Below are 57,671 nucleotides of genomic sequence, written 5' to 3' on the forward strand. Positions count from 1 at the left end.
TTTTTGCCCCTGTGTTTATCGTCATGGGAGGGATGATTGCCAATACCCACAGACGAAAAAAGCAAAGGGTTGCATCGTATGCCATCGGATTTGGTTTGTTTGTCAGCATGCTTATTATGGAAGGCTTGCTTTTGCATTCCTATCAGTTGCAACGGCATGACAGTATGTATATTTTTCTGATTCCATGCATGTATTTTCTATTTCAGCTCTTGTTGTGCTGGAAAGGCAGAAATCGATCCTATTTGAGGAAGCTGAGTCTGTATGTCTATGTCGTCCATCCCTTGTGTATTGTGCTCATTCGCGGAGCGGCAAAAGTAACGGGATTGACAGAGCTGCTTGTTGCAAACAGCTTGGTGCATTTTATGTTAGTCACGGTGCTATCGTTTGTTCTTTCCGTGCTGGCAATGAAGGTTGTTCAGCGCTTTAGCAGCAGGACTCCGGATCAAACAGGACGGGCATGGGCTGACATCTATCTTCCTCATGTACAACATAATGTAAGGGAAATCCAGCGTATTCTTCCCAAGAATTGTGCGATGATGGCGGTCGTCAAGGCGCAGGCATACGGCCACGGAGGATGGCAAATCGCCAGGTATTTAAACAAGCTCGGGATTGATTACTTCGCTGTTGCGACGATCGATGAAGGAATCGAACTGAGGAAGAAGGGCGTAAAAGGAGAAATTCTGGTGCTAGGCTATACGGATGAGCGACGTATACGCCAAATCGCCCGTTTCAGACTGACGCAAACCGTAGTAGATGACGAATATGCCAAAAAGCTGAATAGCTATAACGTTAGGATACCTGTTCATATCAAGATCGACACAGGGATGGGGAGACTGGGAGAATCTTGGGCACGCATTGAAAAAATCGCTTCCATGTATCGGTATCAAAATTTGAAGGTAGGCGGTACATTTACTCATCTGAGTGTGGCTGACAGTTTGGAAGCTTCCGATATCGAATACACGAAAAATCAAATTGCTCGTTTCGAGACCGTGATTGAACAGTTGAGAGAACAAGGGATAGATCCGAAGAAGCTGCATGTTCAGAGCAGCTACGGTGTCCTGAATTATGGGGAGCTGCATTACGATTATGCTCGCATTGGGATTGCTCTCTACGGGATGTTGAGCAGCCAGGGAGATAAGGTAAATACAAATATCGAACTACGTCCTGTGATGTCACTGAAAGCACGAGTCGTACAGGTGAAACAGGTGGAAAATGGAACCGCCGTGGGCTATGGACGCGCCCATATAGCGCAGCAAGACAGTAAGATTGCCATCGTATCTATCGGGTATGCAGACGGAATTCCGCGCATGCTGTCACTAGCGGGAGCAACCTGCCTGATCAAAGGAAAAAGGAGACCAGTTATCGGGTCTGTTTGCATGGATCAGCTTATTGTAGATATTACGGATATAGAAGAGGTGCGACAAGGAGATATTGCGACCTTCATCGGCAAGGATCAAGACGGATGTATCTCAGCCGAGGAAATGGCCGATCAGTGTAAAACCATTACCAACGAATTAGTAAGTCGTTTAGGAGAACGTGTCCAAAGAGTCTATCATGAGTGATGGGGGAGTGAGGGATTCTTTCCATGGTTAAGATGAGACATAGCTTCCGTTCCAAAATGATTATGCTTCTTGGGTTAGGCATGATTTTGTCCGGTATCGTGACCTTTCTCTTTTATAAAGTGCTTCAGTTTTACTATCGGACGGAGGTCAAGTATGAAGATCCGTTGGCCCAGGTTCGCCGTTTTATTAGGGAGATGGGGGATATCAATTTCTTTTTGCTTTTCTTTGCTCCCCTGGCTATCTTGTTTTTCTATCTCCTGACGAAACGGTATGCGGGCTATTTTCGGGAGATTTCCACGGGCATTCATTTTCTCGCCAGTGGAGACTTTACACGGTATGTCCATATTCCATCCAGTGATGAGTTCGCAGATATCGTCAAGGATATTAATCTGGCAAGTGAAATGCTGCAAAAGGCGGTAGAAAGAGGAGATTTCGCCGAAAGCAGCAAGGATCAGCTTGTTTTGAATCTGGCACATGATTTACGCACACCACTGACATCCGTTCTGGGTTATTTAGATTTAGTTTTACGAGACGAGCGGATGCCACAAGAACAGATGCGGCATTATACGACGATTGCTTTTACCAAGTCGCAACGATTGGAAAAACTGATTGATGAACTCTTCGAAATCACCAGAATGAATCCCGGCATGGTTACTATCGAGCAAAAGGTCATTGATTTGAGTGAATTGCTGGTACAACTAAATGAAGAGATGTATCCTTCCTTTGAAAAAAATGAGCTGGTAGCACGGTGTAATATTGCCGCTTCTTTAGTGATTATGGGGGATGGGGAGCTGCTGGCACGAGTATTTGAAAATATCCTTACCAACGCGATACGCTACGGGGGCGATGGACATTTTGTCGATTTGAATGCTTATCGTGAGGGTGATGAAGTCGTTGTGCAAATCATGAATTACGGTGTCCAGATTCCTGAGGAGTCGCTACCGCATATTTTTGAAATGTTTTATAAAGCAGACAAGGCGCGAACTCATCAAGGTGGAGGGACAGGACTCGGTTTGTTTATTGCGAAAAACATAGTCGAGAAGCATCGGGGAACGATTTCTGTCCAAAGTGATCTGATTCGTACATGTTTTGAGGTGCGGTTGCCTTTTGGGAGCATCATCTAAATACACGTGCGGGCATAAATATTAGCCCAAAAGGGACCATCATTTTTTCATGGAATATACCTCCTTATGTCTGACGGATTTATTCTGGAGCCAAAGGGAGGTAGGCAAAGCATGGATAGAAAAAACGAGGATCAGAAATCTTACCGAAGAGAACAAAAGAATTATGCGAACGTCAAAATACCGAAAATAGGGAAATAATATGATGGAATTAAAAAGTGTAAAATTAAGAACATTAACACTTTTTAATTCCATCAAAAGCGAATTGACGTACTTAATTTAGTGAAATATACTAATATATGTAAAAATAGTAAAAATAAAAAGGTGATCTCATGAATAGTTACATTAGGCGTTTCTTAGTTTTACTAATAAGTTTTTCACTATTAATAATAGCATCTTGTGAACAAAGCAATACGAATGCAAAAGTTACCAATAAGATTGATGTGCAAACGTTCAACTCAAAATTCTCACTTTTAAAAGAGAAATTTAAACCGGAGGGCTATATTGAGGTTACTGATGGTTGGAATATTAAAAATATTGTACCTGCTATTAATGATGAGCCTAAAGAGTCACTAGATCAATTTCATGATAATAATAAAACTTTAGTTTATAAAAATGAAAAAAATGGTGTAGTAATAATGCTTGGTGTGGCACCAGGTCCTGATGGAGATTTCCAATGGACGAATTCAGTTAGTTATTCACCAAATTTTTACAATACCAAGGACGAAAATAATGGTATTACTAGGGCGTATAGCGATAAATTTCCTAATACTATTGTAAATGTATATAATTTTTCAGGAAATGGGCTATCAGTAAGTATGGTTGCTATGACGTTAACATCGCAGGATGTAGATGTTCAAAAATTATATTCTGAATTCTTAATGATGTTACTGAATTATTTAAATAAGAAATCTTAATTTGGTTTTATAGCCTAATAGGTTATGAAATATATATGAATATTTGGAGGACTGATTATGGCATTTAAGAGAAAAGCGTTAGCTACCTTTGTTTTAGGATTTTCTCTCCTATCATCTAGTATTTTACCAACTACTTCTGCGTCTGGAGACATTACAACCTATACACCAGCAGGCCCAGATAAATATGATAGTCGAGTGGTGGGATCCTATGCAGAAGATGAAGAAGAAGGTTCTATTAGACCCTTAGATACTGGTATTTCCTACTATAGAGATGGGTATGTAAGAGGTACTGCTACTTACGAGTATAGTAAAGATGAAACGAGACATTTTTTAGTATACAAAGAGTATGTTACAGTTACAGATGGTACTGAATTAAGTGCAAAATATACATCGAGTGCAAAAGAAACTGTTCAGAGTACTCATGATTGGTCAGCTGGTGTAGAATTTCCCATAAAATTTGTAAAGGCTGATTTGGGATACAAGTTTGTTTCATCACAAACACATGAAGTCGTTAAAGGACAAGAAATTAATGCTACCTTTAAAAAGCCAGGTTCGTATGTTATTAGACTGTGGGCTGTTGCTGAGGTATACAATATATATGCGGATTGGCGTGCTAAAGTTTATCCAGGAGAAGATACAGTGGTAAAACAAAGGCGTATTGGAAGAATTAAAGTGCCAACACCATTTACACACACAGAAGTGAAAGAATCAAAATAGGAGTTATTAAATATGCGGAATTTACAAAAAAAGTGATCTCCCTATTTGCTAAGGAGATCATCTTTGGGAAAACTGAGTATTTCTCATTTTGAGGATGACTCAGTTAGATCGTTGACTACCACCTCAACAATCTAAACGTTATTTTACTGATTTATTGTTAGTTAGTAAAGTCACCCCGTTAGATCGATATGTAAGAAATGGGATTCGTAGTGAGTTTTATTTAAAAAAGGCAGGGAGCCTCGTCCCTGCCTTTTTCGCTATTCATGACACTTTTTAAATCAAATTCTCCGGATTCAAGCCTTCCAGCTCTGGCAAAACAAAAATACCGTCTTTTCTGATCAGAACATCATCAAACCAGATTTCGCCGCCACCGTACTCAGGACGCTGGATTTGGACCAAGTCCCAGTGAATGGAGGAGCGGTTGCCGTTGTCTGCCACTGTGTATGCATTACCTGGCGTGAAGTGGAAGCTGCCTGCGATTTTCTCGTCAAACAGAATGTCCAGCATTGGGTGGAGGATATGCGGGTTGAAGCCGATCGCAAATTCTCCGATATAGCGTGCGCCCTCGTCTGTATCGAGGATGTCATTCAGTGCTTTTGTATTGGAGCTGGTCGCTTCCACGATCTTGCCTTCTTTAAAGGTGAACTGCACATCGTTGAAAGTAATACCATTGTAGATCGATGCCGCGTTGTAGAAAATCGTTCCTTCTACGGAATCGCGCACAGGAGCGGTGTAAACTTCGCCATCCGGGATATTGCGCTTGCCGTCACATTTGATGGCATTGATTCCTTTGATGGAGAAGCGCAGGTCTGTTTTTGGACCGACGATACGTACACGGTCTGTGCGCTCCATCAGCTCTTTTAAAGGAGTCATGGCAGCGGACATTTTCGCGTAGTCCAGATTGCAGACGGAGAAGTAGAAGTCTTCGAAGCCCTCGAGACTCATTTTGGACAGCTGAGCCATTGACTTGTTCGGGTAGCGCAGTACCACCCAGCGTTTGTTCGGAACGCGCTCGTTAGTATGTACAGGTTGATACAAGACACGAGCGTAAATGCCCATTTTGTCTTCTGGTACGTCGGCGTACTCGTTGATGTTGTCGTAAGCGCGGATGGCGATGTAAGCGTCCATGTCTTTCATCCGGTCATACTCGTATTTTGCCATCAGGGCCATGTGCTCTTCACTGGTGCCTTGATAGAGCGCACGCATGATCTCTTGGTCTTTCAACGTAACCAAAGGCAGAGCCCCGACCGCAAACGATTCACGCACAAGGGCACGAACGAGTTCAGGCTGCAGGCCAGTATTTTCGATGAGGACTTTTTCGCCTTGTTGCAAGTTGAGCGAGTAACGGACGAGACGGCTTGCCAGTTCATTAATGCGTGGATCTGCCATAGGTAGTAACCTCCGTAGTAAAATAATTTTGATTAGTGATTAATTTGTATTATTGCACAACTGAACGAGGGCTCGCCAGTGTGTTTGATGCTTCAATTACAGGCAGGCTTCGTAGATGGCGAACACATCTGCTTCATTCAATTTTCGTGAGCTAGGCAGGTGCCCCACTCCCCGTCCACCGATATGAATAGCTTCCTCTGCCATGCGTGGAAGGGCTTGCTTGGTCACGCCGAAGTCAGACAAACGTTCAGTAATGCCCATGCTCGTATACCAGCGGCGAACGGCCTCAATTGTTGCTCGTGCTGCTTCGTCTTCGTCCTCCACGGCAACGCCAAAGCAATGACGTCCCATTCGTGCCAGTCTTTCTGGACGATCCTGCAAAATGACCTGTTCAAAATAAGGGAGTGACAGGATCGCCAGTCCACGACCGTGGGACATATCGTATATGCCACTCAACGGATGCTCGATTCCGTGCAACGGCATTCCGGCACCACGACCCCCCGCAGCAAATGGACTGATGCCCAGCGTGCTTGCCCAGAGGAGAGTGGAGCGAGCCTCTGCGTTGTCTGGTTGTTGGATCGCAGTGATGGAATGCTCGACAACGAGGCGAATGAGCGTCTCGGAAATACCGTCTTGTACGTGTGTTCCTTCCGCACTGATCAAATAGTTTTCAAATAGATGGGAAAAGATATCAGCGCAAGATTCCGCTGTAACGCGCGCTGGAACAGTAAATGTAACGGATGGGTCAAGAATGGCGATCTTCGGGTAGAGTGCTGGACCGTTGATCGAAGATTTTTCATGGGTATCCCAATGAGTCAATACACTGATATGGTTTGCTTCCGAACCTGTGGCGGCCACGGTAGGTACGGTCATGATCGGCAAAGCTTCCTGAACGGGTACCAGCAACTGACCAGAGCCGCTCGGGTTTCCCCGCATGTAATCATAAATCGGGCGACCGGACAGCGCTGCCGCCGCAATCGCTTTGGAGGCATCCATCACGGAGCCGCCGCCAATAGCCAGAACGAAGTCGCACTGATGCTCACGGGCAAGAGCAGCCCCGGCATCAACCGTTGCTGTACGTGGATTCGGTTCGATTTTGTCAAAAACAATATACGCGACTTGCGCGTCCTGTAAGAGGGCCTTGGCGCGGTCCAAGAGACCAGTACGTTTGGCCGCATTTCCCCCAGTGACGAGCAATGCTTTTTTGCCCATAGATTTCGCTTCTCGGCCCAAACGCGTAAGTTCGCCCATACCAAAATAGATTTTGGTGGGAAAAGACACTTCAAATGGAAACATCTGAATTCCTTCTTTCACGTATAGGTTGTACCACTGACAAGTGTAACATAAACAAAAGAAAAGAGCCTGCCCGAGGGTAAAGCCAGTAGGAAGCGTGTTTTAAACGAATGATAAGAAGTGCTCGTTAGAAAACATACAGTAAATCCCGAACGTTTGTCGAAGTCTATTCCAGCATTTTTCGTTGATAAATGCGTATGATTGTGTTTTAATGTAGTTGAATCGTTCGTGAATTAACCGAAACTCAACCTTTTTGACTGGGAAGGTGACTCCTACGGTGGAAAAACAGGAACAACTCTACGAAGGTAAGGCAAAGCGTATCTATCGGACCTCTTTGCCTGATCAGTACTGGGTAGAGTACAAAGACGACGCAACAGCATTCAATGGAGAAAAACGTGCGCAAATCACCGGAAAAGGTGAGCTGAACAACCGTATCACGGCAATTTTTTTCACCATGCTGAAGGAGCGGGGCATTGATAACCATTTTGTCCGTCTACTATCAGCTAACGAGCAAGTGGTTCGTAAAGTGGAGATCATCCCTTTGGAAGTCGTTGTTCGCAATATTGCGGCAGGCTCATTGGCAAAACGCCTCGGGATGGAGGAAGGAACTGTTCTTCCGCAGCCGGTTGTCGAGTTTTACTACAAGGATGACGCATTGGGAGACCCTTTGGTAAATGCCTCCCATATCAAAGTGTTGGGGATTGCGAGCGAGAGTGACCAAGTGACGCTTGAGCGAATGGGTCTGGCTGTGAACGAGGTTCTCGTGCCTTACCTGCGCGAGCGCAACATTACGTTGGTCGATTTTAAACTGGAATTCGGAAAAACAGCGGACGGGGAGATTCTCCTCGCCGATGAAATATCCCCGGATACATGCCGTTTCTGGGATTCGGTAACAAATGAAAAGCTCGACAAAGACCGCTTCCGCCGCGATTTGGGCAATGTGGAGGAAGCTTATAAAGAAATGCTTACGAGACTAGGAGGAGACGTACATGTTTAAGGCTGTTGTTTATGTAACATTGCGCGAGAGTGTTTTGGACCCGCAAGGACATGCTGTAAAAGGTGCTCTGCACACCTTGGGTTTTGATGAAGTAAACAATGCGCGTATCGGGAAGTACATGGAGCTGGAATTGAATACTTCTGACCGTGCGCAAGCAGAAGAGCGTGTACGTGAAATGTGCGAAAAGCTGCTGGCCAATACGGTGGTAGAAGACTATCGCTTTGATATCGTGGAGGGCTAAGGATATGCGAGTAGCCGTTATCGTCTTTCCAGGCTCGAACGCCGACATTGATTTGTTTAACGCAGTTGAAGATGTAATGGGAGTGCCTGTGGATTACGTATGGCATTCCGATACGGATCTTTCTCAATATGATGCGATTCTTTTGCCAGGCGGATTCTCTTATGGAGATTATCTGCGCTGTGGCGCGGTCGCTCGTTTTTCACCCGTCATGGAGCAAGTGGTGAAGGCAGCAGAAGAAGGCAAGCTGATCATGGGCATCTGCAATGGCTTCCAAATCCTTACTGAAGTCGGACTGTTGCCAGGAGCACTCTTACGCAACCGTTCACTCAAGTTCCGCTGCAAGCTGTCCGAATTGCGTGTGGAAAACAACGATACCTCCTTTACCCGTGATTTCGCGGCAGGAGAAGTCATCCAAATTCCGATCGCGCACGGCGAAGGAAACTACTATTGTGATGAAGAAACGCTGGCGAAGCTTAAAGTGAACAATCAGATTGTTTTCCGCTATCATGGCGAGAATCCGAATGGTTCTCTGGAAGACATCGCGGGCATTTGCAACGAACGTGGAAACGTACTTGGCATGATGCCTCACCCGGAGCGTGCCGTCCACTCTTGGATGACTTCCGATGATGGACGCCGCATGTTTACCTCGATTCTGAAGACATGGAGGGAACAGAACAGTGTCACAACTCACGCATAAAGAACCGACAGCCGAACAAATCGCCGATCAAAAGCTGTACAAAGAAATCGGTCTGACTGACGAAGAATATCAGCGCGTTGTAGAAATTCTCGGCCGCAAGCCGAACTGGACCGAGACAGGTCTGTATAGCGTTATGTGGTCTGAGCACTGCTCTTATAAAAACTCCAAGCCTGTTCTGCGTCGTTTCCCGATAAAAGGACCTCGCGTACTGCAAGGACCTGGGGAAGGTGCAGGTATTGTCGACATCGGGGACAATCAGGCGGTTGTTTTCAAAATCGAAAGCCATAACCACCCATCAGCAATCGAGCCGTACCAAGGGGCTGCGACTGGTGTGGGCGGTATCATCCGCGATGTATTCTCGATGGGTGCACGTCCAATTGCTCTGCTTAACTCGCTTCGTTTCGGGGAGCTGAAGTCTCCTCGCGTTAAATATTTGTTCGAAAACGTCGTAGCAGGTATCGCTGGCTACGGGAACTGCATCGGGATTCCGACTGTGGGTGGCGAAGTGAACTTCGACCCTACGTATGAAGGCAATCCGCTTGTCAACGCGATGTGCGTCGGCTTGATCGACCACGAGAAGATTCAAAAAGGGGTAGCGTCCGGTATTGGCAACCCTGTCATCTACGTCGGCGCAAGCACAGGGCGCGACGGTATTCACGGTGCGACCTTCGCATCCGAGGAGCTGACAGAGGAATCCGAGAAAAAACGCCCGGCAGTACAAGTCGGCGATCCATTCATGGAAAAGCTCCTGCTGGAAGCGTGCCTGGAGCTGATCGACACCGGTATCGTCGTCGGGATTCAGGACATGGGCGCGGCTGGCTTGACCAGCTCCAGCTCCGAGATGGCGTCCAAGGCAGGAAACGGAATCGAGATGAATCTGGACCTGGTGCCACAGCGTGAAGCGGGAATGTCGGCGTACGAGATGATGCTGTCTGAATCTCAGGAGCGTATGCTCGTCGTCGTGGAAAAAGGCAAAGAGGCAGAAGCGATTGCGATTTTTGACAAATGGGGTCTGGCGTCCGCTGTAGTTGGAAAAGTAACGGAAGACAGCAAGCTGCGCCTGTTGCATCAAGGTGAAGTAGTAGCAGAGGTACCAGTAGACAGCTTGGCAGATGACGCACCTGTGTACCATCGTCCTTCTGCGGTGCCTGCATACTACGAAGCAAATGCGAATGTAGATGTGTTGGCAGCGATCTCTGAACCGAAAGATCTGAATGTTACGCTGAAAAGCTTGCTGGCTCAGCCAACGGTGGCAAATAAAGCGTGGGTATACGAGCAATACGACCATATCGTGCGTGCAAACACAGCTGTAAAGCCTGGTTCTGACGCTGCTGTTGTCATGGTGCGTGGTACTCGCAAGGCCCTTGCCATGAGTACAGATTGCAACGGTCGCTATGTATACCTCGATCCAAAAGTGGGCGGTGCCATTGCCGTAGCAGAATCTGCGCGCAACGTCGTCTGCTCCGGTGCAGAGCCGCTGGCGATTACGGACTGCTTGAACTTCGGAAGCCCGGAAAAGCCTGAGGTGTTCTGGCAATTCGAGAAGTCGTGCGAGGGCATGAGCGAAGCGTGCGTAGCACTTGATGCTCCGGTCATCGGCGGAAACGTATCCTTTTACAATGAACGTAGCGGTGACGCGATCTATCCAACCCCAACGGTGGGAATGGTCGGCTTGATCACCGATGTTGACCATATTACGACCCAAGATTTCAAAAACGAAGGCGACGCGATCATCCTGTTGGGCGAGACCTTCGCTGAGCTGGGCGGCAGTGAGTATCAAAAGATGGCAACCGGCAACATTTCCGGACGTCCTCCACAAATCGATTTGAACAAGGAAGCGGCGGTGCAAAAGCTGGTTCTCACAGCGATTCGCCAAGGTCTGGTGAACTCCGCACACGATCTGTCCGAAGGCGGTCTGGGTGTGGCGCTGGCTGAAGCTTGCTTCGGAAAAGGCTTTGGTGCACAGGTGGCTCTTACGTCTGAGCTGCGTACTGACGTGCTCTTGTTCAGTGAATCTCAATCTCGCATCCTGCTCAGTGCATCCCAGGAGCAAGCGGCGGCGATTCTTGCATTGGCAGGTGAACATGGCGTACCTGCCGGGAACATCGGTACGGTCGGTGGCGATCGTCTAGTAGTGAACGTGAACGGTACAGAAGCGATCAGCGCTTCGATTCAAGAGGTGAAAGCAGCCTGGAAGGATGCGATTCCATGTTTGATCGGGTAATCTGGGACAAATTGAACGAAGAATGCGGCGTCTTTGGCATCTACAACCACAAAGAAGCATCCCAATTGACCTATCTGGGTCTGCATGCCCTTCAACATCGCGGTCAGGAGAGCGCAGGCATCTGCGCCTCCGACGGCGAGAAATGGTATAAGCACCGCGGTATGGGGCTCGTGTCTGAGGCATTTGGCAAGGGCGATCTGGAGAAGTTCAGCGGTCATATCGCGATTGGTCATACCCGTTATACGACGGCTGGCTCCAGCAAGATTGAAAATGCACAACCGCTGTTCTTCCGCTATGCACAAGGCAGTATGGCTGTTGCCCACAACGGGAATCTCGTGAATGCCGCTGTGCTTAGAAAAGAGCTGGAAGCAAAGGGCTCCATTTTTCAGACGACCAGCGACACAGAGGTGATCGCACATTTGATCGCTCGCTCTGCGTGCAAGGATTTGCCGGGAGCGGTAAAGGACGCCCTGCAATACATCAAGGGAGCGTATGCGCTTCTCGTCATGAACGAGAACCAGCTCGTGATCGCTCTTGATCCGAATGGCTTGCGTCCGCTGTCACTGGGACGTCTTGGCGACGCGATCACGGTCGCTTCCGAGACCTGTGCATTTGATATTATCGGCGCGCAGTATTGGCGTGACGTCCAGCCAGGTGAACTGATCGTCATTGATCGCGATGGCATTACCGAAAGCAAGTTTACAGAAAAGACACAGCGTTCGATTTGTACGTTTGAATACATTTATTTTGCCCGACCAGACAGTGACATCGACGGAATCAACGTCCACATGGCGCGCAAACGTCTGGGCAAGCAGCTGGCATTGGAATCCGCGATTGATGCTGATGTCGTCACAGGTGTACCGGATTCGAGTATCTCGGCTGCCATCGGATTTGCGGAAGCGACAGGGATTCCATATGAGATCGGCTTGATCAAAAACCGCTATGTCGGGCGTACCTTCATTCAGCCGAGTCAGGAGCTACGTGAGCGCGCTGTCTATCTCAAGCTGTCTGCTGTACGCAAGGTAGTAGAAGGAAAGCGCGTGGTCATGATTGATGATTCCATTGTTCGTGGTACAACGAGTAATCGGATCGTCCGCATGCTGCGTGAGGCTGGCGCCAAGGAAGTGCATGTGCGCATCAGCTCTCCGCCTGTCATGAATTCCTGCTTCTACGGAATCGACACCTCGTCGCGTGAGGAATTGATTGCCTCGACCAAATCGATAGAGGAAATTCGTCAAATCATTGAGGCTGATTCGCTGGCATTCCTGTCTGTTGAAGGAATGATCGATGCGATTGGCCGCACGGATTCGGCTCCCAATAGAGGACATTGCCTCGCATGCTTTAACGGAGAATATCCGACTGAGATTGAATTCGAAGAAGCGCTACCTGCGCTCAAATGCTAATACAAGCACCTCTTGCTAGGGGGAGAAACGATGAGTGAAGCATATAAACAAGCTGGCGTAGACATCGATGCGGGCAACGAAGCAGTCGAACGCATGAAAAAGCACGTGAAACGGACATTCCGTCCTGAAGTCTTGACCGATTTGGGTGGGTTCGGAGCGCTGTTTCGTCTGGATACCCAAAAATACGAGAAGCCGATTCTCGTGTCCGGCACCGATGGAGTCGGAACCAAGCTGAAGCTGGCTTTTGCGATGGATAAACACGATACAATCGGGATCGATGCTGTCGCGATGTGCGTCAATGACGTCGTGGTACAGGGCGCGGAGCCACTCTTTTTCCTTGATTATTTGGCTGTAGACAAGGTCATCCCGGAAAAAATCGAGGCGATTGTCAAAGGGATCGCGGAAGGCTGCTCGCAGTCCGGCTGCTCGCTGATTGGCGGGGAGACAGCCGAGATGCCTGGGATGTACGCAGAAGGTGAATACGACATCGCTGGCTTTACCGTAGGCGTCGTAGACGAGAGCAAAATGATTACGGGAGCGTCTGTAGCAGCAGGGGATGTGCTGATCGGTCTGGCTTCCAGCGGCGTGCACAGCAACGGCTTCTCGCTCGTTCGCAAGGTGCTTTTGGCAGACAAGGGCATGTCCCTGCATGACCATGTAGACGCATTGGGCAAAAAGCTCGGGGAAGAGCTGCTGACACCGACCCGCATCTACGTGAAGCAAGTGCTGTCTGTGCTTGAGTCCCATGAAGTGAAAGCTCTCGCACACATCACTGGCGGTGGTTTCACCGAAAACATTCCGCGTGTTCTTCCAGAAGGTACGCAGGCTGTGATCAACGTCGGCTCATGGCCGGTGCTGCCGATCTTCGAGCTGGTACAAGAGGCTGGTAACATCTCTTACCCAGATATGTACAAAACGTTTAACATGGGAATCGGCATGATGCTGGTCGTGAAGCCAGAAGATGCAGTAAGCGTCATGGAAAAGCTGCAACAGTTGGGTGAACAGGCATATCTGATCGGACATATTGAAGCAGGCGAGCGCAAAGTCGTTTACAACGGGGTGGAATGGTGAAAAGGCTAGCCATTTTCGCCTCAGGCAGCGGCTCTAACTTTGAAGCGATCGCTCAGGCAGTACAGGCTGGACGGCTGAAGGGCGTAGAAGTTGCCTTGCTCGTATGCGACAAGCCCGGTGCCAAGGTATTGGAACGTGCAGAGCGATTAGGGATAGACGCTTTTGTTTTCCAGCCGAAGGAGTATGCGGACAAGGCTGCATTTGAGAAGGAAATCGTAGCGCAGCTCCAAAAACGCGATATTTCCCTCATTGTGCTGGCAGGGTACATGCGGTTGGTAGGCGATACGCTCTTATCCAGCTATGAAGGAAAAATCATCAATCTGCATCCGTCGCTGTTGCCGGCTTTCCCGGGAAAAGACGCGATTGGCCAAGCGCTCGCTTACGGGGTAAAGATAACGGGGGTAACGGTACATCTGGTAGATGCCGGTCTGGATACAGGGCCGATCATCGCCCAGATTCCCGTAGCGGTGCAGGAGACAGATACCGCCGAAACTTTAGCAGCTCGCATCCATGAAGTGGAGCATGATCTTTTGGTGAAGGTCATTAGCCTTTTGGTGGACGAAAGAGTACAGCTTGCGGGACGGCTTGTCCAGCTGACTTAAACGAGAAAAAGAAGAAACCGACAGCCATTTCTGGTGTCGGTTCTTATGCGTTTACCTTCAAAAATACTTCTTTCTCCAAAACAAGAGCGCAGTTACTGTCGTAACCGTTGCAGAAGCGATCATAATGATCGTGAATGCGTGTGGATGATCCTGAAAAGGAAGCGCGACGTTCATACCGTAAAAGGTGCCGATCACCATAGGTAACGTGATGACGATGGTGATGGCGGTCAAGAGCTTCAATACGCGGTTGAGGTTGTTGGAGATGACGGAGCCGAAGCCGTTCATGATGTTCCCTAAAATGGCCGTATAGATTTCCGTCATTTTGATGGCTTGCTTGGTTTCGATTTTTACTTCTTCCAGCAGCTCCTTGTCATCTTCGTACATTTTCAAATAACTACCGCTCCGGAGCAGTGAGATTAACAGACTGTTCGTTTCCAAGGACGTCGAAAAATAGACCAGACTCTTCTGCAATTCAAGCAAGGTGAGCAGTTCATTGTTTTTCGTCGATTGCCGCAATGATTTTTCAAGGATTTCTGTCTGCTTGTTGATTTTTTTCAAGTAATGCAAATAATAGAGCGACGTATTGGATAAAATTTGCAGCACGAACCGATTTCTCATATGCGTGTGAAAGTTTTTCACTTTACCTTGGACGAACTCATTCATAGCGGCGGTTTCTACCAGACAAACGGTTAAGAAATAGTCTTCCATCACCATGATTCCCAGCGGAACGGTCGTATAATTGTCCTTATTCCCTTCCTTTGAGGAGATCGGTATGTCCACGTAGAGTATGACTCGGTTTCCGTCATTGTCGATACGCCCTATTTCTTCGTCATCGAGGGCATCCTGCAAAAAATCCAGATCAATCGCAAGCTCGCTGACCACTTGTTGCTTTTCTTGCTCTGTCGGATCGGTCAGATGAATCCAGCAGCCTTTTTCAAATTCATTGCGCTCTTCTATTTTACCGGTTGCATTTGTTTTATAAATGTTCAACATGGTTTTCCCATCCTTTCGCATGTAGCAGATCGGAGGCATTCGACCATGTTGCGCAAGCATGTCAAAGAAACACACTTACATACACTCGTCCAATAAAAGGAGAATGTCAAATAAGGTATGGGGAACATGCCGCAGCGCCACAAGGCCAGAAAATTCTCCGTACGTCATATTGATTGCAGTTATACATTCGGCAACTTGGACTACTATCCATGGGAACGTTCCCCCCTTTCGAAAATGAAAAACCCTCTAGGAGAACTCTAGAGGGGTAGATAGGCGCACGAAATAACACCACAGTATCTTTTCCCCCTAGCAGAGCTTTGGCACTATACAACGTAAAGGAAACATTCCTTAGCCACCTTAAGAAAAGCCTTAGTCCGGCAGTTCCTGTTCTACCCATTGGCATCTTTCGATATTTCCGGGCAGTGGCCTATGTTTGTATAGGAGCCTCACCTAACGAGGACTGATGATTGACTTTGTCATCGTATTCTTTTTCACCAGTTTTTGTCAATCATGTTTTCCTCGTCCTCCCTTCATGTTATTCATGTCCCTCGATGCGGTGTCGGCTCTTAACTACTACTGCTTCAATATAGTTTGTTATAATTTGGGAAAAGGGGAGAGGGTTTTATGAAAGAGCCGATGATAAAAGCCGTACTCATGCTTTGCTTTACCGTACTGATCGGGGCGTGGATTATTTCTGATGCTGTAAAGAGTATTGCTGCTTATGGAGATAATGCAACACACAATACTGCCGAGATTGCGAACACTCTTGCTGTTATTAGTAATCGATTGCATGATCTGCATCAAACCCAACTGCAGGGGAAGCAAGATCAAATACTAGAAACAGCAGAAGTAGCCGAATATTTGGGCATATCAGAGGTTGTACTGGCTCGACTTTTGCAAGATGAAGAGATTCCTGTTATCAAAATCAATGGTATCTATCGTTTCTCCAAGCGGGCGGTGGATCAATGGGTATACGAAAAATCATTAAACCGAGCTACCTATCAAAATTGGTGAAGGCTGCTGCCAACAACACTTCACACTCAGCTGCCGGGATGGGCTTGCTGAAAAAATAACCTTGAAAGGTGCGGCAGCCAAGCCCCCGCAAAAATTGCAGCTGCGCCTCGGTCTCTACGCCCTCGGCTACCAGCGAAAGGCTCAAGCTATGCGCCATGGCTGCAATGGCGGACACGATAGACGTATTGGATGCGTTCGTGGCCATGTTTCGCATAAAAGACTGATCAATTTTCAAAGAGTTGATCGGAAGCATCTGCAAGCAGCTTAACGAGCTGTAGCCTGTCCCGAAATCATCAATGGAAATATGAATGCCCATGGCCTGGAGCGCTTGCAGTCGTGGTATGACGGCATCGAGTCGATGCATCGCAATGCTCTCCGTAATTTCAAGCTCGAGGTAAACGGGATCGAGACCGCTTTTTTGCAACGTATTCTGCACCATTGTCACCAGCTGCTTGTCTTGGAGCTGGCGCATGGACAAGTTCACGGCGAGACGTACAGGAGGCAGGCCCTGCTGCTGCCATTCCACACATTGCTGACAGGCTTTTTCGAGCACCCATTGACCGATTGGGATAATCAACCCCGTCTCCTCGGCAAGGGGAATGAAATCGAGAGGGGAAACGATTCCGTACACAGGATGCTGCCAACGGATCAATGCTTCGAGGCCGACGATTTTTTCATGATCGTACTGCGGTTGGTAATACAGTTGAAACTCGTTATTATCCAATGCTGTTCGAAGCCCGGCTTCCAGCATCATTTTTTTGGCGAGAGCGACATTCATGTCGGGACAAAAAAACTGAAAGTTGTTTCTCCCATGCTCCTTGGCCTGGTACATCGCGGTGTCTGCATTTTTTATCAACGTCTCTGCATCGGTCCCATCCTGTGGGAACAAGCTGATGCCGATACTGGTCGTGACCACGAAGCTTTGTTTGCCCAGAAAGATCGGCAAGCAGAGCTTTTGCATGAGTTTTTCAGCAAAATGCATTGCCTCATTGTGAGCCATTCCAGGCAGGATGATGGTGAATTCGTCACCGCCCAGACGGCAAACCGTATCAGTAGGACCCACGCATTCTCGCAGGCGCTGGGCAATTTGTGTAAGCAGGCTGTCCCCGGTGGAATGGCCGAGTGTATCGTTAATGTATTTGAACCGATCCAGATCGAGGAACAGGATTGCAAGCGGCTGTGTTTCACGAGAGGAATAGGCGAGCGATTCTTCCAGCTTGCTTTGAAACAAGGAGCGATTAGGCAACCCCGTCAGCGTGTCATGATAGGCAAGGTAGTGAATCACTGCCTCGGTTTCTTTGCGTTTGGTTATATCCTTGGCAATGACAAAATAGCCGACAACCGTACCATTCACGACGATCGGGACTACAGTGGCGTTGAGCTCAATTCGCGCTCCATTTTTATGGAAAACAGAAATGTCGTAATTATCGGATATGCCTTCTTGTGAATGGCGCGACATCGAGAGGACGCGCCTGACGCCTTCTCTGTCTAGCAATTGTTGAAAAGGCTGATTGCGAAGGTCTAGCAGGCTGTATCCTGTGACTGCTTCAAATGCCGGATTCAGGTTCAAAAACTTGCCGGACAGATCGAGCCAGCATACGATGTCCGGGTTGTGCTCAAACAGTGATTTGTAGCGTTGTTCGCTAACCTCCAACCGTTGCTCGGCCCATTTGCGCTCCGTAATATCGTGCGTGACGATGAGTGCCCCAACAGGCTCTCCAGAGGCTTGCGTGAGGAGCTTCCCATTGGCTACGAGAATCGATACGGCTTTTCCGCTCGGCTGTGTCCATATTTCTTGGTCATTGACGATTTCCCCGCGTAATACTCGAACAGACGGCAACTCCCCAAAAGCCACAGGAGTAATACCGTCTGGATGGTAAAAGGAATAAGAGCCGTATGTTTGCTCGTGAAGATTGATCGGTTCGGACATGCCAAATTGCTTGGCAGCTTTGTTGAAAAAAAGGACAGTACCGTCAAGCCCGTAAACGGTCACACCTGCCTCCATATGCTCCAGGATCGGTTGTAAAAGAGTTTCGTGCAGATCTGAGGACGACAAGGCACCCAAAGAACCGTCAACAGGCGGAGAAAACAGCTGATTTCGTATAAAGTTCATAGGAGCCCCCGGACTGTTGGATTTTGTCAGTATCATTCATGTTAATGAAAGTGAAAATCATTGTCAATATTTGGAGTAGCTTTCTATTCCGCTCATCATAGCAAACCAAATCGGTCCTCGTGACATACAGTAAGAAAGGGATATTCCCACAAAGGGAGGGGCCGACTTGAGCGGAGATTTTGTTTCGAATTTGCTCGACAAGCTAAGCCAAAAAACAGGGCGGCAATGGACGCTTAACGATATTATGAAGCTCGCGGAAAAAATGCCGAAGGGTAAAGCTGATGTGGATACGCTGATGAATGAGCTTGGCAATATGGGGCTCGAAGTACCAGAGGAGACCAAGGAGCGAGTCAGGGATCGCGTGAAGGATGGCAAATCTATTTCCATGGAAGAACTAGGCGACTTAATGCCCAAAGAAGTAAAGGCGAAAAGGAGCAGATCGAAGAAACCGGTCAAGGCGATCAGAGCGACTGCCAAAAACAAACCAGTTTCACTGACAGATCGCGTCAGAAAATTATCAGGCAAAGGCAAGAAAAGACGATAATTTCATCAAAGAAAGCGCAAGTATATGCAGTCGCGAGTGCCGAACAGGCATGAGCGGCTGCGTTTGTTTTCCTGACGAAGCTATTGATAATAACGTACGATTATTTTATAATATCAATGTATTGTTCGTGTTTTGGTCAATAGTTTCCCATGTTCTCACTAAAAGTCAGGAGGTTCTATCCGTGAGTGTGAAAAAAGCGTTGATCAGCGTTTCTGACAAGACAGGATTGATTCCGTTTGCCCGTCGATTGGTAGCCGCCGGGGTACAGATCATTTCTACCGGGGGTACGGCATCTCTTTTGAAAGCAGAGGGTGTTCCCGTCATTGGCATTTCTGAAGTGACTGGATTTCCAGAAATTTTGGACGGTCGCGTCAAAACGCTGCATCCCAATATCCACAGCGGCCTCTTGGCTGTAAGGGACAGTGAAGCGCATGTACAACAACTAAAAGACCTTGGAATTGAAACCATCGATCTGGTCGTCGTGAATCTGTATCCTTTCAAAGAAACGATAGCGAAGCCAGACGTGACCTATGAAGATGCGATTGAGAATATTGATATAGGTGGACCAACCATGCTGCGTTCTGCTGCGAAAAATCATGCGTTCGTCAGTGTAGTGGTCGATGCAGCCGACTACGAAAAAGTAGCTGAAGAAATTGAAGCATATGGTGATACTACGCTAGAAACACGCCGCAGGCTGGCTGCAAAAGTTTTCCGTCATACAGCGGCGTACGATGCACTCATTTCCCGCTATTTGAGTGAGCAAGTGGGAGAGCTGCTGCCAGAGAGTTACACGGTAACCTATGAAAAAGCACAGGATTTACGTTATGGGGAAAACCCTCATCAACGCGCTGCATTTTACCGTGAACCGCTATCTGATCAGTTGAGCATCGGGAATGCTATTCAGCTGCAAGGAAAAGAGCTTTCTTATAACAACATCAATGACGCGGATGCAGCTTTGGCGATTGTACGTGAGTTCGCAGAACCTGCGGTCGTTGCGATCAAGCACTCCAATCCTTGTGGGGTAGGAAACGGCAGCGATATTCGCGAAGCTTACCAAAAAGCGTACGAGGCAGACGCCGTCTCCATTTTCGGTGGCATCGTAGCAGCGAACCGCCCGATTGATCGTGACACGGCACTGGCCATGAAGGAAATCTTTCTGGAAATTATTATCGCGCCAGATTTCACGGAAGAGGCGTTGTCTGTTCTGGCTGAGAAAAAGAACCTTCGTCTCTTGCGTATAGCCGCGTTGAATGAGCCAGCGAAAAAAGCGGACAATCTATTCCGAGTGGCTCCCGTTGCAGGCGGAGCACTCATTCAAGACTTCGACTACAAGCAGCTCGAAGAAAACGAAATTCAAGTGGTCACGGACCGCAAGCCAACTGCTGAGGAACTGGTACAACTGCAATTTGCCTGGAAGGTCGTCAAGCACGTCAAATCGAATGCGATTCTCTTGGCAAAAGACAATATGACCATCGGTGTCGGTGCGGGGCAAATGAACCGCGTAGGCGCAGCAAATATCGCGATTGAGCAGGCAGGGGCTCTGGCAAGTGGCTCTGTAATGGCCTCGGATGCTTTCTTCCCGATGGGAGATACCGTAGAAGCAGCGGCAAAGGCAGGAATTACAGCCATCATCCAGCCAGGCGGCTCCATTCGCGACCAAGATTCGATTGATGCTTGCAACCGAGCGGGCATTACCATGATCTTTACCGGTACTCGCCATTTCAAGCACTAAAAGAGGTTATTCAATAGTAACGCTCGCGTTTTTTAACACGTATTAAAAGATGTAGATCACCTCTCACACAGGAGGAAATACGATGAAAATATTAGTGATCGGCGGCGGCGGTCGAGAACACACGATTGCCTGGAAGCTGTTGCAGAGCTCCAAAGTGACAAAGGTATACTGTGCCCCTGGAAATGGGGGAACGGCTCAACTCGCACAAAACGTGCCGATTGGCGTTTTCGATTTTGCTGCACTGGCTCAATTCGTCAAGGATGAGGGAATCGATCTGACTGTCGTTGGTCCGGAAGATCCATTACTGGCGGGGATAGTGGACTTCTTCCAGGAGCGCAATCTGCCGATCTACGGCCCGAACCAACATGCAGCAAAAATCGAAGGCAGCAAGTCTTTTGCAAAAAGTTTAATGAAACGCTACGGGATTCCGACTTCTGCCTATGAATCGTTCCTCGATTACGAATCGGCGAGTGCGTACGTAAGAGAGCAGGGAGCTCCTATCGTTGTCAAAGCGGACGGGTTAGCAGCGGGTAAAGGGGTTATCGTAGCAGAAACGGTCGAGGAAGCGGAAGAAGCACTTCGCCAAATCATGCAGGAAAGCGTATTTGGTGAAGCGGGAGCACGTGTAGTCATTGAAGAGTGCATGTTCGGGGAAGAGCTGTCGTTGCTGTCTTTCGTGGACGGTGAGACTGTTAAGCCGATGATTACTTCTCAGGATCATAAGCGAATTTTTAACGATGATCGCGGCCCTAATACGGGTGGCATGGGAACGTACGCCCCGGTACCGCAAATGTCGGAAGAGCTGGTAGACGAGATCGTCAGAACGATTGTCCAGCCAATGGCGTCAGGAATGGCTAAGGATGGTATTCCGTTCAAAGGCATTCTCTACACCGGTCTGATGATTACGGAGCAAGGACCGAAAGTTGTGGAGTTCAATGCGCGCTTTGGCGATCCGGAGACACAGGTGCTCTTGCCGTTGCTCGAAACAGATTTGCTCGATATTTTTGTCGGGACGATAAATGGCGAACTCGATGCAGTCGATGTGACGTGGAAACAAGGAAGTGCTGTCTGCGTTGTTATGGCAGCACCGGGCTATCCAGGAGATTATCCAAAGGGTACGCTGATTCACGGACTCGATCAGGCGAACGAAGGAGCTACAGTGTTTCACGCAGGTACGAAGGAAACCGAAAAAGGTATCGTTACAAGCGGTGGCCGTGTGCTTGGCGTCGTGGCAACAGGAGCGGATTTGGCGCAAGCGCGTGAGACAGCGTATTCGAAGGTGCAAGGGATAACGTTTGATGGGGCGCAGTATCGCACAGATATTGCGGCACGAGCGATGAAATATCAGCAAAAGGGATAAAAAAGAGCAAGCTGTTCCTACTGTAGAAATTTCTACTTGGGGAACAGCTTTTTTGGTTACTACATACTAACATTTTCACTCGCGACTGCCGCTTTTTTCGCTTTTGCCGCAGCCAGCTGTGAGAGGAAATAAACGATGAGGAACAGCAGCAAGCACGCTGCCGACCAGCGGTACATGACAGAGTAGCTCGAATGCGTCGCGATGACGCCGAGGAGCACAGAGCCTACCGCGATTCCCAGATCGATGGAATTAAAGAACAGTCCGTTCGCCATACCGCGCTGCTCAGGCGTGACGACCTTCACCATCCATGCCTGAATCGATGGCTGAATCATGCCGTAACCAAGCCCGTAAAAGGCGGCAGAGACGAGAAGCAATGACTCTGTCGTCGTCAAGGACAGGAGCAAGAGGCTGACCCCAACGAAAATCGCACCGGGAGGCATGACAGCAATGTGCCCTTTGCGATCATACAGCTTGCCGGAAAAGGGACGAACCAACACCATCGCCAATGCATTCGTAAGAAAAAACCAGCCGACATTCTCAATGTGGGCTTCTTTTCCATATAGGGCTAAAAAACTGAGAATCCCGCCATACGTAATGGAGAGACAAAAATTCAATCCCGCCGGAAGCAGCAGCCTTTTATCATAAAACCGGCGAATGCCTGTGACAGGAGGTGTACTCACGGGTGATACAGGAAGTCGATTGTAGGCACGAATGAAATGCATCAACGGAAAAATAATGGCAACCAGCAGCACGAGGGCCATGAGCATCCAGCCAAAACCAAACGAATTCAAGAGGCCAAGTCCAATCATCGGACCGAGCGCCATCGCCAAGCTGGTCGATAAGCCGAAATACCCCATCCCTTCGCCGATGCGATTGGCAGGGATTACATTGGAGACAATCGTCGGAAAGGTCGTGCTGCCCATTCCAAAGCCGATGCCGACCAAGATTCGCAACATAAGAAAGAAAGCAATGCTACCGGCCCAGTAATAGCCCGCGCTAAAAATCCCTACGAAGCCGAGTGCGAAGATCGCCAGCACCTTGCTGTTTTTTGTTTTCAACGCTTCCCCGGTAAACACCCTCGCGATCACTGCTGCGAGCGAAAACAAGCTAATGACTAGACTGACGACAAAATCATTGGCCTGATACGCTTCCTTCACATAGGCAGGAAAGGTAGGGGTCTGCATTTGAACAGTGAGAAACAACAACAAATTGCATACAGTTAACAGGACGAAATCTCTCGTCCACAGTCTCTCTCTACTCTCTCCCAATGCTGTCACTCCTAGTCTGTCGTTTTTCTATTGATGTTTTGGTTAATCTCTAGCAGGATTTCCCGCAGGAAGGCCAGCTTTTCAGGAGAGATTCCTTCCAAAATGTCTGCAACGGCACGAGCCTCCACAGGAATCGCCTGCTCAATCCATTCTCGTCCTTTTGGGGAAAGGGTAATGATGTAGGCTCGGCGGTCTTGTTCGCTCAGTGTCTTTTCAATCAAGCCTTTTTTGGCAAGTGTGTCCAATATGCGTGTCATGGAAGGCTGATCCTTGGCTGAACGTACGGCCAGCTCTTTTTGATTGATGCCCTCTTCTTCACGTAGCCGATAAAGGACGGCGAACTGCTCCGTGGTCAAATCAAACTCCTTTAAAAAAAGGGAAACATAATGAATCATTCTCCGGTATGTATTTCCAATGAGAAATCCAACCGGTTCTTTTTGCCAATGATCGATCAGGGGAATGACCTTCTTTCGTTCAAATTACTTGCAATGACAATTATATGTATAACAAGTAATTATGTAAATGGAAAAAACCGCCCGATGACAGGCGGTTGCATTCCTTCATTGACGATATCTTCCTCTTTTTCGAGACGAGCGAAAAAAGTAATAACCCATCACGCCGATGACGCCAATAATCGTGGCAATAACAAAGAAGTTATGTGACATCCATTCATACATCTGGGAGCCGACGAGCATATGCAGTTCCTCCTCTCCTTACCTGTAGGTGGGATAGAGAGTGCTGCTGTTGTTATTTTCTTGGGAGCGAAAAGAGATGATCTCCCGTGCGGCCTTTTCGATAAGTTGATCCTCGGGAGTAAGCTTCGCGTTTTGCTGATTGTCGATTGGTTGGTTTGCCTGGTTCGTTGAAAATTGTGGGCTTGCAGAATACTGGATGTTTTTCTTATTCGTTGCCGCTGGTGTGTTGCTGGTATCATCTTGGGTGGTGTCTGAGCCTTTGATTGGGGCAATATTCATGGAGCGCGTGAACTGGTTGACTGCCATCTCCACGCCTTTTTTCTTGAGCTGATCCATCATGCCCTGCATGCCATTTGCTTTTGTTGTATTGATGCCCATCGCTGCGTACATGGGACAAAAACGCGTAGCTCCTTCCGCTACCTTCATCGCGGAAAACGCCATAAGCAGCCATGGAGCGTTGTATGGCCGACGGTTCATTTTTCCGATGCCATATGCCAAGCCTAACAAACCGCCAGTCATGCGAATAATGGCATCAGCCGTACCTACGTTTCTATGCATATCGTTGTGTCCTCCTGTCGCAATTACATCTATTCCATAGTGTGTAGTAAAGGGGGACAAGACACCCGTGGGAATTGTTACTACCGATTGTAATGCTTGCAGGGGAATGATTTGTGGGCGGCGAAGCTGTAGAGCGTAATGAATGATCGTTCATTTTAAAAAAACTCGGCAGATCGGCAAGGAGAGAAGAAATGATGCGCGTACGAGCCATAACAGATCGTGATTACTTGAGCATGATTCGCGTTAGCAGACGACAGGCACCTGCCAGCCTCTGGATAAAAGGCGCAAGTGTCCTCAATGTGTATACAAAAGAATGGCAAGAGCATCACGTCGTAGTGGCAGGAGAACGCATTGCTTATGTAGGAGAAAAAGAGCCCTTGGTCAATGAACAGACCGTGATTATCGAGGCCGCTGGGCAATATCTCGTACCGGGTTACATCGAGCCTCACGCTCATCCATTTCAGTGGTATAACCCCTACACCTTGGCTGACTTTGCTCTTCAAACAGGAACGACTGGAATGGTGGCTGACTCGCTCATGCTCATGCATTTTCCGTTTTCGCAAACGGCAGCGATCATGGAGTCTTTGGCAATGCATCCGGTTAAGCAGTTTTTTTGGGGCAGACTCGATCCGCAGTCGGGGAAGGCACATCCAGCGTTCACCAAGGAAGGCATGGCGAGAATGCTTGCGCATCCACAAGTGATCCAGGGTGGGGAGCTGACGAATTGGGGCGGTGTCTTACAGGAGGATGAGACGCTGCTCTTTGGGTTGAAGCATACGCGGGATTTGGGCAAAAGAATGGAAGGGCATCATCCTGGAGCTTCCTACGAGACATTGAACATTGCCGGAGCTGCAGGCGTAACAGCTTGTCACGAGGCAATTACTGCAACAGAATTGCTTTCGCGCATTCGCTTAGGCTTGTATGCAACACTGCGTCATTCTTCGATTCGTCCCGATCTGCCGGAGCTAGTGAAAGGATGGCTTGAGCTCGGAGTGCCGTGGTCATCACGCATGATGCTGACATCGGATGGGAGCACACCTCCGATGCATCGAGACGGGTTCATGGATAATACGATCCGTGTAGCTATCGAAGCAGGGATGCCGCCCGAGGAAGCTTATGTCATGGCAACGCTGAACCCGGCTGTCTACTATGGTCTCGACGCGGAGATCGGAGGAATTGCGCCGGGCAGAATCGCAGATATGCTTCTGTTGTCAGCAAAAGAGCAGCCGACACCATTACTGGTCATTGCGAATGGACAACGGGCGGCAGAAGCGGGAACATTGCTTGTGCCAACGATTCAGCCCCATTGGGAGGAAGCTTCGATTCGCTTGCAAGATCCATTGGCAAAGCGAGCTCATCCCGATTGGTTCCGTCTGCGACCAGATGAAGAAGGAAAGGCACCTGTGCTACAGATGCTAAATGCTGTTATCACGCAGCTATCGCTGGAAGACATGCCTGTTGATCAGGATGGCTACGTATCCCTGGAGCATGATCCACAGCTGGCGTTGATCGTCACCATCGATGCGACTGGTGGGACGCGTACATTAGCGGTACTCCGCGGCTTCGGTGAGCATCTCGAAGGGCTGGCCAGCACCTATTCAGCGTCTGGGGATTGGATCGTGATCGGACGTAATCCCGAACCCATGGTGCAAGCGTTGGAGCGTATTCGGGAAATAAAAGGCGGAGTCGTCCTGATCGATAAAGGAAAAATTACCTGTGAATGCCCGTTGCCTCTGGGTGGGAAATTCACATCTGCGCCGATGGAGGAAGTCATTAGCATGGCTGAAAATTTGGTAAATCAGCTCCGTTCAAAAGGGCATGTTCATCTCGATCCGATTTACTCGATATTGTTTTTTACCGCTACCCACTTGCCGTATGCACGGCTTACGGCAAAAGGAATTGTCGATATCAAGAGCGGTCAAATCGTCGTCCCGGCACTCCCTCTATCATGAGGGAGTTTTTTCGTAAAAGATCATTTGTGTATCAATGATATATGTATATAAAATATATTTTACTTCTTGTAAATTATCAGATTTATTTTAAAATAAGTACAACCATGCCGCATCTAACTTTGTCCCCGTAGATTCATAGGTTTTGAAAGTCGCAACCTGGCTAGGTAGATGGACTGGGAAACGAAAACAAAGAATGATAAAAGGGGGATTCATTCTGCATGAAAAAACGTTCTTATGTCGGGGTTTTATCTGCGGTGTTGGCAGCGAGTGTGGCATTGACAGGTTGCGCAGGAAGCAGTAATTCAAGCGGGGGAAGTAACGCCAGCGGGGGGCAAAGTCAACCGGCTCCAAGCAGCGGCGGCAGCGGAGCGACCGAGGGCGGACTCATCAAAATCGCCACACAATCCCCTCTGTCCGGGAGCAATTCCGCTGTCGGAGATGCGATTAAGACAGGCGCTGGCTACGCACTCGAAAAGCGCAAAGAAGAGTTTAAAGCACTTGGATTTGACCTCCAGCTCTTCCCTCAGGATGATCAAGGCGACCCGAAAATCGGGGTATCCAATGCAGAGATGCTTATCTCTGATCCCGATGTATACGGCGTAGTTGGGCACTATAACACGGGTGTTGCCATTCCATCGTCTGTGAAGTATGAGGAAGGCAAGCTGGTAATGGTTTCCCCAGCAAATACCGGGGTGAAGCTCACAGAGGAAGGCAAGAAAACCGTCCATCGAATTTGTGCTCGCGATGACGCACAAGGACCAAAGGCTGCTCTCTATGCGAAAAATACTCTTGGTGTAAAAACGGCCTATATTATTCATGATAAGACAGCATACGGCCAAGGTCTGAGCGATCAAGTGAAGCTGCAATTCGAAAAAGACGGGGTACAAATCCTTGGCTTCGAGGGCATTACTCAGGGGGAGAAGGACTACAGCGCAGTGCTTAACCAGGTAACGGTGAAGAACCCGGAAATTATCTTTTTTGGTGGTCTTTATCCAGAAGGTGGAATTTTGATCAAGCAAGCTCGTGAAAAAGGCTTTAAGGGTTATTTTATGGGTGGCGACGGCTTGGATTCTTCTGATATGATAAAAATAGCCGGTGATGCCGTCGAAGGTGTTGTCTTTACGTCAGTAGCAGGGGACGTAACACAAACCGAAGAGGGCAAGAAATGGGCTGAAGAGTACAAAAAAACCACAAACAAGCCTCTGGAAACCTATTCCGTCTACGGTTTCGACTCCATGAACGTCATCCTCAATGGTGTCTTGGAAGCTGTCAAAGCGAACGGAGGCAAAAAACCAACCCGCGAGCAAGTCCTCGATGCAGTTCACAAAACCAAGGATTTTCAGGGTCAATTCACCAAGGTTACCTTTGATGAAAAGGGTGACAACACAAACGCAGATGTATTCATTTATAAGTATGACAAGGACAAATCTATTTTTGTAGGCAAGGCCGAGTAATCACACCAGACAACGTTGCACACACTCCCATGCCTCATATCAGGATAGGGGGCAGCACGTTGGTGTTGCCCCCTTTTCCACGAGAAAATATGTCTTAGTCAGCGGAATGAATGCAGAAAATTTGTACAAGTCTACACGAGAAATGAGGGATGGGAAAGCATGATCAACATTTTGCCTCAGGTGTTGGTTGACGGATTGACACTTGGATTTATGTACGCTGTCGTAGCGTTAGGTTACACAATGGTTTACGGGATATTGGAAATTATCAACTTTGCCCATGGAGACATTTTCATGGTGGGAGCCTTTATCGGAACAGAGGTGTTGTTAATCTCTGATGCCCTAGGGACGCTAGAAGGTATGAATCCCTTTGTCGCACTTTTCTTAACACTCTTGATTACGATGGCATTAACCGGAACGTTAGGGGTAGTAATCGAGAGGGTGGCCTATCGACCGCTGCGCGGAGCTCCTCGGCTTGTGCCGTTAATTTCTGCTATTGGTGTATCGTTTTTGCTGCAAGACCTTGTTCGATTTACAGAAGCATTGGCACGTAACGAATTTTATCTGAACAGTCCCACTCTTTTTACAGGGACGATTCCATTAGGTACTATTGCTACGATTCCAACAAAGGGCTTGATCGTGATTGTGATTGCGATCGTGATGATGATAGCGTTAACGCTGTTTGTGAACAAGACAAAGTGGGGAATTGCCATGCGCGCCGTTGCACAAGACAAAAGCACGGCCTCGCTGATGACCATAAATGTAAACAAAGTAATCATGATTACGTTTTTGATTGGATCGAGCCTGGGTGGCGCGACAGGCGTTCTGTTTGCGCAAAACTACGGGACAATCGATCCGTATATCGGTTTTATTCTTGGTCTAAAAGCATTTACGGCAGCCGTACTCGGCGGGATTGGAAACCTGCGCGGTGCGATGATTGGTGGCGTACTCCTCGGACTGTTAGAATCACTGTCCGGTGCATTTATGGGACCGTTGACCAACGGAGCCTTTGGTGCAGAGTACAAAGACGTGTTTGCGTTCAGTATTTTAATTCTCGTGCTTCTCTTTAAGCCAGAAGGGCTGTTTGGCGAAGCTGTAAAAGAGAAAGTGTAGGTGAATCAAATGGCAAATCTCGCTTGGAAATCATTCAAAGGCATCCCGCTCGTATTCACGTTGATCTGGATTGTTGCTTTTGCAGCAGCCTTGTACCTGATGGATAAATCCGTCATTGCATTTCTCGGCATTCTCTCATCCATCGTGCTCATTTATTACACCAATACCTCCAAGATGATCAAAATGGTGATTGGTGCTGTGGTTCTTCTCCTGATCATTCCGTTGGTAGCAGGTGATAACCGTTACTACATGGAGGTCGCTTCACAGGTAGGAATCTACGTGGCGATGGCGTTGGGATTAAATATCGTAGTAGGCTTCGCTGGTCTGCTTGACTTGGGCTACGTTGCATTTTTTGCAGCTGGGGCTTATGCGTACGCGATTTTCTCGACATCGCAAGCCAATGAGTTTATTGCAGGGAATTTGTTCCCGCTCTCCGGTGAGTGGTTTTGGCCATTCCTCATTGTCGGCTTGATTGTAGCTGCTATTTTCGGAATATTGCTAGGATTGCCAGTTCTCAGAGTAAAAGGCGATTATCTTGCAATCGTGACCTTGGGCTTCGGTGAGATCATTCGCATTGTCTTTAACAACCTGGACAAGCCGATCAACATCACGAACGGCCCACAGGGAATCACGCCGATCCCGTCTCCCGAGCTGTTTGGGATCAAGATGGGGACGCCGTTTTACTTTTACTTCATCGTCTTGTTCGTGATTGCCTTTATCGTTTTGGCGAATATTCGCTTCGAGCATTCCCGGCTCGGACGTGCATGGATTGCAGTGCGTGAGGATGAGCTGGCAGCCCAGTCGATGGGGATTTCCTTGTTGAATACGAAGCTCGCTGCGTTTGCCTTGGGTGCTTCCTTCGCTGGTGTCGTCGGTGTTATTTTCGCAGCCAAGCAGACGTTTATCGATCCTACGTCTTTTACGCTGATGGAATCCATCGGGATATTGGTCATGGTTATTCTGGGCGGTAGCGGTAGCATTCCAGGTGTTGTGCTTGGTGCCGCATTTGTTACCATCTTGCAGGTACAGCTGTTAAAAGAATTCTCCAACTTCCTGCACGGTCTGCAAAATGCGGGCATCATCAGTTTGCCTAACCAGCTGGACCCGTCCAAGTTCCAGCGACTCGTTTTCGGAATCATGCTCATTCTCGTAGCCTTGTATCGTCCCAACGGATTGATTCCGGCCAAACGGAAGAAGAACGATCTTGATGCGATCAAAAATAGCGAGTTTGGCAAAGAAAAGCTGGGGATTCTCGGCAGGCTGTCCCAACTGACTTCTGGGAAACAGTCGTAGCGGACGAGGAGGGATATTAGTATGGCATTGTTAGAGGCGAAAAATTTAACGAAGCGCTTTGGCGGCTTGGTAGCCAATCAAGATATCTCCATTGGGATCGAAAAAGGGAGTATTACAGCAGTCATCGGTCCGAATGGGGCAGGAAAAACGACTTTTTTTAATATGATTACCGGATTTTACGAGCCAGACGAGGGAGAAATTCTGCTGAATGGCAAAAGCATCAAAAAGCTGCGCCCTGACCAGATTGCGAGTCGAGGCATTACGCGTACCTTTCAAAATATTCGTCTGTTCAAAGAAATGACGGCGTTGGAAAATGTCATGGTGGGTGTGCATAGCCGACTATCGGCTGGGATTCTCGGAATCCTGTTCAACAGCAAACATGTACGCCAGGAGGAAGAGCGGACGCGCGTCGAGGCTTATCAGCTCATGGAGTATGTAGGGATCGCTCATATTGCCAATGAAGCGGCGGGGAGTCTGCCTTACGGGCTGCAACGTCGGCTGGAAATAGCCCGGGCGATGGCGACGAATCCGCAAATCATTTTGCTCGATGAACCGGCAGCAGGGATGAACCCTCGGGAGACGGTAGAGATGACGGATTTTATTCGTCGGCTGAAACGAGAGCTGGATTTGACGATTATTTTGATCGAGCATGACATGAAGCTGGTCATGGGACTCAGCGAATACATTCACGTGCTGGATTACGGCAAAAAAATTGCAGAAGGAACACCGGAACAAATTCGCAACAACCCTAACGTCATTGAGGCCTATCTCGGAAAAAGTGCGTCGGACGTGTCGTAGGAGGAGGAAAATCGATGGCATTGTTAGAGCTGAATAACGTTCATACGTATTACGGCGGCATCCACGCATTAAAAGGATTGAGCATGTCGGTAAACGAAGGTGAAGTGGTGACGCTGATCGGTTCCAACGGGGCGGGCAAATCGACCACGTTAAAAACGATTTGTGCGCAAACCCGTGCCAAAGAAGGAAAAGTCATCTTTAATGGCAAAGACATTACACAGATGCGTACACACGATATTGCCTTAGCTGGAATCGCCCATGTCCCGGAAGGTCGCCGCATTTTTCCCAAGCTGACCGTCCGCGAGAATTTGGAGATGGGTGCCTTCAGTGTATCCGATAAAAAGGTGATCGAAGAAGGAATTGAGCGTGCCTTTGCCTACTTTCCGCGCCTGAAGGAACGCGTCAGTCAAAAGGGTGGCACGATGTCCGGTGGCGAGCAGCAGATGCTGGCGATTGCACGCGGGCTGATGATGAAGCCAAAAATTCTTATGCTCGATGAACCTTCGATGGGATTGGCGCCGATTCTCGTGGAGCAGATTTTTGACATCATTACGGAGCTGAACAAGGAAGGCATGACGATCCTTTTGGTCGAGCAAAACGCGAATCAGGCGCTGTCAGTTGCACACCGCGGTTATGTGATTCAGACAGGTGAAATTATTTTGAAAGACGACGCCCAGACATTATTGATGAACCCACAGGTAAGAGAGGCGTATTTGGCGTAAGAAAACGATAAGTACCGATGGGGATTTTATCTCCGTCGGTTTTTCATTTGGGAGAAAGGAGGGGGAGTGCTTGCTGGATATTAGCCCCCGTTTTGTAGAGGGGAACGAACCTCTCTATCTACAGCTTTATCGCTATTTTTGTACGGAAATCCAGGGAAGGCGACTGGTCTCCGGGACGCGTCTGCCTTCCGTGCGGGCATTGAGCGGATTTTTGCAGGTGAGTAAAACAACCGTCGAGAGCGCCTATCACCAGCTCCTGGCAGAAGGCTACATCGAGAGCCGGGAGCGCAGTGGATTTTATGTGGTAGATGTGGACTGGGATGGACCAATGCCATCTGGGAAAGGGCAGCAACTAGTTGAAATGGCTTGTGTCCAAACAACTGCGCCTACTCCCTCGCCTGTCCCGATCCAGTATGATTTTCACCAAGCGCGTGTAGATCCCGATCATTTTCCTTTTGATCGTTGGCGCAAGTACACCAATCAATGCATGCAGGAAGAAAACAAGCATGTACTCTACTACGGCGATCGCCAAGGCGAGCCGCAGCTGCGGGAGGAGCTCGCACGCTATCTCGGACGTGCTCGGGGTGTACAAGCTACGTCGGAACAAATCGTGATCGGTGCGGGAACGCAGGTGATGATCAGCTTATTGGGATTTTTATTCGGGACACGCGGGCAGGCTGTTGCGATGGAAGAGCCGGGCTATCACGGTGTACGTGCGGTGTTTTCCCATTTGGGGTATGATGTGCGCCCGATCAGGCTGGCGGAGGATGGAATTGATTTGGAAGCCCTTGGTGAAAGTGGAGCCAAGCTGGTGTATATCACGCCTTCTCATCAGGACCCGTCTGGAATTGTCATGCCGTATGCCAAACGGTTAAAACTGCTGCAATGGGCGAAACAGGCGGGTAGCTACATCATGGAGGATGACTACGATGGTGAGTTTCGCTACCATGGCAAGCCGATTCCTTCGCTCCAAGGGCTGGATACACAGGGACGGGTCATTTACTTGGGGACGTTCTCCAAGGCGCTCCTGCCGTCGATTCGGATGAGCTATATGGTTTTGCCGCATGCGTTATTGGCGATCTATCAGGAGAAATTGGCAGATTTCGATCAGTCGGCATCTCGAATTCATCAGGAGACGCTGGCCTTGTTTATGAAAAATGGCGATTGGGAGCGACATATACGCAAGATGCGGACGCTTTACCGCAAAAAGCATGGGGCGCTGCTACACAGCTTGCAGGAGCAGCTGGGGGGTTACATTCAAATCAAAGGTCAGGATGCCGGGCTGTCTGTGACAGTAGAGGTGAAAAGTGCAAGCACCTCGCAGCAGTTGACGCAAATTGCGGCTGCATCAGGCATTCGCGTGTATCCAACCGCACATAAATGGATTCACCCACAGGACAATGGACGAGTGGCATTTCAATTCGGATTCGGGGGACAGACAATCGAGGAGATTGAGGCTGGCATTCGTCTGTTGAAATGTGCATGGGAGCCTTATTTGTAAAAGGATGAGGAGAAGGCATAGGAGAAGGGAGCGTAGCCAGAGTGTCACAGGAGTTGTTTGTAAAAGGCATGAAGCAAATTCCTCCGGTGCCTGCAGCTGAAATTGTAGACGGAATGGTCTTTGGGATTTTGGCGAGGCAGGCAGGACTAGGCGTGACGGTGGTCGTGCTGTTTTCGCTTTTGGTCAATGCAGGTTCCTCGCAGTTTGCCGCAGTCGGCTTGATTTCCCAAGGAATCGTAGGATGGCCGATTCTCGTCTTGACGTTGCTTTTGAATTCTCGCCATCTCTTATACGGTCTGTCGTTGGGGCAAAAATTCAAGGAAACGGCGCCTTCAAGCTGGTGTTGATGGCGGGATCGCTTATTGACGAGACGTATGTCTTAAAAGCCACGTATTTGGTGGCAGGGAAAAAGCCCAGTCTTGCATTTTTTGAAGGGGGTGCGGCAGCCGTCGACTGTATTGGATATGTACTCGGCGGAGCGACAGTTTCCATCATTACCGGGACGTTGACGGCAGTCGTGATAGAGACGGTGAGTGGTGAACGATAAAGTATTGTTGTATATCGGGTTCATGGCGATCATTACATATTTGACCAGATTTCCCATGCTCCTTATCAGTTCCCGTTGGGAGATTCCTGCTTGGTTGAAGTGCGGGCTGGTGATGGTTCTAGTAGGGGGCAGCTCCATAACGATTCCGTCGATTTTGTTTCATACGCCAAAAGAGGTGTCATTAGATTGATTTTTCCCTCGCTGATCCCCAAGCCCTTCGCCACTGTTCTTCTTTCTGACCCACTGCTAACTTGAGTATTGCTAGGTATCCTTAATTCCTTAGCTATTGCTTGATAACTCATCCCTCCTAGTAGATACATGTTTACAGCCTTCAGTTTAAACTTCTCGGAATATCGTTTGAATGTTTGACCTTTTTGAGCCATAATAAAACCCCCTCCAAATAAAGTGGACCACCCACCGTTAGGTGGGCGGGCTTACACTGTCTACTCAAAGGGGATATTATCACTATTTTGAAGGGCTTTTTCCAGATCACAAAATGGGGAACGCCTTTCCCACCCTCAGTTTTTTACCGATTCTGCTACTTTAATCAAATCATCTTTCCCTAAATCGCCTTTTGACAAAATATAATGACTTACTCCATCCTTATGCCAACTCAAAACAATTATTTTTTGATCCGGAATTTCTAAAATTTCGCCTTCAACTCCTTGGATCTCAATAGGTTTTACCCCTTCGTCACCAATAGATATCCGACCTTTTTTAACCGTATGTTCAATCCAGTCTTCGTTATTATGTTCATTTACATATTTCAAAACAATTTCTTTTTGTTCCTCAACATTTGGAGCTACACCATTGCCAAACTTTTTCGGTGGTTCATTATAAATCGCTTCACTTAATTTATAGCCATCTGGAAGCTCAATAGGAGCATCAGCATCTAAACTAGATGCGAAACTATGTTTACTTAATTTTTTTAGCGGAATAACTACTGGCTTCGAAACAATATGATGATCTGACACTTCAGTATGCTGTCCCTCATTAGACATAGCATAAGCAGATGGAATTATTGTCATCAAAGCTAATACACCCGTTATAATTATACCTTTTTTCATTATTCATCCTCCCACTCAATTTATTTATGAATAATCTTATGGCGTATAAGCAAATCTGTCATAAACAATATTACCCTGCATGCCATCAACCCCTTTTTTATCTGCGTATACAACCATTTCTGTATATAAGTCTTGAACATCAACTTTGTAATTTATACTATGCGATTGATCTTCTTCGATTGAATCACTGAAAAAATAATGATATCGTTTTTCTCCATCAGCATTAACTATTTTATATGTACCAAATTGTGCACCTGATGGTTTTGATTTACCACGCCTAACTCCAACTTCTGTAAAAGTAGCCCTGGTTGCTTTATCTTTATTACCCGTGATCTCATTCTCGTGAACATAACTATAATCTAGATTTTCCTCGTAATTTGTACCTTCAGCACCAGCAGAATACGTAGTTGTCCTTTCACTTAAATTAAATTGACCCTGTAACTCAGCAAAGGCACTAGATGCTACTAAAGAAAAAGCTCCAAAAACAAGACTAGCAATAAGAATCTTCTTTTTCACAATATCACCGCTTTCCGTAGTCTATAGGAGGGAGGGCACGACCAGCAAAGTAGCCAAATCTCTTAACGTAGGTTTTATGTCATTTGGTTGGCGGTTCCCCAGAAATAACTATACCATATTTTCCAATATTAACCTTACTTCTAATTTTGTGGAAAATATATACAAAATAGAAAAATGGTTAATTATTGAATTTATGTATCAAATTACATGATATAGTATCCATAAAGAGAAATTTACTGAGGGGATATGTAGCTGTGATAGAGGTTAAAACGTTTGGCAACGTACTAAAATCGTATCGAGAAAAAGCTAATCTAACGTTAGCTGAATTATCGAACAAGACAGAGATTTCGACTGCTACAATTAGTAAGATCGAAACTGATTCACTCACACGTCCAAACATGCGTAATGTGATTGCGTTAGCGAAGGAATTGAAGATACCTTTATATCAGGCGATAACGCCGTATTTAGATAAGATCAAGCGTATAGAAACTCTTGAGTTTCTACTAGAAATTGCACTAGAACAAGAGAATACCATCCTTATACAAAAAGTCGCGTTGCGACTACTTGAGTGCCCTAAAAATAATACGTTTTTGTCACTGGATTATCTGTATCAATTAGCGTGTAACATGGAAAAGGTAGAATTGCGCGTGGCGATCTACGATATCATTTCTCACTACTCCCGCGAACATGGAATTCCTGTATATTTAGCTCGCTCTCTGTTCCAGAAGTACATGATACGGCGCGAGAATTTCAAAGAACTAGATCAAACCTACATAGAGGGTAAAGAATTACTACACTACATGGGCTACTTACATAGAGAAGAGCGCATTCTTGCGTATTACAAGTTGGGAGTACATGCATGGTGTCGTAGGTTGTACGAAGAATGTATCCAACTCTGCAAACAAGGAATAGATCAAGATCCGAGTCAGAGTGAGAAAAAAGCGGCGGCTATCCTAACAATTATCAGTTCGTATATGGAATTGGGGGATTATATCCTCGCAATCGTGCACTTAGACAAATACGAAGAGTTCAATTTCCCTCAAGTACGTAAAAACGCGCAATATCTTCGAGCAAAACTATATGTAAAGACTGAAAAGTTCACAAAAGCGATACCGGCTCTACAAGAGTGTTTGGAGCGCCAAGATCAAAATGACCGACTTCCTATCGCAAACGACCTACTGGCAATCTATTTAACTATGAACGACAAAGAAGGAATGCAAAATATTTTCTTAACAGAGTCTACGTTTCTACCGGCAGTTCCAAACACTCCAAGCAAATATGAACAATTGGGTTTATATTACCGCGCTAAAGGTGTTTTTTATCTTCAACAAGACTCTGAAGAGTTGGGTGTGAACAGTCTTATAGAAAGCCTAACCTATTATGGGAAAATTGGTGCGCTGGAAGAAGTGAATCAGAGTTTCACTACACTTCTGGAATACCATATAACAAGCGGAAAGAACTTTTCTTTTGATGTGCTCCAAAATTTGGAAAGAGTGTATAATGGATTCATTATCCAATCATGAAAGGTGGGTACTCATGAAAAAATTTATTCTGTCTTTATGCGTCTTGTCTGCGCTATTTGTAGTACCATTGACGACTGAACAGTCAATTGAGCCAAAACCAACAAAACCAAGTTACTACCCTGACCCCGGCTGGTAATACTTTAGATAAGGTACCTGCTCATCTTTCATTTTGAGATTGGCTTAGCTTACTTCCGTTTCGTTAGGTGGTGACCCCTGAAATGCGAAGCGGATGGTTACGCTGATGGAAAGAATGCAGCCCGCCTCCTGAGGGATAACGGGCTGCATTTTTTTCTTATTGTGGTCCGTTAATATCGTTACGTACTTCGTTTAGATAGTTCTCTGTGTACACCATCTGAGAGCTACTCAAGTTCTTGGGAATCTTTTTCTTTTTTCTTTTGTTGATATGGTCATAAATTATACCAAATACGAACAAGCCACCAACAATGGTTAATAAGAATGCCCACATTGGCATAAAAATCCCCCCTAACATGTTCACTTTATATATTAGACTCATTTTTCTGTAAAATGTTGCTCCTTATTTTTCCAATTTTGTTTTATTTGGGTCCAAAAAATCACGATCTCGTTTTTGAACATTTTCTGAAGTAACTGCTCGAAACAGTCTGGACAGCGCTAACCCAACTGGACCAGGTAGCATCATGGTTGACTGCATTCGAGGGTGAGCTGGTGGCAGGTGGAAGCATCACACTGCGCTTTGCCAATACGGGAGATGTGATGAGGGGAAAAGTGATAGCTGCTGAGCCTCCGCACATACTTGCCTACACGTGGTACAGAGAGGTTGCGAGCGAGTCCGCTGTACGTTGGGAGCTGTCGCCTTTAAAAAGAAGGCTGTCTTTTGGAGCTCACCCATACGATTCGGGTTCCTGAGCGACTCTCTTACATGCTGGCTGGTTGGCATGTTCATCTGGCGCTGTTCGAAGAAATGCTGGAGGGGGAACAGCCCGAATGGTCGTGAAACCGCTGGGAACAGCTGCGGGAAAAGTACGTGTAGAAGCTGGGTGAGTCTGCATAAAGGGAAACCTCCTGTCATCGGAGCAGTCTGATGAGCAGGAGGTTTTTTCTTACATAGAGCCATTAAGACAATCGATACCCTAGCTGAGCTGACATCGCGCGCACTGTAGCGAGTGTTTCTTGTAAAATCTCATCTAGTTTCGGCATCACGCGATCCGAGGGACCGATGACGCTGATCGATGCGGTTACGTGTCCAGTCGAATCAAAAATAGGAGCAGCGATTCCGGTCACGCCTGTATTGCGTCGATTCGAGCTGATTTCATAGCCGCGCTCGCGGATCACCACCAAGTCCTCCTTGATCTGCTCGACCGACGTGTATGAATGCGGCGTGTAGCTTTTCAGAGGGTGCTCCTGCAAAATCTCATCCTGAAACTCCTCCGACTGATAGGCGAGCAAGACCCTTGCGGCGGAGGTAGAGTAGAGAGGAAAACGCCGGAACGATTCTACGGTAAAGCGAACGGGATGAAGCGAATCCTCTTTAGCAACGTAGATCGCGTCCTTGGAATCTTGTACGCACAAGACAGCCAATTCATTCGTCCGTGTGACGAGCTGACCCAGAAATGGCTTGGAAAAATCAACGATATCGTGGTTCGTGAGCACCTTTGTGCCCAGCTCCAGCAACGTGTAGCCAAGCGTATATTGCTTGGTTTTTTCATTTTGACGGATAAAGCCCTCCGATTCCAGCGTAGACAGGAGCTTGTGAACGGCGCCTTTGGACAGCTGGAGCTTTTTACTGAGTTCAGTTACCCCGAGCTCCTTTGGGGAATCGAGAAATATTTTTAACAGCCGACAGCCATTTCGAACAGAAGACAATACTTGGTCCATACAAACGTCTCCTTTAACGTACAGTAGCCCCTCTAAAAAGAAGAGTCTTGATTGAAGTTATTTTACCATTAGAAAGAATGCTGACAAGCCTCCAATTGGTGCAAAGATGCTGCTATTACGACTACCTTGAATAGTCAGTATCTTTGTGCTAGTATAACATTATCGTTCTTGAATAGGAAACATCGTTCTCTATTCGTGAACAAACTAGACAATCGGGGGTCGAACGTACATGAAGAAAAAGGCATTATCTGTCTTGTCCATTTTCGCTTTGACTGGTTCCTTGCTCGCTGGATGTGGCTCATCCGCACCACAAACATCTGCTCCTGCACCGGCTGCTGGCAGCAATAGCGGCACAGAAGCACAGGTACAGCTGGAAGACACACTGGTAGTCGCAGGGAATGGCGCGACCGTTGAGAAGATGATGAAGGATGAAGTCTTCAAGAAATTTAACGAGAAGTACCCGAATGTGAAGCTGACCTATGTTTCCGGTGTTTCCACGGATATCGTAGCGAAAGTAAAGGCACAGAAAAATGCTCCACAAATTGACCTGACCATCGTTGAGGGCGGCGAGCAAGAGAAAGGTCGTCAAGAAGGCTTGTGGGAAACAGTATCCGCAACCGATATCCCGAACATGAAAAACGTGCCAGAAGATTTGCATGTAACAGAGAATAGCGGTGTTGTCGTGAACTTCACACCGATGGGGATTTCCTACAATACAGATCTGGTCAAAGAAAAAGGCTTGCCTGTACCGAAGTCCTGGAATGACCTGGCCAAGCCTGAAGTGAAGGGCTATATCACAATGACAGACGTAGCGAGCAACTTCGGACGCTCTGCGATGATCATGCTGTCGTACGCAAATGGCGGGTCTGAGAAAAATATGGAATCGGGCTTCAAGCAAATGGAAACGATTGCAGGATACATGCCGACCTTCGCGAAGAGCGCTGCACAGCTCCAGCAAAATCTGCAAAACAAGAGTGCTGCCTACACGACTTGGACGATGGCACGCAGCTTGACTCAAAAAGAAGCAGGAGTACCATTGGAGTTTGTTTTCCCTGAAGAGGGCGGAAATATCGTACCGAACGTAGCTACGCTGGTAAAAGGTTCGAAGAGTCCTAAAGCCGCAAAAGCATTCGTCGATTTCCTTTTGACAGATGAAATTCAAACCATGTACGCAACGAAGCTGTACTACAACCCAGCAACGACTGTGAAACTGCCTGACGATGTAGCGAAGACATTGGAATTCGATCGTACAAAAGTTGTGGACTTCGACTATGGCGTAGTGAGCAAGGAAACATCTGCTTGGCTGGATCGCTTTAACAAAGAAATTGCACCTAAAACAGGAAAGTAGGTATTTACGTGACCAAGGTGATTGACGTTGAACTGCGCGGCATCATGAAAAAATTTCAAAGCAATGTCGTGGTTCAAAACTTCAACCTGCAGGTGGAGCAAGGCGAATTCATCTCGTTTCTCGGCCCATCTGGTTGCGGTAAGACCACGACCTTGAATATGATCGCCGGATTTTTGGACCCGGATGGCGGAGACCTCTTGATCAAGGGGCAGCGAATGAATGGCGTACCTCCGTACAAACGGGAGCTGGGAATGGTGTTCCAGACATACTCGTTGTTCCCGCATATGACTGTGGCAGAAAACATTGCCTACGGTCTGAAATTACGCAAAGTAAGCAAGCAGGAAATGCAAGAGCGCGTGAATCGCGTGCTGTCTCTGGTCAAGCTGCCAAACGTAGCAGATCGCTACCCGAAACAGCTCTCTGGCGGACAGCGTCAACGGATTGCGATTGCACGGGCGCTTGTCATTGAGCCTTCCCTCCTGCTTTTGGATGAGCCGCTCAGTAACTTGGATGCAAAGCTTCGTGAAGAGCTGCGCGATGAGTTAAAGCGCTTACATCATGAAATTGGCGTTACGACCATTTTCGTTACACATGACCAGGAAGAAGCTCTGGCACTGTCTGATCGTATCGTCGTCATGAATCACGGATTCGTAGAGCAGATCGGCACGCCGCTCGAGATTTACAATGAGCCAGCTTCTGAATTCGTGCATACGTTCATTGGTAAGACAAACCGCTTGGAAGGGGAAGTCATCGGTATCGACGGAGATGTACTCACACTGCGGACTACTGGTGGAATGCTCGTGCAGGCGGCAAAGCAACAGCGAACAGTGTCACTCCATGAGAAAGCGATTATTTTTATCCGACCAGAGAAAATCAAGCTGACCGATACACCAGTCAGTGAGGAAGCGAATCGGGTAAAAGGACATTTGCAGCTTGCCTCCTTCCTGGGCTCTTACACAGAATGTGAGGTCAAGGCCGGGGAGCATATGCTTTCAGTAAAAGTCCAAATGACCGATAGTTCTGTGGATCGCAAAGAGGGACAAACGGTTTACTGTCAATGGAACGCGGACGACGTACTGGTCATGCCCGCAGGAAGGGGATGACGGATGAACAAGCGTCTCTCTGTTACGTTACTGACCGCACCCGCGCTGATCTTGCTGCTGGGCGTTTTTATCCTGCCAATGCTGATGATGCTTTTGCTCAGCTTTCAGGATGAGAATCAGGCGTTCTCTTTGCACAATTATTTATTATTTGTACAAGATCCGTACTACTTGGAGATTCTTTGGCGGACGATTCGCGTGAGTCTCTGGACGGTACTGGCTTGCCTCTTGCTCGGATTCCCTGTTGCGATGTACATGGCGCAGGCTACAGGGAAAATGAGAGGGATTGTTACCATGCTGATTCTGGCCCCTCACCTCATCAGTGTCGTTATTCGCAACTTCGGTTGGGTAGTGGTATTGGGGGAAAAAGGGTGGATCAACGAAACGTTGATCAGTCTGGGTCTGATCGATCAACCGTTGCGACTGTTATACAACGAGCTGGGTATTGTGATCGGTCTGACGGATTCCTTTATCGCCTACATGGTTCTGGCGATAGCGACCAGTCTGTATGCCATCGATCCGTCCTTGAACAAGGCGGCGTCGATTTTGGGAGCTTCCCGCGTGCGGACGTTTTTCAGTGTGACTCTGCCGTTGTGCTTGCCGGGGATTGTTGCCGGGACGACACTGGTGTTCAGCTTGTCGATGAGTGCCTTTGTGACGCCTGCCTTGATGGGTGGTACTTCCGTAAAAGTCTTGCCTGTCATCGCTTATGAGCAAATTATGGCGACATTGAACTGGCCTTTGGGTGCGGCACTTGCCTTCCTGCTTCTGGGCAGTACGATTCTGTTGGTGACTTTGTATACGAAGCTGATTGAAACCAAGCGGTATAAAGAGGTGTTTGCGTCATGAAAAAAATAAATGTACTCGGACTCATCACATTCTTTGTACTGGTTTTGGTCAATCTGCCGTTTCTGGTCATCATCCCGAGCTCCTTTACCGCAGCAGGATATCTTGCGTTTCCGCCGGAAGGGTTTTCGTGGCAATGGTATGAAATGATTTTGGATCGACCGGAGTTCATCGATTCGCTGTGGTTTAGTCTTAAGCTAGCTACTGTAACGGCGATTATGGCGACTCTCTTAGGGACATTGGCTGCGTTCGCGCTGTCCAAATACAAGTTTCGTGGAAGCGGCGTCATCAACGCGCTGATGCTTTCACCGCTTACCGTTCCGTCGCTCATTATCGGGATTTCCGCGTTGCTGTTTTTCACGAGAATTGGCATCGCAGGAACGTTTACGGGGCTTTTGCTGGCGCATATGCTGATCTCGATCCCGTATGTTGTTAGGCTGGTTCTCACGGGGCTTAGCTCGTTCGATTATACGTTGGAAAAAGCGGGATACATGCTGGGTGCCCATCCGTTACGGGTGTTCTGGGATATTACGTTGCCACTGTTGCGTCCGGCCATCGTGTCGGGGATGATCTTTTCGTTCTTGACGTCGTTTGACAATGTGACGGTTTCCTTATTCTTGGTGGCACCGGATACGACGACGCTGCCACTCGCGATTTTCACCTATATGCAGGAAACGCTTGACCCGTTGGTGGCTTCGATTTCCTCAGTGGTCATCCTGCTGAGCCTGGTGTTCATCGTCTTGTTGGAAAAAGTGTACGGACTAGATCGCCTGTTCGGACTCAATTCACAATCTCACTAAGGAAGAGGCACTATGTCAATCCACACTTATGTACAAGAGAATATGACTCACTATCTACAGCTTCTCGAAGAGGCAGTCAACATGGACTCGCCTTCTCGTGACAAGCGGCTGGGCGACCGCATGGCGGGCTGGTTCGCACTTCAGTTTCAACGGCTGACAGGTGGAGTCGCTGAGCTCATTCCGAATGCGACGTATGGCGATCAGGTTCGTTGCACGCTGGGTGATGGGGAAAAGCAAATCCTCATCATCGGTCACTACGATACCGTATGGCTCGAAGGAGAAGCAGCTCGCCGACCGTTTACGATCCGGAATGAGAAAGCGTACGGACCAGGCGTATACGATATGAAAGCGGGCGTCTTGCAAGCGATGTTTGCGATGCGGGCATTGGTGAAGCTGGATCGCTTGCCTCAAGATAAAAAAATCGTGCTTCTCTTAAACAGTGACGAGGAGATCGGCAGCCCGACTTCTCGCAGACTGGTGGAGGAGGAAGCAGCCCGTTCCGTTGCCAGCTTTGTATTGGAGCCGCCAACTGAACCGAGTGGCGCACTCAAAACATGGCGGAAGGGAAGCGCCTATTTTACCATGACAGTCAGTGGTATTTCTTCGCACGCGGGCGTCGATCATCAAAAAGGCGTCTCCGCCATTGAAGAGCTGGCGAGACAGGTGCAATATCTGCATGCCTTGACCGACTACGAAAAAGGAACAACGGTCAACGTGGGTGTCATCAAGGGCGGAATAGGCTCCAATGTCGTAGCCGACTCGGCAGAAGCCGAAGTAGATGTGAGATTCGTCTCGATGGAAGAGGCGCTACGCATCGAGAAGGTAATGAGTGAACTTACGCCAGTGCTCGCCGGTACAACCATCAGCGTAAAGGGAGGCATTCGCCGACCGCCGATGGAGCGAACCGAAGAGACAGGCAAATTGTTTTCCCTTGCACAATCGATTAGCATCAATGAACTAGGGATGGCTTTGGAAGAGTCAGGGACAGGAGGAGTCAGCGATGGAAACTTCGCTGCGGCTTGCGGAGTCCCGACTCTGGATGGACTTGGTGTGAAGGGTGGCTACGCCCACTCGCCGGATGAATGGATCGAACTGGGTGAAATATCGACGCGCGCTACCTTGTTGGCGCGGTTGATAGAGGAAGTATAGAGAAAGAAAAATGATAAGAAGCACCTGCCTGATGCGTGTGACGTTGCATCTGGGTAGGTGTTTTTTTATGTCAGTAGCTCTAAATGCCTATAAGGATTGTCGTGTATTTGCAACTTTCTATCTATAGCTCGTGATCTGCCCGAATCCGATATTTCAATGTATAGGCATTATTTCCTTTTTATATATAGATTGGATATCAGGCCACATCGATCAACATGAGCATCTTCCATCTGTATAGCAACATTTACAGAGAGGAGGAGACTGTATGTCCAATATTGAAGGAATAAACATCCAGCAGTCGAGTGCGGAACGCAAGAGCTACGTGGTGGTAGGAGCCATTCTTTCATGTAGTAGTGGCAGTCAATTGAGTCGGCTGAAAATGCCATTCAGCCATGGGGTGTTCGTAAAAGGGAAGCCACAAGTGAGCATCATGGATTTCGTCCCCAACACAAATATCATGCCATTCGGGAAATGCAGCAGCTTGAAAAATCCCGCCGTCGCCTCCGCCACTGCCGCCAATAACGGTGTACTCACCCCAATGCCATGCACGCCATTGACGACGATGCCATTGACGACGATGCCATGGATGGATGGGAAAGCGGACAAAATGGTCGACGGCCATCCGGCCTTGCTGAACAAGTCCACGAATATGTGTTTTCATTGTGGGTTGATCAAGATTGAGGATGACGGGCAGGATTTGGGCGGTGTGACGGTAGGGAATCAGGCGGCAGCAAAGAGTGGATCACCAGCCGCAGGTTTTGGACAAGGACCTGCTTGTGAGAAACCGCAGGAAAAGCCAAGTACGTGGGATCACTTCGTTAAAGGGATATCAAAGCTGGGGGATGTTCCTGCTGCGATGCAAAAAGCGGCTAGTGAGTTGCCAGGAGCTTTGGAGAAAGCGGCGAATGAATTGCCAAGAGGTTTGCAGAAGGCGGCAGAGGATTTGCCTAAGGGTGTAGAGCTGTTTGTGCAAGAAAGCTTTGTGGAGCCGATGCAGGAAGATATGGATACGTTGCAGGATGATGAAATCAATCTCGCGGATGGACTTGCAATCGGTGGACTTGCATTGCAGGCACTTACGCTTGGTAGATTAAAAAACCTTGAGGAAATGCTAAATGCTACAAGGAAAGTAAAAAAGGGTCCGGTAAAAGCTGAGCCTAGTAAAGTTGTGAATGCTCTTGAAAACTTCCAAAGCAAAAAATACATTTTTGGAAATCAAAACTTCTTAATAGACAAACGGGGAATGAAGCACATTCTAGAAAGGCATCATCCAGAATACTGGGATGGCTCAATAAAAGCAAAACAGACCTTTTTGAAGGAAGATATGTCTATTGATGAAGTAGCAAATGCTATAGAATTTATCATGAAGGAAAATCGAGACATTCTTTTAAAAAATGGTACAACCTTTAGTTATCAAATAAAGGGAACTTATAAAGATGTAGAATATATTGTAGGGTTTAACAAAGGACGAGTAGGTCAATTTTATCCTGAGGAGTAGGTGAACGAATTGTTTTATGTAAATACTTTAATTAATAAACCAGATAGAGAGATAAGTGACTTATCGCTTTTGAAATCTAACGTTGATGACTATTTTGTTCAGATCACTAATACCAATGAGGTATTAGATCTCGAAAGTTTATTAGACTTTGATTATCTTAATGGTGCAATAACATTAAAATATTACGAACAGGTTTTGCTTGACGTAACTTTATGGGATTTAGTTGACCAATTATGGGCATATTTTTTAAATGTCATTGAGAGTCTTTTGAATACAGGAGAGGGGGAGACGTATTTTCCAGACCAACCCGTAAAGCTCCATTTAAAATCCATATCTGAGGATTTGGTGCTATATGAGTTAGAGGCAAATGTCCAAATTAAAGCCGTGCTTCCAAAAAACGAATTTATTGAAACGATGTTAGAAGGGGCATATGTCTTTTTTAGAAATATGGAGGAGTGTTTTAATGGTAGATGTAATTATCAATATGAATTGGAGAAGATAGAAACTTTGAGAGGAATCTTCTTGTAAATTAGTTTTTAGAGTAGGGGCTTAGTAATCCTATTGTGGTTTCAACAATACTACGATTACTTAGGAGATAAAATTATATCTATTGGAGGGCTATGTATATAAGGCGTCTACCAGAAAGAACACCTAAGTACCTGATTGTTAATGTACCCGAGAGTATCGAGCTAACAAAGAGGACATCTGCAAGTTTCACAGAAAAATAACTCTCGCTCTATACTTCAAAAGCTTGTTCAACCTTAAACGATAAGGAGGAATGAGCTTTTTTCTGTCCAGACGTTGAATGTAATTCGAAGGAGTTAAGCGGTTGTTGTTATAACTGGCAGGGACAGTTAACAGGAATAGTTTTAGTTAGTACATGCAAATAATCCTATGAATAAATATGTTGTGAATAGCATTGTTCATATGAACTATAAAGGTACTGAACAAAAGCCAGACGGCGTTGAATTATAGCAATTTGCACTGAATTTATTAAATGGAATTTAATCACAGAGCAAGGAGGGAATCATGAGCAGAATTGATTTTTCTAAAATCAATTTAAAAGAAAAGATAAATGATAATGCGAATGAACTGATAAATTGCATAGACGAAAAAAATTTACAAACTTCTACAAGCGTAAAACAACTTGGATTTATTTCCAATATGAATGGATTCTACATAGAGATATTGCTGAATATAGAGGAATACGTAAAAGGAATCTATGTTTCGGTTGTATTTGAGAATAATTATCAAGAGATCAGAAAATTTTACTTGATCCCATGATCATTAACGATTTTGAGCTTTATTCTAAAATGAAGGATAAGAAAAAAGTCATCGACTGTAAAGACAAAATTCTAGAAATTTACAGACAGTCTATTCCAAACAAAATAGAATTTATTAATTACAAGAAAGAGTTATTTCTAATTGGAGTCTCAGGGTTCCATTTGGCTGAGTTACTAAAAGAGATAAATATAGCAAACTATGGAAATGAAAGGTGAGTTATGGAGATAATCAATAGCAAATACTATAAAGGTTTTGAAGGTGAAGGTGAGATACAATTTATAAGATATCTGTCCAATGGCGATACATATATATTACAAATCTGGGGCGGATATTTTGACGAAATAATGAGACAGATAGAGCCGGAAGAAGACGGCTGGACTGGTTTTGCCTATCACTACAATGTTGAGGACCCTTGGTGGGAGCAATCTTGGAAAGTTCCAGACATAGGTATTGTATTAGACCAACTGCAAAAAATAAAATCAGCCTCATTAAGTCAGGAGGCAAAGGAACTGCTTCTTGAGCTGTGCAAGTTGTTATCTAGTTCTAAGGAATTAAACGAAGCTGTCTGGATTGCCGGTGAATAGTTTCATATAGATACAACCAATGCTTACTCCCACTAGAACGATAATAGGAGTGAGCTTCTTTGTATGCTGAATTGGAAAACCATGCAATCCCCACCCAAATAGGAGATAATGGAAGAGCATTCCTATTATGAAAAGAGGTCGATGACAAGATGAAATACTACCGACTCGGTGGCAGTGGATTGAAGGTATCGGCATTGGGATTGGGGACGAACTCATTCGGGGGACGTGCTGACGAAAATACCTCTGCAAACATTATTCATACCGCAATAGATAACGGGATTACGTTTATTGATACGGCGAATATTTACACGCAAACAGAGTCAGAGCGAATCATCGGGCTGGCGCTTTCAGGGAAGCGACACGAGGTCGTTCTGGCAACGAAGGCTGGGTTGGTAAAAGGCGATGGACCGAACCAAAGAGGCTCGTCGCGCTACCACCTGATGCTGGAGCTGGAGAACAGCTTGAAGCGGCTGCGAACCGATTATGTGGATCTGTACCAGATTCACACCTTTGATCCAGAGACGCCTTTGGAGGAAACTTTGCGTGCGTTAGACGATATGGTGCGGTCCGGGAAGGTGCGTTACATCGGGGCATCAAACTATGCCGCCTGGGAGTTGATGAAAGCGATTGGCATCAGCCAGCGTGAAGGGCTGAATCGTTACATATCGACGCAGGTCAGCTATTCGCTGGCAGACCGGACGCCGGAGCGTGAGCTGGTGCCTCTTTGTCTCGATCAGGGTGTGGGCATCATTCCGTACTTCCCACTGGCCGGTGGAATTTTAACTGGCAAATACACCTCGACGGATCAGGCTCCGGCTGGCTCGCGGGCGGACAAGGAGCCGCGTTTCGTCCGCATGCTTAGCGAAGACAAGCTGGAGTTTGGACGAAAAATCAGTCAGGTAGCGGCGGGACTTGGTGTATCCTCCAGTGTGCTGTCCTTGGCGTGGCTGATGCACAAGCCTGCTGTCTCTTCGGTCATAGTGGGAGCGACCAGTGTAGAGCAGTTTACGGATAATTTGCAGAGTGCATCCTTGGAGCTGGATGAAGCGACATTGGCAGAGCTGGACCGTCTGAGTGATGTGTATCGAAACGGAGAGCCGTTTGCGGAATATCGTTTGCCGTAAAAATGGTGACATTGAAGCTGTTTGCGTACGAAGCCTCCATTAGTGAGTTCTGCAAAATAGTGTAACCATTGCTGAGCTTTACTTCTTTATATGGATTTTCAACAGAAACTTTCAATTCATCAGCATGTTGATTAAACCCATGCACGCGCTCTTTGAAAAAACATGATGAAAGTAAAATAACCAGCTGATTTTTTTTGCGTCGGCTGGTTATTACTTTATTTGGCTAATATGATACATAAAGCCCATTATCGGGACCCAATAAAGCTGAGGTGACAGGGGATGGGGGAGTACCGGCGTCCGGGGACTCATTTATGTTTGTATTCGTATCCTTTGGGTTTAAGCGTTGAATGTAAAGTTATTATTTTTCCGTTTTTTTCAGTATAAAAGTATTTTACATCGGGTTCATCAGCAAAAATAACTTCTACACTAAAGAGCGGAAGCTTCCCAAAAACGCCATCTACACTAACTATTATTTTCTCATCAATATTTTTCTCGGTAATGAGATGTTGGCGTACCTGATTCTCTAAGCTTAACAAAATTCCTTGAACATATATAACTGGAACAGAGATAAGGATTACGCCTAGGAAAACTATAATCATTATTTTTTTGTTCATTTTCGTTATCCCTTCAAAAAGTGGTTGTAAAACGATGCTTTTTTTCCGTAAAGAGTGAAAGCGATAATGGACGCCCTACTATCGTTAATCAACTTTATAGGAGGAATTTTATAGGGCATCTGATAGACCACAATATCCTGGTACTAACACGGATATGAAGCGAGGAGACGTATTGTACTCGAAAAAAAGCCTTTCGACTTTTTTTGTTGGACACGTGGCAATTGTAGGACCGGACTACGAGATAATTCACGTTCATCCAAAAAGACCCGGGATCGTTGAAGATATCGATTCCTATGTATCTCGATTATACTCCAAGTGAAGGTATCGAGAAGGGCCTCCAATAAGGGGGCCTTTTTTGCGTTCAGCATAGACCCCAGAGCCATGAGGGATAGTAAACATATCCCGAACTGGAAAAAGAGTGATACGTAATGATCGATACAGGAAAACAATCTGCGTTCTTTCTTTGCTCGTTGGACGAAAATCTGGAAAAAGTGAAGAAAGAGCTGGGCAACAGCACGGATCTCGTGATGCGGCAAGTGCGACTGGAAGCCGTTGATCAGATACTGGTGGGGATTTTATATACCGAGGGTCTGGTCGATAAAAATATGATCAGCAGCTTCCTGGAGTCTCTCATGATCCATGCGAGAAAGACGGAAATCCCTATAGAAGCCGAGCGGGAAGTAGAGCCGTTGCTACTAATGAAGGATTTTCTGCTGACGATCGGCGGAGTAGAAGAGGTATATGACTTTGACCATTTGTTTGATGCGATATTGACTGGGGACACCGTTATTTTGGTAGATGGTTGTTCGTACGGCTTTATCGTCAATACGAAGCAGTGGGAGGATCGTGGTGTTCAGGAGGCATCCGTGCAGACGGTGGTGCGCGGTTCCAGAGAAGCGTTTTCGGAAAACCTCCGGACCAATACGGCTTTGGTGCGTCGGCGGATCAATAATCGCAATCTTTGGTTGGAGACTGTGCAGATCGGGAACATGACTAAGACCAAAGTCTCCCTGATGTATATAAAAGGAGTCGTGCAGGAGAGCGTAGTGGCAGAAGTGAAAGAGCGGCTGGGGCAGATTCAGATCGACGGTATTTTGGAGAGCGGAAACATCGAAGAAATGATTCAGGATCATACCTTTACTCCGTTTCCAACGATTTACAATACGGAGCGCCCAGACTCAGTGGCAGCCGGGCTACTGGAAGGGCGCGTCGCCATTCTGGTGGATGGTACACCTATTGTTTTGCTGGTTCCCGCAGTCTTCGTCCAATTCTTCCAGTCCCCAGAGGATTATTACAATCGTGCGGATTTTGGGATTCTGCGCATTTTGCGCCTTATTTCTTTTTTTATCGCTTTGCTCGCACCCTCCCTTTATGTCGCCATTACGACCTTTCACCAGGAAATGCTGCAAACAAACCTGATCATGAGCATTGCAGCTCAGCGTGAAGGAGTGCCATTTCCGGCAGCCGTCGAGGCGCTGTTGATGGAGTTTACCTTTGAAATGCTGCGAGAGGCGGGGATACGGATGCCGAGAGCGGTTGGTCCGGCAATCTCCATCGTGGGAGCACTTGTGCTGGGAGAAGCGGCTGTGCAGGCAGGTCTTGTTTCCCCCGCGACGGTCATGGTCGTTTCCATTACGGCTATCACCAGCTTTGTCTTCCCTTCCTTTTCCATGTCCATTCCGATTCGACTGTTGCGGTTCGGCTTGATGGCACTTGCCGCCAGCTTTGGTCTGATTGGCGTATTTGTGGGGATGATCGCTTTGTGCATTCACCTGTGCACCTTGCGCTCGTTCGGCGTCCCGTATATGGCTCCGCTTGCCCCTGTGAATCTCGCCGATCAAAAGGATACGCTGCTTCGGATTCCGATCGGGATGATGCATACACGTCCCCATTTTTTGCGCCAGAAAAACAGCGTCAGAGAACGAAATCGTAAAAAGTAGCCCGAGCATCGTGTTGTGTGAAGATAAATCGATAGCCGAGGTGGAGACGGCATGAAACGAAAAGGTGTGGTCCTTTTGGCCATCGTCATTCTCGTTTTGTTGACAGGTTGCTGGAACCGCAGAGAATTGAATGATTTGGCAATTGTCATGGGGACAGGTATCGACAAGATTGACGGAGAGTACGTAATTTCCGCCCAAATCGTCAATCCCGGCGCGGTAGCGTCAAAAGAGGGCGGGAAGATAAGCCAATCAGCTGTTGCCACTTACAGTATGCGAGCATCAAGCATTTTTGAGGGAATCCGGAGAATGACAACGGAAACGCCCAGAAGGCTGTATTTTTCCCATATCCAGGTGCTAGTTTTGGGGGAGCAGGTAGCAAGAGAAGGGATAAAAGAAGCGCTGGACTTGTTATTTCGCGATCATGAGGTTCGACCCGATTTTTATGTCATTCTGGCGAAGGATACAACAGCGCTTCAAATCCTCAGCATGATCGACCCGTTGGAAAAAATCCCAGCGACGAAGCTCTACAAAAGCTTGGAAACGGCAGAGAAGTCCTGGGGATCGATCGTCTCCATGAAATTGGATGAAGTTATTGCCGATTTGCTGCGAGAAGGCGTAGAGCCGGTTCTGGTAGGTGCTACGCTGAAAGGGAATGTACATACGGGTACATCTGATATGAACTCCCAAAAAGTTAGCCAACCCAATCTGTTGAGGTACAAGGACATTGGGGTCTTCAAAAAAGATAAACTGCTGGGGTGGTTGAACGAAGAGGAAAGCATCGGATTCAGCTATATCACAGACAGAGTGGACAGTACGATAGAAGAAATTCCTTGTGACAAAAACAATAAAATCGTCATTGAGATCATTCGGAACAAAACAACGGTCAACGGGAAGGTGAAGAATGGCAAGCCACAAATAGAAGTGAGTGTTTCGGCCGAGGGGAATGTCGGCGAGGTGGCGTGTCCGAAAGACTTGTCCAATCCCCAAACCATATACAAATTGGAGGCGGATGTGGAAAAGAGGATCAGAGAGAAAATCGTAAGTGCCATCCATAAAACACAAAAGGAATACCACTCAGATGTTTTGGGATTTGGGCAGTCAATCTACCAAAATGACCCGAAGGGCTGGGAGAAGGTAAAGGATGATTGGGATTCGAAATTCACCAACCTGCAAGTGAAGATAAAAACGGACGTGAGGCTCAGGCGAACAGGAAAGGTAGGTAATTCGTTTATTCCTTTCATAAAAAAGGATTAAAGCATAACTTTTTCCATCTGGGGAAATGGTAAAGGTATTCCAGCGAAAAAGTAGGTGCGCTGCACAGCATGTGGACCATCATAATGATTTTGCTGATCAGCCTGCTCATTGCCCTTATTGAGGTGCCTTACATGAAAAGAAACGCGATGAAGAAGGATATGCTGGTTTTCTTCATACTGCTTGTAGTCGGGACGGGACTTGGCATAGCCGAATCACTTGAGGCGAATATTCCGAACCCGTTGGACTGGATCACATTTGTCTATAAACCATTCAGCGACTTCATTTTGGGAACTGTGGAATGAAGCAGTAGCCAGCAGCGAGGCGGAGGAGCGAGAGGAATTGATAGACAACGGTCATATTAGCGCAAGGCAATTCATGATACTGGTGGCGCTTTTTGGGATTGGCGATGCGATTTTGTACGTACCTTCGCTTACTGCTACCGCTGCTAAACAAGATGCATGGATCTCTGCTCTCATAGGGTGGGGGGAAGGCTTTCTTTTGACCTATCTGTATGTATTGTTGAGTAAGCGGTATCCGAATAAGTCGATCTTTCAGTACAGCGAGGAAATATTGGGAAACTGGATAGGGAAAGCGGTGGCTGTTCTGTTCATCACCTATTTCTTCATCGACGCTTCGCTTATGCTGATGGAGATAGGTGATTTTGTCACGACACAGATTATGCAGGAGACTCCCATTGAAATTATTCTTGTCTTGTTTACAGTGATCATCGTCATGGGGGTCCGCAGTGGAGCAGAAGTGTTTTCTCGGGTGAGTGAGCTGTTGTTTCCGTATTTTCTCTTACTGTTCATTATCTTGATCGTATTTATCTTCCCCCAGATCAAAATAGAAAATGTGAAGCCTGTGCTTGCGCATGGAATCGCTCCTGTATTCGGGGGGAACTTCAGGTACGTGGGTTATTTGCTGGAATCGGTCATTCTGATCGTGTTGTTTCCCCTCGTAAAACGTCCAGTGCGTGCGGCCAAAGCTTATATTCTGGGCATCCTTTTGGCTAATTTCTTCCTGACGATGATTACCGCTGTGGCGATTTTGGTCTTGGGGGCCGATATTACCGTACTGCTCGCCTACCCAAGCTACACACTTGCGCAAAAAATCAGTATCGGCAATTTTTTTGAGCGAATCGAAGTGTTGATGGCCGTTATCTGGTTTATCACGCTCGTTGTCAAAATTACCATTTGCTATTATGCGACGAACTGCGGCATCGCACATACGCTGGGGCTTCGGGATTACCGCCCTTTGACACTTCCTATGGGGATGATCATGATTGTGATGGCACTGGCAACTATGCCCAACCGCCCTTATTTTGACACCTTCGTTTCAGAAATTTGGATGCCTTATTCCTTGACGTACGGTTTGTTCTTGCCCGTTCTCTTACTGATTGTAGGGGGCTTACGAAAACGTTATGAAAAACCAGTCTGCTAGTGATGTAAACTGCACCTCCAACTGTTAAGTGTGTCTAACAATTGGGGTGCAGTTCACTGCAGACTGGTTTTTCCTGATTACGAATTGATTGTATTACTCAGCAGCCATGCTGCTTTCTTTCAGGATGACGTCATGTGCTCCGCCTTCTACCAGGCTGGTAGCGGAGATGACGGTGATCCGAGCTTTTTGCTGAAGCTCTGATATGGAGAGCGACCCGCAATTGCACATGGTCGATTTGATTTTGCTCAAGGTACGGTCCATGTTCTCGCGCAGACTTCCCGCGTATGGTACGTAGGAGTCGACGCCTTCTTCAAAGACAAGACTGCTTTTGCCGCCAGTGTCGTAGCGTTGCCAGTTGCGAGCGCGGTTGGAGCCTTCTCCCCAGTATTCTTTCACGAAGTTGTTCCCGATTTTCACTTTTTTGGTCGGGCTCTCGTCGAAGCGAGCGAAATAACGGCCCAGCATGACGAAATCTGCACCCATAGCCAGTGCGAGTGTTACGTGATAGTCGTGAACGATTCCGCCGTCGGAGCAGAGTGGCACGTATATGCCTGTTTCCTTGAAGTACTCGTCGCGGGCTGCTGCCACTTCAATGAGTGAAGAGGCTTGACCGCGTCCGATCCCTTTTTGTTCACGGGTAATGCAGATGGAGCCGCCGCCAATTCCTACTTTGACGAAGTCAGCGCCAGATTCCACGAGATAGCGGAAGCCTTCTTTGTCGACGACGTTACCAGCACCGATTGGTACGTTAAAGTTTTCTTTTACATATTGAACCGTCTCGCGCTGCCATTCACTGAACCCGTCGGAGGAGTCGATGACCAGAATATCAACGCCTGCTTCAACCAATGCAGGGACGCGCTCCTTGTAGTCCTTGGTGTTGATACCCGCACCTACGATATAGCTCTTGTTCGTGTCCAAGAGGGACAGCGGATTGTTTTTGCGAGCATCGTAGTCCTTGCGGAAAACAAGGAAGTCGAGATTTTGATTTTCGTCAACGATCGGCAGGCAGTTGAGCTTGTGCTCCCAGATCAGGTCGTTCGCTTCGGAGAGCGTGATGCCGGATTTGCCATAGATCAGCTTCGAGAATGGCGTCATGATGTCACTGACGAGCTTGTCCTGAGAGTCGCGGCTAATGCGATAATCGCGACCGGTTACGATGCCGAGCAGCTTGCCCTTTGCCGTACCATCTTCCGTAATGGCAACGGTGGAGTGTCCTGTTGCCTCTTTCAATTCCAAAATGTCTTTCAGCGTATGGCTAGGTGTCAGGTTGGAGCGGCTAACGACGAATCCAGCCTTGTAGCCTTTTGCTTTGCGAACCATCGTTGCCTGGCTCTCGATGGACTGGGAGCCAAAAATAAACGAAATACCGCCACATCTAGCCAATGCGACCGCCATGTGATGGTCGGAAACTGCTTGCATGACTGCGGATGAGAACGGTATGTTTAATGTGATGGCAGGCTTTTCACCTTGTTTATACTTGGTAATCGGAGTGGATAAGTCCACATTGTTTGGCGTGCATTCTTTTGTGGTGAGATTTGGCAAAAGCAAAAACTCATTAAACGTCCGAGATGGTTCTGTGTAATAAAAAGCCACGATTCTCTCCTCCTAGTTGGTCTTTAATAGAGAAATTTTTACCATGTTAACCGCGAAGCACGACAACGTCAATAGGGAATCGATAGAAGGAGTGATTTCTTTGTTAAAATTGCGAACAGGTCATGAACAAAGCCAATTAGTACAACAAATTTCGTTAGAAGATTCGTACATTTTGTACGGGAATATGTACTTGAGATCAGACAGGAGTGTAGTCGTAACGGATAGTGTGCAGGGGGAGTTAACTGCTATCGGGTCTTACTTGAAAGGGATGCCGTTTCACGCATTCTCTCTCCATTTGGTGAAGAACGAGGGGACGTATCAGATCGAGCCTATGCTTTCCTATATGAAAGATGTGCTCGGAGGCAGTCTGACAGCTGGACAAAAGGGCGTTATAGCCGTAGCAGAATCTAGCCTCAGCCATGTGGAGATTCCCCATATACTCGCGACGCGAACAATGAAGCTGATGAAGCTGAAATACCCGGAACGTCTTCTGCCTGTGGGAGAATCACGCATACTGGCGTTATCCGAAGCGCAGATCGTGGAGGAGATGGCAGCAGAGCTCGGTATGATTAGCTTTCGGGCGGAGGAAGTAGCGGAAATGCCACACATTGCGATTCTCTCAGAAAACGGAGAGCCTATGGCCGTAGCTGGCTTCCATGTCTATGACGAAGCCTACGTAGAAATCGGGAACATCGGTACATCTGTTCATCATCGCCAAAAAGGGTTGGGTACGCAAATCAGCTCAGATATTGCGCGGATTGGCTTGGAGAAGTCTGCGAATGTTTATCTGGTTGTCTTTGCGGATAATCCGACGGCGATACACGTATATGAGAAGCTTGGGTTTGTCACGGTATCTTCCTACGCTTTTATTGAATTTCTCCTTTAAGAAGATGTTCAACTTCATTTTACGAATAAAAAAAGAGAGGAACAGTGTCCTCTCCTATTAATGCAATCGGCCTTTAAACTCGACAGGAACCATCATCGTAAAGCAAGGTCCGTCTGGATCGTTGCGGGCATCGATTGTTCCTTTATGGGCTTCTAAGACGGCGCGGGCAATGGCGAGTCCAAGACCATGCTTGCCCGACTTTCCTTTGCGGAAGCGCTGGAACAAATTCGGGAGCAGCCCCTCTTCAATCGGGGGTCCGTCATTGGAAATCGCGACGACGATGCTTTTTCCCGCTTGTCTGCCTGTGATCGTCAGACGGCTTTTGGCGTAGCGCAGTTGATTTTCCATGATATTGACGAAAGCTGTACTTAATTGCTCGCCGTCTCCTTCCACGATCAGATCGGCGGGGAGATTTAGGTCCCATTCAATGTGCGGATTGAGCACGGAGAGGCGCTGCTTCAGCAAGTGCATCATCTCTGACAGGTCGACGCGGTCGACTTGCATCATTTGGGAAACAGACTCGATCTTTGTTATATACAAGAGCTGTCCGACGACTTTCTCAAGGCGTTTACTCTCCTCCATGATAATGGAAAGCCCTTTTTCAGCCTGAGGTCCCTGGAAGACGCCTTCAATGAGTCCTTGCGTGTATCCCTGAATCGCCATGATCGGTGTTTTGAGCTCATGGGAAATATTTTGGACAAAATGCTGCTGCGACTCGTCGTATTCCTTCAGTTGGTTTTTCATCATATCGAACGAGCGAGCGAGCTGACCGATCTCATCTCCACGATCCATCGCAAGCGGGATGTCGAACTGACGACGAGCGATCTTTTTGCACAGCTCCTCTAGCGTACGGAGTGGTCTGCTCAAAAATCCGCTGAACCATACCGCTAACAGCCAGCTTGCGAGCAGCAAGAGACCAAAAACAAGCAAGAACTGACGAGTCAAAATCGAGTTAATCTGGTTGAGCTCCTGTTCCTTGGAGAATAGCACCATGTAGTATGGAAAGCCGTGGTAATCCATTTTTTTGCTGACAAACAGGTAGCTTTCGTCTCCGCGGTCCAATGAGCCATGCTGGAGCTTATTGCTTGGATACGAGGCGGCTTGGCGGAACAGCTCCTTGGCATCTTCATTCGGAATACGGCTGTCGCTTCGACTGCCTAGCTGCCGTCCGTTTTCGGCATAGACGATCATATCGAATGAGTACTTATACTCTTGAAGTAAAAGCTGCAAAAATAAAGGGGCCGCAGCCGGAACAGGCAGCAGCTCATTGTGCTCATTGAAGGAAATATGCTGGGATAACGTGTAGAACTCTTCTTCTAAAAGCGAGTACGTATTAGATACTAGATACTGTTTGACAGCAAGC

55 protein-coding genes, 1 pseudogene and 1 riboswitch (2 of these 57 cut by a window edge) are annotated in these 57,671 nt (G+C 47.3%); of the genes and pseudogenes, 42 read left to right on the forward strand and 14 right to left on the reverse strand.

Features of this window, described 5'->3' with window-relative positions:
- From vanT to AB1L17_RS08580, 4 genes are all read left to right on the forward strand, one after another.
- Positions 1–1,562, forward strand: the 3' portion of a protein-coding gene (gene vanT / locus AB1L17_RS08565) for a serine racemase VanT catalytic subunit (protein WP_412844181.1). It extends 592 nt beyond the left edge of the window; 1,562 of the gene's 2,154 nt are visible here — the last part of the coding sequence; its start codon lies beyond the left edge, outside the window; the stop codon is at positions 1,560–1,562.
- Between the two features lie 23 nt (positions 1,563–1,585).
- A complete protein-coding gene (locus AB1L17_RS08570) occupies positions 1,586–2,686 on the forward strand; it encodes a sensor histidine kinase (RefSeq protein WP_412844182.1) in 1,101 nt (366 codons plus the stop codon).
- Positions 2,687–3,015: 329 nt separating this feature from the next.
- Positions 3,016–3,600, forward strand: a complete 585-nt coding sequence (locus tag AB1L17_RS08575) for a hypothetical protein (RefSeq protein ID WP_412844183.1) — start codon at positions 3,016–3,018, stop codon at positions 3,598–3,600.
- A gap of 57 nt (positions 3,601–3,657) precedes the next feature.
- Entirely contained in the window at positions 3,658–4,317 is a 660-nt protein-coding gene (locus tag AB1L17_RS08580; RefSeq protein ID WP_412844184.1) for a hypothetical protein, read from the forward strand.
- A gap of 273 nt (positions 4,318–4,590) precedes the next feature.
- On the opposite strand, the gene AB1L17_RS08585 is transcribed toward AB1L17_RS08580, so the two are convergent.
- Both AB1L17_RS08585 and AB1L17_RS08590 read right to left on the reverse strand, forming a co-directional pair.
- Positions 4,591–5,706, reverse strand: coding sequence for an aminopeptidase (locus AB1L17_RS08585; protein WP_412844185.1), 1,116 nt, complete (start codon positions 5,704–5,706; stop codon positions 4,591–4,593).
- A 96-nt stretch (positions 5,707–5,802) separates the two neighbouring features.
- Positions 5,803–7,002 (reverse strand): iron-containing alcohol dehydrogenase, encoded by a 1,200-nt coding sequence (locus AB1L17_RS08590; protein ID WP_412844186.1) that lies wholly within the window; start codon positions 7,000–7,002, stop codon positions 5,803–5,805.
- Between the two features lie 274 nt (positions 7,003–7,276).
- Here AB1L17_RS08590 and purC point away from each other — a divergent pair, with 274 nt between their 5' ends.
- From purC to purN, 7 genes are read left to right on the forward strand one after another with little or no spacing between them, the layout of a single operon-like run.
- Positions 7,277–7,996 carry a phosphoribosylaminoimidazolesuccinocarboxamide synthase gene (purC, locus tag AB1L17_RS08595; RefSeq protein ID WP_412844187.1) on the forward strand — a complete coding sequence of 240 codons (720 nt, stop codon included), beginning with the start codon at positions 7,277–7,279 and terminating at the stop codon, positions 7,994–7,996.
- Entirely contained in the window at positions 7,989–8,237 is a 249-nt protein-coding gene (purS, locus tag AB1L17_RS08600) for a phosphoribosylformylglycinamidine synthase subunit PurS (protein ID WP_007717324.1), read from the forward strand. Before purC ends, purS begins: the two co-directional genes overlap by 8 nt.
- 4 nt (positions 8,238–8,241) lie before the next feature.
- A complete protein-coding gene (gene purQ, locus AB1L17_RS08605) occupies positions 8,242–8,934 on the forward strand; it encodes a phosphoribosylformylglycinamidine synthase subunit PurQ (protein ID WP_412844188.1) in 693 nt (230 codons plus the stop codon).
- The gene (purL, locus tag AB1L17_RS08610) at positions 8,915–11,158 is read left to right on the forward strand and encodes a phosphoribosylformylglycinamidine synthase subunit PurL (RefSeq protein ID WP_412844189.1); all 2,244 of its coding nucleotides are present in this window, start codon (positions 8,915–8,917) and stop codon (positions 11,156–11,158) included. Before purQ ends, purL begins: the two co-directional genes overlap by 20 nt.
- Positions 11,143–12,561: an amidophosphoribosyltransferase gene (purF, locus tag AB1L17_RS08615; RefSeq protein WP_412844190.1), complete on the forward strand. Its 1,419-nt coding sequence runs from the start codon at positions 11,143–11,145 to the stop codon at positions 12,559–12,561. The genes purL and purF overlap by 16 nt, the downstream gene beginning before the upstream one ends.
- A 30-nt stretch (positions 12,562–12,591) precedes the next feature.
- Entirely contained in the window at positions 12,592–13,632 is a 1,041-nt protein-coding gene (gene purM / locus AB1L17_RS08620) for a phosphoribosylformylglycinamidine cyclo-ligase (RefSeq protein WP_412844191.1), read from the forward strand.
- A complete protein-coding gene (gene purN / locus AB1L17_RS08625) occupies positions 13,626–14,234 on the forward strand; it encodes a phosphoribosylglycinamide formyltransferase (RefSeq protein WP_412844192.1) in 609 nt (202 codons plus the stop codon). Before purM ends, purN begins: the two co-directional genes overlap by 7 nt.
- Before the next feature lie 57 nt (positions 14,235–14,291).
- Here purN and AB1L17_RS08630 read toward each other — a convergent pair whose 3' ends face one another.
- Positions 14,292–15,227 carry a magnesium transporter CorA family protein gene (locus AB1L17_RS08630; protein ID WP_412844193.1) on the reverse strand — a complete coding sequence of 312 codons (936 nt, stop codon included), beginning with the start codon at positions 15,225–15,227 and terminating at the stop codon, positions 14,292–14,294.
- 296 nt (positions 15,228–15,523) lie between these two features.
- Positions 15,524–15,692, reverse strand: a riboswitch (M-box (ykoK) riboswitch).
- 159 nt (positions 15,693–15,851) lie between these two features.
- Between AB1L17_RS08630 and AB1L17_RS08635 the strand changes: the two genes are divergently transcribed.
- Entirely contained in the window at positions 15,852–16,241 is a 390-nt protein-coding gene (locus tag AB1L17_RS08635; RefSeq protein ID WP_412844194.1) for a helix-turn-helix domain-containing protein, read from the forward strand.
- On the opposite strand, the gene AB1L17_RS08640 is transcribed toward AB1L17_RS08635, so the two are convergent.
- Positions 16,222–18,354: an EAL domain-containing protein gene (locus AB1L17_RS08640; protein ID WP_412844195.1), complete on the reverse strand. Its 2,133-nt coding sequence runs from the start codon at positions 18,352–18,354 to the stop codon at positions 16,222–16,224. The genes AB1L17_RS08635 and AB1L17_RS08640 overlap by 20 nt on opposite strands.
- Positions 18,355–18,520: 166 nt before the next feature.
- On the opposite strand from AB1L17_RS08640, the gene AB1L17_RS08645 reads away from it, so the two are divergent.
- From AB1L17_RS08645 to purD, 3 genes are all read left to right on the forward strand, one after another.
- Positions 18,521–18,898: a hypothetical protein gene (locus AB1L17_RS08645; RefSeq protein ID WP_412844196.1), complete on the forward strand. Its 378-nt coding sequence runs from the start codon at positions 18,521–18,523 to the stop codon at positions 18,896–18,898.
- A 181-nt stretch (positions 18,899–19,079) separates the two neighbouring features.
- Positions 19,080–20,630: a bifunctional phosphoribosylaminoimidazolecarboxamide formyltransferase/IMP cyclohydrolase gene (gene purH, locus AB1L17_RS08650; protein WP_412844197.1), complete on the forward strand. Its 1,551-nt coding sequence runs from the start codon at positions 19,080–19,082 to the stop codon at positions 20,628–20,630.
- A gap of 82 nt (positions 20,631–20,712) precedes the next feature.
- Positions 20,713–21,990, forward strand: a complete 1,278-nt coding sequence (gene purD / locus AB1L17_RS08655; RefSeq protein WP_412844198.1) for a phosphoribosylamine--glycine ligase — start codon at positions 20,713–20,715, stop codon at positions 21,988–21,990.
- Positions 21,991–22,049: 59 nt separating this feature from the next.
- Here the strand turns inward: purD and AB1L17_RS08660 are convergent, their stop codons facing one another.
- The 4 genes from AB1L17_RS08660 to AB1L17_RS08675 form a co-directional block, all read right to left on the reverse strand.
- Positions 22,050–23,258, reverse strand: coding sequence for an MFS transporter (locus AB1L17_RS08660; protein WP_412844199.1), 1,209 nt, complete (start codon positions 23,256–23,258; stop codon positions 22,050–22,052).
- 11 nt (positions 23,259–23,269) lie between these two features.
- Positions 23,270–23,653, reverse strand: a complete 384-nt coding sequence (locus AB1L17_RS08665) for a MarR family winged helix-turn-helix transcriptional regulator (protein WP_412844200.1) — start codon at positions 23,651–23,653, stop codon at positions 23,270–23,272.
- A gap of 165 nt (positions 23,654–23,818) precedes the next feature.
- Positions 23,819–23,953: an EYxxD motif small membrane protein gene (locus AB1L17_RS08670; protein WP_412844201.1), complete on the reverse strand. Its 135-nt coding sequence runs from the start codon at positions 23,951–23,953 to the stop codon at positions 23,819–23,821.
- Positions 23,954–23,971: 18 nt separating this feature from the next.
- Positions 23,972–24,511, reverse strand: coding sequence for a YgaP family membrane protein (locus tag AB1L17_RS08675; protein ID WP_412844202.1), 540 nt, complete (start codon positions 24,509–24,511; stop codon positions 23,972–23,974).
- Positions 24,512–24,705: 194 nt separating this feature from the next.
- Here AB1L17_RS08675 and AB1L17_RS08680 point away from each other — a divergent pair, with 194 nt between their 5' ends.
- From AB1L17_RS08680 to AB1L17_RS08725, 10 genes are all read left to right on the forward strand, one after another.
- Positions 24,706–26,463 carry an adenine deaminase C-terminal domain-containing protein gene (locus AB1L17_RS08680; RefSeq protein ID WP_412844308.1) on the forward strand — a complete coding sequence of 586 codons (1,758 nt, stop codon included), beginning with the start codon at positions 24,706–24,708 and terminating at the stop codon, positions 26,461–26,463.
- A 218-nt stretch (positions 26,464–26,681) separates the two neighbouring features.
- Positions 26,682–27,917, forward strand: a complete 1,236-nt coding sequence (locus AB1L17_RS08685; protein WP_412844203.1) for a branched-chain amino acid ABC transporter substrate-binding protein — start codon at positions 26,682–26,684, stop codon at positions 27,915–27,917.
- 159 nt (positions 27,918–28,076) lie between these two features.
- Positions 28,077–29,027: a branched-chain amino acid ABC transporter permease gene (locus AB1L17_RS08690; protein WP_412844204.1), complete on the forward strand. Its 951-nt coding sequence runs from the start codon at positions 28,077–28,079 to the stop codon at positions 29,025–29,027.
- Between the two features lie 9 nt (positions 29,028–29,036).
- Positions 29,037–30,320, forward strand: coding sequence for a branched-chain amino acid ABC transporter permease (locus tag AB1L17_RS08695; protein WP_412844309.1), 1,284 nt, complete (start codon positions 29,037–29,039; stop codon positions 30,318–30,320).
- Between the two features lie 21 nt (positions 30,321–30,341).
- Positions 30,342–31,118 (forward strand): ABC transporter ATP-binding protein, encoded by a 777-nt coding sequence (locus AB1L17_RS08700; RefSeq protein WP_412844205.1) that lies wholly within the window; start codon positions 30,342–30,344, stop codon positions 31,116–31,118.
- Positions 31,119–31,132: 14 nt separating this feature from the next.
- The gene (locus AB1L17_RS08705; protein ID WP_412844206.1) at positions 31,133–31,840 is read left to right on the forward strand and encodes an ABC transporter ATP-binding protein; all 708 of its coding nucleotides are present in this window, start codon (positions 31,133–31,135) and stop codon (positions 31,838–31,840) included.
- A 70-nt stretch (positions 31,841–31,910) separates the two neighbouring features.
- Positions 31,911–33,341 (forward strand): MocR-like pyridoxine biosynthesis transcription factor PdxR, encoded by a 1,431-nt coding sequence (gene pdxR / locus AB1L17_RS08710; RefSeq protein WP_412844207.1) that lies wholly within the window; start codon positions 31,911–31,913, stop codon positions 33,339–33,341.
- 41 nt (positions 33,342–33,382) lie between these two features.
- Positions 33,383–33,688 (forward strand): AzlC family ABC transporter permease, encoded by a 306-nt coding sequence (locus AB1L17_RS08715; protein ID WP_412844208.1) that lies wholly within the window; start codon positions 33,383–33,385, stop codon positions 33,686–33,688.
- Complete coding sequence (locus tag AB1L17_RS08720) at positions 33,688–33,888, forward strand: hypothetical protein (protein WP_412844209.1); 201 nt, start codon at positions 33,688–33,690, stop codon at positions 33,886–33,888. Before AB1L17_RS08715 ends, AB1L17_RS08720 begins: the two co-directional genes overlap by 1 nt.
- On the forward strand, positions 33,878–34,078 hold the full coding sequence (locus tag AB1L17_RS08725; RefSeq protein WP_412844210.1) for a hypothetical protein: 201 nt from the start codon (positions 33,878–33,880) through the stop codon (positions 34,076–34,078). The genes AB1L17_RS08720 and AB1L17_RS08725 overlap by 11 nt, the downstream gene beginning before the upstream one ends.
- Before the next feature lie 328 nt (positions 34,079–34,406).
- Here the strand turns inward: AB1L17_RS08725 and AB1L17_RS08730 are convergent, their stop codons facing one another.
- Positions 34,407–34,955 carry a DUF4367 domain-containing protein gene (locus AB1L17_RS08730; RefSeq protein ID WP_412844211.1) on the reverse strand — a complete coding sequence of 183 codons (549 nt, stop codon included), beginning with the start codon at positions 34,953–34,955 and terminating at the stop codon, positions 34,407–34,409.
- 36 nt (positions 34,956–34,991) lie between these two features.
- Entirely contained in the window at positions 34,992–35,471 is a 480-nt protein-coding gene (locus tag AB1L17_RS08735; protein WP_412844212.1) for a hypothetical protein, read from the reverse strand.
- A gap of 254 nt (positions 35,472–35,725) precedes the next feature.
- Here AB1L17_RS08735 and AB1L17_RS08740 point away from each other — a divergent pair, with 254 nt between their 5' ends.
- Positions 35,726–36,994, forward strand: a complete 1,269-nt coding sequence (locus tag AB1L17_RS08740) for a helix-turn-helix domain-containing protein (protein WP_412844213.1) — start codon at positions 35,726–35,728, stop codon at positions 36,992–36,994.
- A gap of 606 nt (positions 36,995–37,600) precedes the next feature.
- Positions 37,601–37,879 carry an SRPBCC domain-containing protein gene (locus AB1L17_RS08745; protein ID WP_412844310.1) on the forward strand — a complete coding sequence of 93 codons (279 nt, stop codon included), beginning with the start codon at positions 37,601–37,603 and terminating at the stop codon, positions 37,877–37,879.
- Positions 37,880–38,086: 207 nt separating this feature from the next.
- On the opposite strand, the gene AB1L17_RS08750 is transcribed toward AB1L17_RS08745, so the two are convergent.
- Positions 38,087–38,848, reverse strand: a complete 762-nt coding sequence (locus AB1L17_RS08750) for an IclR family transcriptional regulator (RefSeq protein WP_412844214.1) — start codon at positions 38,846–38,848, stop codon at positions 38,087–38,089.
- Positions 38,849–39,077: 229 nt separating this feature from the next.
- Between AB1L17_RS08750 and AB1L17_RS08755 the strand changes: the two genes are divergently transcribed.
- From AB1L17_RS08755 to AB1L17_RS08800, 10 genes and pseudogenes are all read left to right on the forward strand, one after another.
- On the forward strand, positions 39,078–40,196 hold the full coding sequence (locus tag AB1L17_RS08755) for an ABC transporter substrate-binding protein (RefSeq protein WP_412844215.1): 1,119 nt from the start codon (positions 39,078–39,080) through the stop codon (positions 40,194–40,196).
- An 8-nt stretch (positions 40,197–40,204) separates the two neighbouring features.
- The gene (locus AB1L17_RS08760; RefSeq protein WP_412844216.1) at positions 40,205–41,299 is read left to right on the forward strand and encodes an ABC transporter ATP-binding protein; all 1,095 of its coding nucleotides are present in this window, start codon (positions 40,205–40,207) and stop codon (positions 41,297–41,299) included.
- Between the two features lie 3 nt (positions 41,300–41,302).
- Entirely contained in the window at positions 41,303–42,145 is an 843-nt protein-coding gene (locus AB1L17_RS08765) for an ABC transporter permease (RefSeq protein WP_412844217.1), read from the forward strand.
- Entirely contained in the window at positions 42,142–42,942 is an 801-nt protein-coding gene (locus AB1L17_RS08770) for an ABC transporter permease (RefSeq protein WP_412844218.1), read from the forward strand. Before AB1L17_RS08765 ends, AB1L17_RS08770 begins: the two co-directional genes overlap by 4 nt.
- A gap of 12 nt (positions 42,943–42,954) precedes the next feature.
- Positions 42,955–44,091: a M20 family metallopeptidase gene (locus tag AB1L17_RS08775; protein WP_412844219.1), complete on the forward strand. Its 1,137-nt coding sequence runs from the start codon at positions 42,955–42,957 to the stop codon at positions 44,089–44,091.
- Positions 44,092–44,356: 265 nt separating this feature from the next.
- A pseudogene (locus AB1L17_RS08780) lies at positions 44,357–44,788 on the forward strand (DUF4280 domain-containing protein); the annotation flags it as partial.
- An 801-nt stretch (positions 44,789–45,589) separates the two neighbouring features.
- The gene (locus AB1L17_RS08785; RefSeq protein ID WP_412844220.1) at positions 45,590–46,117 is read left to right on the forward strand and encodes a hypothetical protein; all 528 of its coding nucleotides are present in this window, start codon (positions 45,590–45,592) and stop codon (positions 46,115–46,117) included.
- A gap of 501 nt (positions 46,118–46,618) precedes the next feature.
- Positions 46,619–46,873 carry a hypothetical protein gene (locus tag AB1L17_RS08790; protein WP_412844221.1) on the forward strand — a complete coding sequence of 85 codons (255 nt, stop codon included), beginning with the start codon at positions 46,619–46,621 and terminating at the stop codon, positions 46,871–46,873.
- Between the two features lie 218 nt (positions 46,874–47,091).
- Positions 47,092–47,457, forward strand: coding sequence for a hypothetical protein (locus AB1L17_RS08795; RefSeq protein ID WP_412844222.1), 366 nt, complete (start codon positions 47,092–47,094; stop codon positions 47,455–47,457).
- Between the two features lie 149 nt (positions 47,458–47,606).
- Positions 47,607–48,581, forward strand: coding sequence for an aldo/keto reductase (locus AB1L17_RS08800; protein WP_412844223.1), 975 nt, complete (start codon positions 47,607–47,609; stop codon positions 48,579–48,581).
- A gap of 305 nt (positions 48,582–48,886) precedes the next feature.
- Here the strand turns inward: AB1L17_RS08800 and AB1L17_RS08805 are convergent, their stop codons facing one another.
- Positions 48,887–49,195, reverse strand: a complete 309-nt coding sequence (locus AB1L17_RS08805; RefSeq protein ID WP_412844224.1) for a DUF3139 domain-containing protein — start codon at positions 49,193–49,195, stop codon at positions 48,887–48,889.
- A gap of 428 nt (positions 49,196–49,623) precedes the next feature.
- On the opposite strand from AB1L17_RS08805, the gene AB1L17_RS08810 reads away from it, so the two are divergent.
- The 4 genes from AB1L17_RS08810 (at position 49,624) to AB1L17_RS08825 (ending at position 53,829) form a co-directional block, all read left to right on the forward strand.
- Positions 49,624–51,135, forward strand: coding sequence for a spore germination protein (locus AB1L17_RS08810; RefSeq protein ID WP_412844225.1), 1,512 nt, complete (start codon positions 49,624–49,626; stop codon positions 51,133–51,135).
- Positions 51,136–51,186: 51 nt separating this feature from the next.
- Positions 51,187–52,389, forward strand: a complete 1,203-nt coding sequence (locus AB1L17_RS08815; RefSeq protein ID WP_412844226.1) for a Ger(x)C family spore germination protein — start codon at positions 51,187–51,189, stop codon at positions 52,387–52,389.
- Between the two features lie 68 nt (positions 52,390–52,457).
- On the forward strand, positions 52,458–52,691 hold the full coding sequence (locus AB1L17_RS08820) for a hypothetical protein (RefSeq protein ID WP_412844227.1): 234 nt from the start codon (positions 52,458–52,460) through the stop codon (positions 52,689–52,691).
- 37 nt (positions 52,692–52,728) lie between these two features.
- The gene (locus AB1L17_RS08825) at positions 52,729–53,829 is read left to right on the forward strand and encodes a GerAB/ArcD/ProY family transporter (RefSeq protein WP_412844228.1); all 1,101 of its coding nucleotides are present in this window, start codon (positions 52,729–52,731) and stop codon (positions 53,827–53,829) included.
- Positions 53,830–53,922: 93 nt separating this feature from the next.
- Here the strand turns inward: AB1L17_RS08825 and AB1L17_RS08830 are convergent, their stop codons facing one another.
- Positions 53,923–55,422 carry an IMP dehydrogenase gene (locus tag AB1L17_RS08830; RefSeq protein ID WP_412844229.1) on the reverse strand — a complete coding sequence of 500 codons (1,500 nt, stop codon included), beginning with the start codon at positions 55,420–55,422 and terminating at the stop codon, positions 53,923–53,925.
- Between the two features lie 91 nt (positions 55,423–55,513).
- Here AB1L17_RS08830 and AB1L17_RS08835 point away from each other — a divergent pair, with 91 nt between their 5' ends.
- A complete protein-coding gene (locus tag AB1L17_RS08835) occupies positions 55,514–56,308 on the forward strand; it encodes a GNAT family N-acetyltransferase (protein ID WP_412844311.1) in 795 nt (264 codons plus the stop codon).
- A gap of 57 nt (positions 56,309–56,365) precedes the next feature.
- On the opposite strand, the gene AB1L17_RS08840 is transcribed toward AB1L17_RS08835, so the two are convergent.
- On the reverse strand, positions 56,366–57,671 hold the 3' portion of the coding sequence (locus AB1L17_RS08840) for an ATP-binding protein (RefSeq protein ID WP_412844230.1). 104 nt of this gene lie beyond the right edge of the window; 1,306 of the gene's 1,410 nt are visible here — the last part of the coding sequence; its start codon lies beyond the right edge, outside the window; it ends in the stop codon at positions 56,366–56,368.

Origin of the sequence: Brevibacillus jepli (assembly GCF_047229145.1) — a bacterium.
GTDB lineage: Bacteria > Bacillota > Bacilli > Brevibacillales > Brevibacillaceae > Brevibacillus.

Coding starts and splice junctions, on each gene's coding strand:
- AB1L17_RS08765 (WP_412844217.1), top strand. CDS start 41,303: ATGAACAAGCGTCTCTCTGTTACGTTACTGACCGCACCCGCGCTGATC.
- AB1L17_RS08820 (WP_412844227.1), top strand. CDS start 52,458: ATGTGGACCATCATAATGATTTTGCTGATCAGCCTGCTCATTGCCCTT.
- AB1L17_RS08665 (WP_412844200.1), bottom strand. CDS start 23,653: ATGATTCATTATGTTTCCCTTTTTTTAAAGGAGTTTGATTTGACCACG.
- AB1L17_RS08670 (WP_412844201.1), bottom strand. CDS start 23,953: ATGCTCGTCGGCTCCCAGATGTATGAATGGATGTCACATAACTTCTTT.
- AB1L17_RS08630 (WP_412844193.1), bottom strand. CDS start 15,227: ATGTTGAACATTTATAAAACAAATGCAACCGGTAAAATAGAAGAGCGC.
- purS (WP_007717324.1), top strand. CDS start 7,989: ATGTTTAAGGCTGTTGTTTATGTAACATTGCGCGAGAGTGTTTTGGAC.
- purM (WP_412844191.1), top strand. CDS start 12,592: ATGAGTGAAGCATATAAACAAGCTGGCGTAGACATCGATGCGGGCAAC.
- AB1L17_RS08795 (WP_412844222.1), top strand. CDS start 47,092: ATGGAGATAATCAATAGCAAATACTATAAAGGTTTTGAAGGTGAAGGT.
- AB1L17_RS08720 (WP_412844209.1), top strand. CDS start 33,688: ATGGCGGGATCGCTTATTGACGAGACGTATGTCTTAAAAGCCACGTAT.
- AB1L17_RS08680 (WP_412844308.1), top strand. CDS start 24,706: ATGCGCGTACGAGCCATAACAGATCGTGATTACTTGAGCATGATTCGC.
- AB1L17_RS08685 (WP_412844203.1), top strand. CDS start 26,682: ATGAAAAAACGTTCTTATGTCGGGGTTTTATCTGCGGTGTTGGCAGCG.
- AB1L17_RS08635 (WP_412844194.1), top strand. CDS start 15,852: ATGAAAGAGCCGATGATAAAAGCCGTACTCATGCTTTGCTTTACCGTA.
- AB1L17_RS08800 (WP_412844223.1), top strand. CDS start 47,607: ATGAAATACTACCGACTCGGTGGCAGTGGATTGAAGGTATCGGCATTG.
- AB1L17_RS08810 (WP_412844225.1), top strand. CDS start 49,624: ATGATCGATACAGGAAAACAATCTGCGTTCTTTCTTTGCTCGTTGGAC.
- AB1L17_RS08590 (WP_412844186.1), bottom strand. CDS start 7,002: ATGTTTCCATTTGAAGTGTCTTTTCCCACCAAAATCTATTTTGGTATG.
- AB1L17_RS08730 (WP_412844211.1), bottom strand. CDS start 34,955: ATGAAAAAAGGTATAATTATAACGGGTGTATTAGCTTTGATGACAATA.
- AB1L17_RS08575 (WP_412844183.1), top strand. CDS start 3,016: ATGAATAGTTACATTAGGCGTTTCTTAGTTTTACTAATAAGTTTTTCA.
- AB1L17_RS08790 (WP_412844221.1), top strand. CDS start 46,619: ATGAGCAGAATTGATTTTTCTAAAATCAATTTAAAAGAAAAGATAAAT.
- purQ (WP_412844188.1), top strand. CDS start 8,242: ATGCGAGTAGCCGTTATCGTCTTTCCAGGCTCGAACGCCGACATTGAT.
- AB1L17_RS08585 (WP_412844185.1), bottom strand. CDS start 5,706: ATGGCAGATCCACGCATTAATGAACTGGCAAGCCGTCTCGTCCGTTAC.
- AB1L17_RS08570 (WP_412844182.1), top strand. CDS start 1,586: ATGGTTAAGATGAGACATAGCTTCCGTTCCAAAATGATTATGCTTCTT.
- AB1L17_RS08755 (WP_412844215.1), top strand. CDS start 39,078: ATGAAGAAAAAGGCATTATCTGTCTTGTCCATTTTCGCTTTGACTGGT.
- AB1L17_RS08750 (WP_412844214.1), bottom strand. CDS start 38,848: ATGGACCAAGTATTGTCTTCTGTTCGAAATGGCTGTCGGCTGTTAAAA.
- purF (WP_412844190.1), top strand. CDS start 11,143: ATGTTTGATCGGGTAATCTGGGACAAATTGAACGAAGAATGCGGCGTC.
- AB1L17_RS08640 (WP_412844195.1), bottom strand. CDS start 18,354: ATGAACTTTATACGAAATCAGCTGTTTTCTCCGCCTGTTGACGGTTCT.
- AB1L17_RS08815 (WP_412844226.1), top strand. CDS start 51,187: ATGAAACGAAAAGGTGTGGTCCTTTTGGCCATCGTCATTCTCGTTTTG.
- AB1L17_RS08700 (WP_412844205.1), top strand. CDS start 30,342: ATGGCATTGTTAGAGGCGAAAAATTTAACGAAGCGCTTTGGCGGCTTG.
- AB1L17_RS08805 (WP_412844224.1), bottom strand. CDS start 49,195: ATGAACAAAAAAATAATGATTATAGTTTTCCTAGGCGTAATCCTTATC.
- AB1L17_RS08580 (WP_412844184.1), top strand. CDS start 3,658: ATGGCATTTAAGAGAAAAGCGTTAGCTACCTTTGTTTTAGGATTTTCT.
- purN (WP_412844192.1), top strand. CDS start 13,626: ATGGTGAAAAGGCTAGCCATTTTCGCCTCAGGCAGCGGCTCTAACTTT.
- purD (WP_412844198.1), top strand. CDS start 20,713: ATGAAAATATTAGTGATCGGCGGCGGCGGTCGAGAACACACGATTGCC.
- AB1L17_RS08705 (WP_412844206.1), top strand. CDS start 31,133: ATGGCATTGTTAGAGCTGAATAACGTTCATACGTATTACGGCGGCATC.
- AB1L17_RS08690 (WP_412844204.1), top strand. CDS start 28,077: ATGATCAACATTTTGCCTCAGGTGTTGGTTGACGGATTGACACTTGGA.
- AB1L17_RS08770 (WP_412844218.1), top strand. CDS start 42,142: ATGAAAAAAATAAATGTACTCGGACTCATCACATTCTTTGTACTGGTT.
- AB1L17_RS08695 (WP_412844309.1), top strand. CDS start 29,037: ATGGCAAATCTCGCTTGGAAATCATTCAAAGGCATCCCGCTCGTATTC.
- AB1L17_RS08675 (WP_412844202.1), bottom strand. CDS start 24,511: ATGCATAGAAACGTAGGTACGGCTGATGCCATTATTCGCATGACTGGC.
- AB1L17_RS08775 (WP_412844219.1), top strand. CDS start 42,955: ATGTCAATCCACACTTATGTACAAGAGAATATGACTCACTATCTACAG.